This is a genomic window from Allosphingosinicella deserti, assembly GCF_003012735.1.
GTDB lineage: Bacteria > Pseudomonadota > Alphaproteobacteria > Sphingomonadales > Sphingomonadaceae > Allosphingosinicella > Allosphingosinicella deserti.
The window spans coordinates 401,482-458,323 of sequence record NZ_PXYI01000005.1 but is presented as its reverse complement, the minus strand read 5'-3'; the positions used below and the strand labels follow the sequence as shown (position 1 = coordinate 458,323).

The window sequence follows — 56,842 nt, the reverse complement described above, 5'->3', positions numbered from 1 at the left end:
GCAGGAGATGGTCGCGCCCTATCATCAGCTCGATCTGTCGGCGGCGTTCAAGGTCAACGAAAATGTCACCCTGACCGTCAACGCCCAGAATCTGCTCGACGAGACCTATCTCCAATATAGCGGCACCCGGGACCGCCCCTCGGCCTTCTACAAAAACGGCCGCACCTTCCTCGCCAGCCTCTCCTTCCGCATGTAAGCTCATGACGGGCACGCGCGGGCCAGCAAACCAGGTCCCGTGTGCCCCGTTCGGGCTGAACTTGTCCAAGCCCTCCTTTTCCTTCTCTCGTCATGACACAAATAGAGGCTTCGATTGGCTCGGCCCGAACGGTTCGGAGCGCGATTGTAATCTACGGCGCGCGGGAACCACCCACCTCCCGCCTCACTCGCCCCTCCCCGCCATCCCCCACCCCAGCGCGCGGCTCGTGCCGCCGATCCCGGGGTTGAGGCGATTGCCCGGATCGAGCGCGCGATAATGGGCGGCCAGCGCCGGCTTGGCCGGATAATGATGGCCGACATTGTGCTCGGCCGGATATTCCGCGCCGCGCGCATCGAGCAAAGCGAGCATGCGCCGCTCGAGCGCGGCCGCGTCGGCGCCGGTCTCCACGAGATAATCGAGATGGAAGACGTGGCAGAAGAAGTGCCCGTAGCGCAGGGTCCTCACAATGGGCGCCGCGACATCGGCCGGCAGCGGCGCGTGCCAATCCTCGTCGTTGCGGCGGAGCGCGACGTCGAGCGCGATCAGCGCGCCGACCTCGCGCTGGTGGATCGCACGGTAACGAATCGCGGCGCCCGCAACCGCGAAGCGGTGCAAAAAGGCGGCCGACGCTTCCTCGGCCGTGCATTCGAAAACATCGCCTGACGCACTTGGAAAGATCGCGCCGAGCAAAGTCCGCGTCTCCTCGATCCCCTCCCCGGCCACCTTGAGGATGAGGTGGTGCGCGTAGCGGTCGCGCCAGGCGGTCAGCCGCGGCGGCAGGTGCGCCGGCGCCAGCCGGCTCGCCGCCTGCGCGAGATGGTCCGACAGGTTGGCCGGCAGTATCCGCGTCCAGCGCGCGAAGCGGTCGATCCGCGCCTTCCATGCGAACAGTGTGCCGAGCCGCTGCGTGCCGAGCCGGCGCACCGCCAGGAACACGTCCTTGCCGTAGCGCGCGGCGACGTCGAACGCCTCGCGGTCGATATATTCTGCGGAGACCGGCAGCGTGCGCCCTTCCGCCAGCATGCGCCGCCGCAAGGTGGTGAGGTCGCCGGGATCGTTGCTGCCGACGTAGAATGTGGCGGTGCGCGCGTCGCGCGGGAAGGTGTCGAGCCGGACGGCGAACACGATCACCCGGCCGGCGCTGCCCGAGGCTTCGAACAGCCGACCCGGATCGGCGTTGAACCGCGCCGCGCTCGGCGCGTCGACGGCGCGCACCTGGGCTTCGTAATCGGCCGCCGAGGCGGCGCGGTCGTCGGATTCGATGTCGGCGTCGGAGACCTCGCCGCGGTCGAGCCGGCCTAGGATCGCCTCGGGCGCGGCGCCGAGGTGGAGGCCGAGCCGGTTGCACAACTGGACTTCGCCGTCGGCGTCGACCTGCGCGTAGAGCGCATATTCGGTGTAAGCCGGCCCGCGCCGGATCAGCGCGCCGCCTGAAGTGTTGCAGATCCCGCCGACCACCGACGCGCCGATGCACGACGATCCGATCACCGAATGCGGCTCGCGCTCGAGCGGCGCCAGCATGCGCTCGAGCCCATCGAGCGTCGTCCCCGCCAGCGCCACCACCTGGCGGCCGTCGCGCAGCAGCCAGGCGGCAACGATCCGCCTGGTGCTGAGGATCACCACCGGGCGGTCATAGGCGCCGTCCGGCGTCGAACCGCCGGTCAGCCCGGTATTTGCCGCCTGGGCGATGACGATGTGATCGGCAGCGACGCAGGCGCACAGAGCGCGCCACAGCTCGACGAGCGAGCGTGGGCGCACCACCGCCGCCACCGGCCCGCCGCCGACCCGGTAGCCGGTGGCGTAAGGCCGGGTGGCGCTGACGCCGGTGAGCACGTGGCGACGGCCGACGATGGCGCGGAGCCGGCTGACGAGATCCGAGGACGGGATCTCGGTGGAGGCGCTTCGTGCTGGAAGGGCGTTGTCCATGATCAGGCGCGAAGGTGCACCTTCGTCACCGTGCGGCGCAAGCCGCTAGATCCTCCCCGAGCTCGCTCGGGGAGGATTTCAGTCCCACCCCGAAAAAGCGGTTGGCGAACGCCCCGCCACGCGCCCCGGCTTTCCAGCCGGCAACGCGCGCGGCGCCCCCGCCAACCAGGCGGAGAGACCGTGATCAGAAGCGCAGACGCACACCCGCGCGATAGATGCGGCCGAGCGTGTCGTAGAGCGCCGGGTTGACGTCGAGGCCGGTATTGGTCTGCGGCGACGGCTCGGGATCCTTGTCGAACAGATTGTCGACCTTGAAGAAAGCTTCGAAATTCTCGCTGACCTTCGCCGATCCGCCGATGTCGATGTAGAGCGCGCCCTTCATCTTGTTGAAGTCGATCGTCGGATGGTTGCCGGTCGAGACCGGGCAGGCGGTGGTGCAGACGACATATTGGTTGCCGAACACGCCGTCGCTGAACCAGCGCTCCTGCAGGGTGAAGCTGAACCGGTCCGTGCTGTAGGTTTGGATGCCGAGCACTTTCCAGTCGGGCGTGTTGCCGGTGTTGGCGCCGGCCTGGTCGACCACATCGACTCCGGCGATGCCGGCATTGACCTTGAATTCGCGGATATGGGTGGCGAGCGCACGGATGGTGAAGCTGCCGGGCAGGCCGAGCGGCCGCTGCCATTGGTAGCTCGCCTCGATGTCGAACCCGCTGGTCTTCCACGAGGCGAGGTTGAACGGCTGGACATTGATGAAATTGCCGCCCTGGACCGGGCTGTCGAGCACGAAGCCGCCGCAGAAGGTATCGTTGCCCTCGAAGCAGAAGCGCACGATCTGGTCCGCGGTCAGGGTCGAGATCACGCCGTTGAGCTTGATCGTGTAGTAATCGAGCGACAGGCTGAGCCCCGGCGCCCAGCTCGGCCGCGACAACACGATGCCGACTTCGGTGTTGCGCGCGATCTCCGGGTCGAGATCGGGATTGCCGATCGTGTTCTGAAACGCCTGCACCGCGACGTTGCGGAACGGATCGTTGAAGTTCGGCAGGGTGGTCACGGTCGGCGCCGCGAACAGCTCCGACAGATTGGGCGCGCGCACGTCGCGGGAGGTCACCGCGCGCAGCCGCACGCCTTCGACCGGCGTATCCCAGGTGCCCCCGACCTTCCACGCCCACACCGTGCCCGAGGTGCTGTAATGGGTCATGCGCGCGGCGCCGTTGAGGTTCGCGCGGCCAAGCTGCTCGCTGTCGATCAGCGGCAGGTTGAGCTCCAGGAAGCCTTCCCAGACATCATATTTGCCGCTGCCGTTCTTGTAGTTGCCCGCCGCCCAATTGCTGCCGAGCGGCGCGTTGAGCAGCGGATCGGCCGGATAATCGGCATCATAGGGGCTGATGTCGCTGACTCCGGCGCCATAGGGATCGGCATTCACCCGGTAATATTCGCGGCGATATTCGCCGCCGAACGCCACCGACAGCGGCCCCGCCCACAGATTGACCGGCTCGCCCGAGAAATTGAGGCTGACCACGTCCTGGGTGAGCTTGGTGTGCTGGAACGGTCCGTTCTCTGGCGTGACATAGGCGAGCGCAGCCTCCGAAGGCGTAAAGCCGCCGAACACGTTGATCGGCTGGCAGCCCGCCGCCCGCGCCACCGGATCGGCGCAGACGATCGCGCCGTTGAGGCTGATCGCATTGGTCGCCGCGACGTAGCGATTCTGCAGCACGATGTCGTCGACGTCGATGTCCGATTTGGTGATGCCGTGCTGGTAATAGCCGTCATAGGCCCAGTTGGTGCCGGCCAGGCCGAACTCGCCTTTCACCCCGGCGACGAAGCGATATTGTCGCCGGTCGGTCGAGACCAGGGGATCGGGAAAGGCGCCGTTGCTGGTGCCGAAGTTGAACGAGGTAATGCCTGCGGTGGCGCAGCGGTCGCGGATCACCTGAGGCAGATACGGGTTCGCGCACTGGACGGTAAGGTTCGGGCGGTTGTAGCCCGGGCTCGGATTGTTGCTGGTCTTCACCTGAGCGATGTTGACGGTGACGTAGATCTCGTTGTTCTCGGCGAAATCGTAGCTCAGCCGGCCAAAGCCGACCGCGCGCTCCAGCGCCGATTTGAGCGACGCGCCGGAACCCGGTGCGCCCGAAAGATCGCCGCCGATGCAGAAGCTGTTGCCGGGATAGCAGTTCGACACCCGGCCGTTGCCGAGGGGCACGCCGTTCGATCCGTAGTTGAACGCGAACGGCGTGCCGCCGCGATCGAAGGCGATGCCCTGCAGTGGGCCGTTGTTGATCAGCCCGTATAGCGCATATTGGTACGGCTGGGCGAAGTCGCGATAATTGAACTGCGGCAGGCCGTTGTTGGTGACGCCGGTGTTGAGCAGGGTGGTCGCGCGGTACCAGTCGCGCTGGCCGGCGAGATCGAGGCCGAAATCGCCCGGGCCGACGCCGGCTTCGTGATCATATTCGCCACTGACGATGAAGTGCAGGCGATCGTCGAGGAAGGCCTTGCCGAACGCCGCCTGGATCAGGCCCTGGCCGTCGTCGCCATAATGGGTGACGCCGCCCTGGATGTTTGCCTTGAAGCCGGTGAAGCGGGTGTCGGTGATGAAGTTGACGACACCGCCGACCGCGTCCGAGCCGTAGGAGGCCGACGCGCCGCCATTGACCACGTCGACCCGCTTCACCAGCAGCTGGGGGAACATCGAGATGTCGGGAACGCCGGTGACGTTGGCGCCGACCACGCGCTGGCCATCGAGCAGGGTCAGGGTGCGGATCGTACCGAGCCCGCGCAGCGAGAAGGAGCTGAGGCCCTGCTGGCCGCTCGACGTGCTGAACGTGCCGGTCGCGGCGCCGGTCGAGCCCTGCAACGACGGCAATTGCGCGATCGTGTTGAACAGGTTTGGCTGGGCGTTGGCGGCGATCTGCTCCTCGCCGATCATCGTCGTCGGAGTCGGCGCGGTGAAGCCGCTGGTACGGATGCGGGTGCCGGTGATGATCACCTCGCGCTCACCGTCGAGATCGGTGCCGGTCCGCGTCGCCGGGGCCGCGTCGGTGGTCGGCACTTCGGGCGGGGCGGCATCGGATCCCGGGGCGGTCGGCTCGGTCGCCGGGCCGGCCTGAGGCCCGGCCGGCGCGGTCTGGGCGAAAGCGGGGGTGGCGCTCAGCGACGCCGCCAGCGCCACCGCAAGCGCCGCGAAACTGGTACCGGTTCCACGGCATTCTCGATCAAGCATTTTCGTCCGCATCATCCGCCCCCATGAAGTTGTGATCTGCGCGTGAGCTTCGGATGAGTCATCGCGCCGTCGAGAGATCGTTGTAACGGATCGCAATGCTGCGATCATATACGACCATGGTCGCAGGCGGGATCTCGAGGCGTCTCTCGGAGGCGAGCCGCGGCTCGAAAGCGGCGGCACCGGCGAGTTGCGACAAAGGTCGTAATTGTCATAAACGGCGGCGCATCCTTAGGGTGGCGGGTGGATGCGTGGCCTGACCTCACGCGAACGACGGGGGCCAATTTTGCACGCACACGGAGAGAGAAGCGGACTGCCGCCCGGCGGGCGGGGGGACAGAAGCGGGCTGCCGCGCTGCGGGATCGTCGTGATGGGCGTCAGCGGCTGCGGCAAGTCGACCCTGGTCGCGGATCTCGCCGCCTTTCTCGCCTGCCCCGCCCTCGACGGCGATTCCTTCCACGCCCCCGCCAGCATCGCCAAGATGCGCGCCGGCCAGCCCTTGAACGACGAGGATCGCTGGCCCTGGCTCGATCGGCTCGGCGGCGCGATCGGCGCCGCCGTCCGCGCCGAAGGCTTCGCCCTCGCCGCCTGCTCCGCCCTCAAGCGCGCCTACCGCGCTCGCCTCCAGGCCGCCGCCGGAATGCCGCTGCTGTTCGTGCTGCTCGACGGCGACCGCGACGAGATCGCCCTCCGCCTGGCCGAGCGCACCAGCCACTATATGCCGCCGAGCCTGCTCGACAGCCAGTTCGCCACCCTCGAACGCCCCGGCCCCGACGAACGCGCTCTTGTGCTGCATTGCTACGCCCCGCTCGAGGATCTGCGGAACCAGGTTCTGGCCTGGGCGCGCACGGCAGTGCCTGCGGTTGCGGGCTAGCCCCTTCTTAGATCCTCCCCGATGAGCAGGTGCGCCACGCGCCGCGCGGCGCAGCCATCTCCGGGGGAGATGGCGACCTGCTCATGGGAGGTGGGGGGGGGTCCGAGGCCCATACCGCGTAGGGATGTGAGTCAGCAGGGGTCTCTATACCCCTTCCACCGCGCTGCGCGCGGTCCCCTCCCCGAGCTTGCTCGGGGAGATTGCTTCAAACCACGTAGCTGAGCGCCACCACCATCGCGAGCCCTGCCACCGAGATCACCGTCTCGAGCAGCGACCATGTCCGGAACGTGTCCGCGGTGCTGGTGCCGACATAGCTTTTGACCAGCCAGAAGCCGGGATCGTTGACGTGGCTGAAGAACACCGATCCTGCGCCGATCGCCAGCACCACCAGCTCCGGCGAGGCGCCCGAGGCGGCGACCACCCCGGGCATCACGCCGACCGCGGTGATCGTCGCAACCGTCGCCGATCCGGCGGCGAGCCGGATCCCGACCGCAACCAGCCAGCCGAGCAGCAGGGGCGAGATCGCGTACATCATCACCACCCGCGCCAGCAGGTCCGACAGGCCGGCGCTGACCAGCACCTGCTTGAGCGCGCCGCCGGCGCCGATTGCCAGCAGGATCGCGCCGGCCGCTTCCATCGTCTCGTGCCAAATCGCGTCCTGGATCACCGCCTCGCGCAGCCGCCGCCCGAACAGCAGCGGCAAGGCGAGCAGATTGGTGACGAGCAGCGCCAGCACCGGGTTGCTCGCCGCAGCGAGCCAGGCGGCGTCGGCGAGCGCCGGCACCAACTTGCCGAGCTCGCCCGCCGCGATCAGTACGATCGGCAGCAGCACGATGAACAAAGCGGCGCCGCGCGACGGCGTCACCAGGTCGACCACCGGATCGCTCAGCACCGGCTCCGTAAGCTTGACCCCGGGCGTGACGAACCGCGCGAGCACCGGCCCGGCGAGGATCGCGATCGGGATCGCGATCGCGATCCCGTAGAGCATGGTGAGGCCGAGGCTGGCGTTCAGCGCCTCGACCGCGAGCAGGGGTCCGGGATGCGGCGGCACCAGCGCGTGCACCACGCCGAGCCCCGCCAGCGCCGGCATGATCATCCGCAATTTCGCCGCGTCGCGGTCACCGTCGTCGGGCAGCGCCCGCGCCGCCGCGACAACGATCGGAAGCAGCAGCACCAGACCGGTCTCGAAGAACAGGGGCAGGCCGATGACGATCGCGATGCCGAGCGTCGCCCACGGCGCCGCCCGCGGCCCGGTCACCCCCAAAGCCGCCGTCGCCAGCGCCTGTGCGCCGCCCGACAGATGCAGCATCGCCCCCAGGGACAGGCCGAGCGCGACCACCAGCCCCGTGCCGCCGACGATGTCGCCGACCCCCTTCTGCACTGCCTTGGCGGTGTCGCCGATCGGCAGCCCGGCGAGCACCCCCACCGCGAACGCGCCGCAGAGCAGCCCGATGAACGGGTGGAGCCGCCCCTTGACGATCAGCACGATCGCCAGCGCGATCCCGGCGATCGCGGCGAGGACGAGGCGGATGTCGGCCGGGTTCATTGCCGGAAGCCGTGCACGCGACCGTGCATGTGGCGTTGCGAGACTGCGGGCATGTCGGCCTCCCCAAGCTGCGGCTTTATGCCGTCAAAGGCCAAACCTGTAGGACAGCTTTTTCGCGCCCGGCAACAGAAAACGCGGCTTCTTCGACCAAAGCCGCATATCGAGCGCAAACCTGTCCGACTGATTTGGGCTCACGCCAACACGAATGCGGCCTGTTCGCCATGCTCGACCAGCCCTAACAGCCGGCTGGTCCTTTTCGCCTGGATCAGGAACTCGGCAAAGGCCTTGTGCTCATGCTCCCGCCATTCTGGATAGCCGCAATATTCGTCGAACACGATCACGGTTCCCGGCACGAGTCGGTCCGCACAGAGATCGAGGACGGTGCGCGTGGAACGGTAGAGATCGCAGTCCACGTGCAGGAACGCGATGGGGGCGCGGTGAGTATCGAGAAAGGCCGGAAGCATGTTCTCGAACAGCCCGGCGTGAATCTCCACGTTCGGCGGCATCGCCCGCGACGGCCCGCCGGCGAACGCACCCTTGGGGAAGCCTGGCCGCCAGTCCTCGGGCAGCCCTTCGAACGAGTCGAAGCCGTGCGCCGTTCCGCCGCAATGCTCCGCGATGAAGCGCAAGCTTCCTCCCTCGAACACTCCGAATTCCAGCACCAGCCCGGGCCGGAACCGCGACCGCAGCGCGAGATCGAGAAGGGCGAAGCGGTCGGCACAGGCGACGGCCCGCATGATCTGTCCGGCGTCGAAGAGCGCCTGCCGCGAAGCGCCGGAATTTGCCGTCACCGGAGCCGCCACACCGGCACCTGCAAGTACCCCTTCAATAGCCCAGATAATCGAGAACGGATCGGCGCAGCCGGAGCATTCCGCGGCGGGCCAATTCGAACAGCGCGACCCCGAGCGGTACGAAGGCGATCTTCAGCCAGCTTTTCATCGTCTCCGGATCGGAGAGGCCGATCGGGCCGAGGATCCTTCCGACCGTCCGGTGCGAATCCTCGAGCCCGCCGGCGATCAGGCCGATCGCGGAGCCGCTGACCACGGACAGGCCCGTCTTCCAATATTTGCGAACCGTATCGGTCCATGCCGCCGGCGTCGGAAGGTGGTCGACATTTCCCCGCGCGCAACGCAGCATCGCCTCGACCAGGCGATCCTGTCCGGTGTTGGCGAGCATCATCGTCGTCGCGAAGATCGCCCCCCGGCCGAGCCGCGCCGCCTCCAGGGTGGAACGCTTGCCTGCCGAGGCATCGGTCGTGACGAGCGTCGTCCACGGCAGTTGCCGCCTCCCGAACGATGTTCGGCGAAACCAGCCGCGGTAGAGCATCGACCCCCAGTCGAGATCCTGGAGTTCGGTGGTCAGCAGCTGCGTCGCGGATTCGGGAAACATCTCCGCCGGCTGGGTACCGCCGCGAGGGCGGATCTGCGCATCGACATTTTCGAAACCGTCCGAGGTGGGGAATGAAGCGGCCCTGACGCAGACGGAGCCGAGCCGCTCCCGGAATCCCAGCGGCCGCGATGGATCCGGGAGCCCCGACGTCGGCAATTCGCTGGGCCCGACCGCGGCATCATAGGCGTCCTGGCACGGTACCCCGAATGTCGCCTGGGATTCGACGATCAGCACATTGCCACGGCGCACCCATAGCAGAAGTTCCGGGCGGCGATGTCGAAGCCATGCGAGCAGTAGATGGGCACCGAATTCCGGATCGCCATTGGCCGCGTCCCAGTTGACGATCAGCACCTCCTGTCCGGATATCGCCTGAAGCCCTGCGGGATCGCAGTCGTCATGTGGCGCGACGATCAGATCCGCGATCGGGTAGTTGATTGATTCGACTGGAATTCGCCTGTTGATCTTGGCTAGCAATGCCGGCCAGGCACTGGCTCTTGTCGATCTTCTCCAATCGACAAGAATGCCGACACGCAATGCCGCAGAAGCAGGTGGAGAATGCTGCGACATGGTATCGCGTCCATTTCCGTTGGGCGTAATGCCGATTGTACAGGATCGATCCGGAACGTCCAGAGCAGCAAAGTTCTCGCGCCGAGTGCTTCGCGACTTGCACAGCGAACCGCGCGCGAGACGGCGCTCGAAGGTGACGAGATCGCGGACGGCCGGTTCCACGCGGCTCGAGAGCTCCCAGGCCGCGCTGTGGCCGAGCCTGCCCGCATCGTGCATCCTGACTGCAACGCTCTGAGATCGCGCGATCCCCGCCCGAGGTGGACGCGTGGAACGCTTTCCCCTCGGGCGATCACACTCTAAGCCAGCCCCCACATGTCGAAGGTTTCCCAATGCCCGATTGCCTGAAGATCCTGGTCCAGCATCTGCTGCCCAAGCAGCGTCTCACCACCTTTGCCGGCCGCGTCGCCGGCGGGCAGCATGGCGCGCTGACGACCCGGCTGATCCGCTGGTTCGTCGGCAGATACGGCGTCGACATGAGCGAGGCGGCCGATCCCGATCTCGCCGGCTACAAGAGCTTCAACGACTTCTTCACCCGCCCGCTCAAGCCCGGCCTGCGTCCGCTCGCCGACGCCGATTTCGTCTGCCCGGTCGATGGCGCGATCAGCCAGTTCGGCGCGATCGACGACCACCATATCCTTCAGGCCAAGGGCCACCGTTTCACCACCACCGAGCTGGTCGGCGGCGACGCGAGCCTCGCCGCCAACTTCCGCCACGGCAGCTTTGCCAATCTCTATCTCTCGCCCAAGGATTACCACCGCCTCCACATGCCCTGCGACGGCCGGCTCACCCGGATGATCTACGTGCCCGGCACCCTGTTCTCGGTGAACCCGGTCACCGCCCGCGGGGTCCCGAATCTGTTCGCCCGCAACGAGCGTGTCGTCTGCGTGTTCGACTCGCCGGAGCACGGCCCGTTCGTCATGGTGCTGGTCGGCGCCACCATCGTCGGCAGCATGGCGACGGTGTGGCACGGCGTGGTTAATCCCACCCGTACCGGCCGGGTGTCCGAATGGACCTATGACGACCAGCCCATCCAGCTCAAGAAGGGCGAGGAGATGGGCCGCTTCCTGCTCGGCTCGACGATCGTCATGCTGTTCCGGCCGAACTCCATCGTCTTCAACACGGACTGGGCGCCGGAACGGCCGGTACGGCTTGGGGAGATGATGGGCAATCGCCCGGGCGGAAGCGCCGCTCGATCCAGCTGATCCGACGGCCTCGTCGAACGCCCCCGATCGTCGCGGAGCCGCGACCTAGGCGCGCGGCGCCAGCACGCCGCTTTGAAAGGTGGTGGCGAGATGGTCGATGAACGCGCGCACCGCCGGCGGCAGGCCGCGGCGGGTGGTGAAGACCAGGTGGACGATCCCCTCCTGCGCGTGCCACTCCGGGAATAGCCGCACCAGCCTGCCGGCGTCGAGGTCGGGCCAGCAGACATGGTCCGGCAGCAAAGCGACGCCCAGATCGGCCGCGGCGGCGGCGCGAAGCGCGCCGAAATCCTCGCAGCGGAAGCGCGGCTCGTGCTGCAGGTCGAACACCGCGCCGTCCTCCGCGACGAGATTCCAGGTCACCGGCCCGCTGAGCTCGGTCGAGCTCAAGGTCGGAACGCTGGTGAGCGCCTCGATCCGATCACCGATGCCGCGGGCAAGCTTCGGGCCGGCGACCAGAATCCGGCGCGATCGGGTCAGCGTCCGCATCGTCAGCGAGGCGTCGCTCTCGATCCGGGTTCGCACCCGCAAGGCGACATCGATGCGCTCGCGGATCAGGTCGACGCCGCGATCGGTCGCGACGATCTGCAGAGCGACCTTGGGGTAGCGGGTGAGGAAGGCGGGCAGGCTCGCCGCCAGCGGCGCGACCAGACCATTGGGACAGCTGAAGCGCACCTGCCCCTGCGGCTCGGCAAGCGCCTCCGCTGTCACCGCGCGGGCGCGATCGAGTTCCAGCACGATCGTGCGGCAATGCTCGTAAAGGGCCTGTCCGATCTCGGTGACCCGGAAGCGGCGGGTGGAACGCTCGATCAGCCGTACGCCGAGCCGCGCCTCGAGCCCGGCGATGCGGCGGCTGAGCTTCGATTTCGGCACCCCCATCGCCCGTCCGGCCGGCGCAAAGCCGCAATGCTCCACGACGCCTGCGAACAGCACATAATCATCGAGTTCGGCCATCATGCATCGTCCTGAATATGGAACGCAGAGTCGCGATTTGGCCGTCTACCGCGATCATCGTCCCGGCAATAGATCCGCTGAGCAACGGGCACGAGCCCAGGCAGGAGACAGACAATGACGAAACGGCTCATCGACAAGGTTGCGGTCATCACCGGCGGCACCACCGGCATCGGCCTCGCCGTCGCGCAACGCTTCGCGGCCGAGGGCGCCTCGGTGTTCATCACCGGCCGCCGCCAGGCCGAGCTCGACACGGCGGTCGCCTCCATCGGCCATGGCGCCGTCGGCGTGCGTGCCGACATGTCTCTGCTCGCCGACATCGACCGCCTGTTCGATGCGGTTCAGCAGAAGCACGCGCAGATCGACGTGCTGATGGCGAATGCCGGCGGCGGCACCTTCGCGCCGCTCGGGGCGATCACCGAAGAGGATTATGAGAGGACCTTCGGCACCAACGTCAAGGGCACCATCTTCACGGTGCAGAAGGCCTTGCCGCTGCTGAAGGACGGCGCGTCCATTATCCTCACCGGCTCCTCGACCACGATCAAGGGCACGGCCGCCTTCAGCATCTACAGCGCGACCAAGGCGGCGGTGCGCAATCTGGCGCGCAGCTGGATGCTCGATCTCAAGGACCGCGGCATCCGCGTGAACGTGATCAGTCCCGGCCCGATCGAGACACCCGGCCTTCTCGGGCTCGCCGCCGACGCCGAGCAGGAGAGGGAACTCCGCGCCGGCCTCTCCGCTGCAGTGCCGCTCGGCCGTCTCGGCCGCCCCGAGGAGGTCGCCAACATGGCGTTGTTCCTCGCCTCGGACGAGTCCAGCTTCGTCAACGGCGCCGAGCTGTTCGTCGACGGCGGCGAGGTTCAGTTCTGATCCGTTCGTGGACGGGGAAACCCGTCCACGATCCTCGCTGCCGAGCTTCGGGCTCCCGCGATGCGAGGCAAGGTAGGTGCAGACCGCTTCCGAATTCGGAATGGCGGCTGACCAAGGCCATCGGATTGCCCGGCGATGCCGTACGCGCTCGGGCGCCGGCTCGGTCTCGGCGAACAGGGAGCTGGATTGCGGCGGCAGCGCGCCCGTTGCCCGCAGGTCAGTCGCGCAGGGACGTGCGCTCTGCGGCAAGCTCCTGGTCGATGTCGTCGGCGATCGCAGCCGCATCCGCATCGTCGCGTCGAGCCCGCAGGGCATCGCGTCTCGCGATCAGCGCGGCCCTTCGCTCCTCCTTGGGCAGGGCGGCGACCGCCGCGTAGATCCGCACCGCTTTCACCCAGCGCGACTCGTCCGAAACCACGTCCTCGGATACGCGTGCGAAGGGATAACCGGCGAAAACCAGCTTCCCGTCCTTGCGTTCGAAGAACAGCAGCAGCTTCATGTCCCGCGCGAACACGTAGCGCGTGCAGCCGCCGCGCAGCGCATCGGGGTTCGGTCGCCTCAGCTCATCGGGATCGCTGCGCGTCACCAACTCGCCGGATTTCGCCAGCCAGCCCCAAAGCTCCACCTGGCGCGGCAATTCGCGCCCCTTCAGCAACAGGGTCGGGCGGACGAGCACCATTCCGCCTTGCCCGCCTCCCTTGCGCTCGCCCGTCACGGTGCCGACCAGGATGGTATCGGCGCGTTCGGCAAGCTCGAGGCTGGTCGGCACATGATAATCTTGCACGACCGAGCAGGCGAATGCCGGTGCCGCCGTCGAGCTAAGGATTGCAAGAGCGAGGCAGAGCGTGCGCATCGCCACTTTGTGACCGATCCGCAGACGCGGTTCAACAGGCCTTCACGTCTCGAAAGAGCGGACGATCGCGATTCCGTCTGGCGATCGATCACCTGGGGTCTCGGCCCAGGTGCAGTCGACGTCTTCTATGGCGCCGATCGAGCCGGGTCGACCAATCGAGATGTCATTCCACGCCACATCGCTCGGCCGGTTGACGGCCGCCGCTGCGGATGTGCGCAATCCCGCGTTCCAGCCCGCGCAACTCCGCGAGGCCGCGCATCCGCCCGAGCAGCGAATAGCCGGGCAGGGTCTGCTTCGCCAGATCATCGAGCATCTGGTGGCCGTGGTCGGGGCGCATCGGGATCGAGCGGCCCTCTCGCTGCTGCAGGCCGTGGATCGCGGCGACGAGCGAGGCCATGCCCGCGTCGCCTTCGAGATGCGCGGCCTCGTGGAAGGCCTCTCCGGGCTCGCGCTGCACCGAGCGAAGATGGAAGAACCCGATCCGATCGCCCAGCCGATCGATCATGCCCGGCAAGTCATTGTCGGCACGGACACCGAACGAACCCGCACAAAAGCACAGGCCGTTCGATCGGTTGGGAACGCGGCGGAACAAGGTCGCGACATCCGCCTCGGTGCTGACCACGCGCGGCAGGCCGAAGAGAGGGAATGGCGGATCATCCGGGTGCACCACCAGGCGGATGCCGTGCTCGTCCGCCACCGGGCACACCGCCTCGAGAAAGGCGACATGGTTGGCTCGCAGCGTGTCGGCGTCGATACCGTCATATTGGGCAAGCGCCTGCCGGAAGCGCTCCGCAGTAAAGGTCTCCTCGCTGCCGGGCAGGCCGGCGATGATCGTACGCTCCAGCCGGTGACGATCGTCGTCCGTCATCGCGCGGAAGCGCTGCGCGGCACGATCGAGCAGCGCCGGCGCGTAATCGCGCTCGGCGCCGGGGCGGCGAAGCATGTACAGATCGTAGGCCGCCACCGCCTCCAGTTCGAAGCGCAACGCCAGGGCACCGTCGGGCATCGCCCAGGCCAGATCGGTCCGGGTCCAGTCGAGCACGGGCATGAAATTGTACGTCACGACCTCGATCCCGCACGCGGCCAGGTTGACGAGGCTCTCGCGATAACGCTCGATCAGCCTCTGCCAGTCTGGGCCGCGAGTCTTGATCCCCTCGTGCACGGGCAGGCTTTCGACGACTGACCAGGCAAGCCCCGTGTCCTCGATCTCCCGTTTGCGCGCTGCGATCGCGTCTTGCGGCCAGACTTCGCCGTTCGCGATCTCGTGGAGCGCCGTCACCACCTCGCTCGCGCCGGCCTGCCGGATGTCGCGCAGCGTCACCGGATCCGACGGCCCGAACCACCGCATCGTCTGGGTCATCATCAACATGCGTTCATCCGCCCCTCATCGGCTCCTCTCGATCGACGATCGTCTAGCAGGTCAAAAGTTGAAGGCCAGCCGTGGCGTGACCGACCTGGGTCATCGGCCCGATTGCGTCGCGCAAGGCGATCGCGCCTAGAACTGGAAGTTCACCGCCAGGGCGAAGGTGCGGCCGAACGACGCGGTATACAGCGGGTCCTGGCGCACCGTGTCCGTGTAGAGCTTGTTCTTCTCGTTGGTGATGTTCGACATCTCGGCGATCAGCTTGATATTGTCGCTGATGTTGTACGAGGCCGATGCATCGACGAAGATCGAGCTCGCCGCACCGTTGGCGTCGCTGTCCGCCGGTCCGGGAATGCCGGTGAGATAGCCGGCGCGATAGTTGATGGTCGTTCGGATGCTGAAACGCGAATCCTCGTAATAGAGCGTGCCGCTCGCCGTTTCCGGCGACAGGCCGACCAGCGGCGCGGTCCGCGCCAGGGTCGGCGCGCCGGTCACGGGGTTGGTCTGCAGGATGTAGTTGATGTTGGAGCGGACCCGGGTGAAATTGGCGAGCACGCCGAGGTTGCTGAGGAAGCCGGGCAGGAAGCGCAACGGCAGCTGCACGTTCGCCTCGAACCCGCGCAGCGGTCCGCCCGGGGTGTTGTTGCTGCGCGAGAAATTGAACAATTCGGCCGGGCTCGCCGTGCTTCCGGAAAGCAGCGACAGGGGCAGATTGAGCTCGCTGAACGGGACCAGCTGGTTCGTGTTCTGGATGTAGGTTTCGATGTTCTTGTAGAAATAGGCGACCGACAGCAGCGAGCCGGGTGCGAAATACCATTCGAGCGCGGCGTCGAAGGTATTGGCCCGGATCGGATCGAGCAGCGGATTGCTGGCCGATCCGGTCCGGATGGCGGCGTTGACGCTCGCGCTCGGGATCAACTGGCCGTAGGCTGGACGCGACATCACCCGCGCGACGGAGAGTCGGCCGATCAGGTTGGACGTGAGGTCGAAGGCCAGATTGGCCGAGGGCAGCCAGTCTTCGTAGGACCGCTCGACGGTGGTGATGACTCCCAGCGTCGGATAGAGCGATCCGGCCGGCGCGTTGATCGGGATCGTACCTTCGGTGTGGAGATCGGTGCGGACGTAGCGCACCCCCGCGTCGCCCCGGACCGGGATCGGCAGCATGTCCGCGGTGTCGAACTTCACCATCAGATAGCCGGAGGTATATTTCTCCTTCACCTTGCCCAAGGCGCTGCCGCACTCGATCCCGCAATATTGGTAGACATTGTCGAAATCGACCGCCTCGCGGAACTTGTCGGGATCGATCGCGGCGAAATCCTGCATGTTTCCGCCGAGATTCTTGGCGACGCCCGTGGTGACGAAGGTCAGGCTGCTCAGCGAGACGCCGGCAGGCAAGGTCAGCGGCAGGCGCTGGGCGGGGATGAGGTCGCGCTGGCGCTGCTTGTAGTCGCCCGTGCGGTACTGGCCGCCGGCCTGCACCACGAAGCCCGGTGCGGCTTCCCATTCCGTGTTGAGTTCGAAGGTCTTGCTGATGATCGAGTTGCGGCGATCGAAGCTCGAGATCTGGCCGCGCTGGGTGCCGTCTGGCAGCGGCGGCCCGTAAGAAAAGATCGAGGCATCGCTCGGATCGACGCCGTAACCCAGTGTCGGAAGATCGGGATCGTCGCGGAAGTCGATCGAGAAATTGTCGGTGTCGTTCGAGTCCATCGCCACCTGGAGGCGATCGACCTGCAATATTGAATCCGAAATGCCGGCGAGCCCGTAGATTCGAAACGTATCGCTGAAGCGGTGATCGACGTTGAGATTGACCTGCCGGAAGGTCGACGTGAACTTCTCGTCCTGCATCTCCGATCGCAGATCGACTCCGTCCCACAGGCCGTGGATCAGCGAACCCTCGTCGTCGACCTCGATGTCCCTGATCGACATCATCGGCTGACCGCCGTTCGACAAGGTGCGGCCCATCGAGCGTGCGTCCAGATAGGTGTCGAGGCGGTCGACCTTGAACCGGGCGTACAGTCCGTCGAGCGAGATGTCGGTGCGGTCGCTCGGCTTCCACTGCAAGGTCAAAGATCCGGCGAGACGCTCCTGCTCCTGGCGCGATTTGACCGGTCGCGGCAGGCGCGGAAGGAAGACGCCGCCGCCGGGCCGTCCGGACACGCCGGTGCGGCTCATGATATAATCGTACGCTTCCTTGGTGCTGGTGCGCGGATTGCCGGTGCTGCAATTGTTCGCGTCGGCCCCCACCGGGACGGGCGGCGATCCGACCGTATTGCCGGGGCCGGGGCTGGTGACGGCGACTCCCTGATAGGTGTAACCGATCGGGGTGCAGAAGGGGAAGATGATCGAGGTCGGCGTGGTCTGCCCCGGCAGCAGGACCGATTGCGACTGGCCGGCAACGTAGGTCGGCAGGATATCGACCGCGGAATAGGCGAATTCCTCGATATTCCGCCGCGAATAAGCGACGCTGCCGAGCACGCCGAACGTGTCGCCGAACTTCTTCGACACCAGCGCGGACAGGCGCGGGTCGATCTTCTTGGCGATGTCGTTGTAGATCCCGCGGGCGGTGCCCGAAAAGGTGAAATCCCCCTTCTGGTCGAACGGCTTGGGCGCGCGCAGGTCGACGGTCGCGCCGAGCGACCCCTCTTCCACGTCGGCCGACGTCGTCTTGCGCACCGACAATGCCGAGAAGATCTCGGTCGGGAAGGTGACGAAATCGAACGAGCGGCCGGAGCTGACGCCGCCGCGTATGTCGGTGCCGCTGACCTGGGACACCCCTTCCATCCCGTTGATCCGCACGCGCGTGAATTGTGCGCCCAGACCGCGGACCGAGATGTTGCGGCCTTCGCCGCCGTCGCCGCGCGACAGCGCGACGCCGGGGATTCGCTGCATCGATTCGGCAAGGTTGGAATCGGGGAATTTGCCGATGTCCTCGGCGACGATGCTGTCGACCGCCGCGGTTTCCTGGCGCTTCAGGTTCAGGGCGTTGTTCAGCGAGGCACGGAAGCCGGTGACCACGATACCGGCTTCCTCCGCCGATGCGTCGCCCGCCGGCAGAGCCGATGGGGACGGCTCGGCTGCCTGTCCGGCGTCGGGAGGAGCGTCCTGGCCGGACACCTGGGCTGCGGCGGGCGACGCCATCAGGATGCCGAGGAAACTCGTCGAGACAAGCAGGCGGCGCTTGCCGCTGGCGTTGCAGCCCATTTCACCTCTCCCTTTGGCCCGGATGGCGGATTGTCCGCCGCAGCGATGCTGAACCGCTTTTCTTGTGAAGGCCGCACGTCGGGTAACATTGTCAGCTGCGATCCACAATAGCGTCTTACATCTTCGCCATTTGTGGCCTGACCAATCTCGGGGGTGCTTCGTCGAATCCGGCCCCGCCGAACCTCAGACCGTGCGCCGCGCCAGCGCGCGCCGCCTTTGGTCCGTTTCCGCGCGCGCCCGTTCCACGGCTTCGGTCTCGGTGACGTCGAGAAGATGGTCGATGACGCGGGTGAGGTGATCCCGCATCGCGTTGCGGGCGTCGACCGGGGATCGGGCCTCGAGCGCCCGCAGGATTCGCCCATGTTCGGCCATCCGGTTCTCCGTCCCCAGGCTGCCCGCCTTGAGGAGAACTTCGCGGGCGAGCGGCGAGCGGAAGCGCATGTCCCAGAAGTCCGTCACGGCGGCGATGATCACCGCATTGCCGGTCGCCTCGGCGATGGCGATGTGGAAGCGGCGGTCGGCCTTCTCCGCCGCAGCAGTGTCTTCCACTGCCATCTGCGCCAGCAGCGATCGCAACTCGGCCAGTTGCGCCTCGTCAATCTCGGTCGCGGCGACCGCCGCGACTTCACCTTCGAGCAGCCGCCTGGCCTCGGTAATCTCGAACGCGCCGATGTCGAGCGCTTCATCCACCTCGACGGTGGACGAGGCGAGCACGAACACGCCGGATCCCTTGCGCGCCTCGACCAGGCCCTGCATTTCGAGCGCGATCATCGCCTCTCTTATGGTCGGCCGGCTGACCTTGAACCGTTCGGTCAGGTCACGCTCCGGCGGAAGGCGCGAGCCGACCGGGTACAGGCCGTTCGAGATGTCGGTCAGGATCGCCTGCACGATCCTGCGATACAATTTTCCGCCGCGTTCAGCCGCTTGCATTCCGTTCCCCGTTCGTCCGCGAGCGCAACCCACGCCCGCGCCAATGCCGTCGATCATCCTACTTCGCGCACGCCCATCTGTCATCCTGGCGTGGAAATGTCTGACAGCCTATTGCACGTTGCCGGACCACAACTTACGACATTGCCAAAGGAGAGTCGCCTTGCGGGGCAGCGTCATCGGATCTGAAGCGCCGCTCAGGATGGCGGTCGGGTAAAACTTCCCTGCCAATCGAGAACAGAAAAGAGGAGAGGAAGCATCATGCACGCAAGGATCGCAAGGATCGCGTTTCTGGCCGTTGCCGCAGCGCCGCTGATCGCGCTGGCGCCGGCACCGTCTGCGGCTCAGACCCAGGCGCCGTGGCGGGACGTCACGCCTCGCGGCGGGCTGACCGGGTGGCACAAGGCTGGCGGGAACGCCGTGTTCGACGTCACCGGCGGCGAGCTCGTCGGCCGTGCGGCGCTGGGATCGGCCAACAGCTGGCTGGTGTCCGACGACCAATATGGCGATTTCATCCTCGAGTTCGAGGCGAAGACCGACACGATCCTGAATTCGGGCGTGATGATCCGCGGCCAGAGCAAGCCCGATTACCGCGGCGGCGTGGTCCACGGCTATCAGGCGGAAATCGATCCCTCCGCCCGCGCCTGGAGCGGGGGGATCTATGACGAGCAGCGTCGGCAATGGCTGTACACGCTCGGGCGCAACGACGCCGCGCGGCGCGCCTTCCGCTCCGGCGACTGGAACCACTACCGGGTAGAAGCGATCGGCAACCGCCTGCGCACCTTCGTCAACGGAGTCCCTGCCGCCGACGTCGCCGACGATGTCGATGCGCGCGGCTTCATCGCGTTCCAGGTCCACGCCCTGCCGGATGCGCAAGCCCAGCGGCAGCCGGAAGTGCGATTCCGCAAGGTGCGGATCATCACCGATTCGCCGGCCCGCTTCGCCTCCCCGGCGACCAGGCTGGAGCAGCAGGGATGGCTGGCCAATCGGCTCACCGACGTGGAGCGGGGCGCCGGCTGGAAACTGCTTTGGGACGGCAGGACGACCGATGGCTGGCGCAGCGCCAAGGCGCCCGGCTTCCCGGCCAAGGGCTGGTCGATACGGGACGGCATCCTGTCGGTGGACGGCGCCGACGGTGCGGAGTCGACGAATGGCGGCGATATCATCACCACCCGGGACTATCGGGATTTCGAGCTGTCGGTGGATTTCCGGCTGACGCCCGGCGCCAACAGCGGGATCAAATATTTCGTCGATCCGGATCTTCTGAAGGGCGACGGGTCGGCGATCGGGCTGGAGTTCCAGCTGCTCGACGACGCCCGCCATCCCGACGCCAAGATGGGCCGCGACGGCAATCGTACGCTCGGCTCCCTCTACGACCTCATCACCGCACGAAACCTGTCCGACCCTGCCAACCCGAACAAGCGGTTCAACCCGCCCGGCGAGTGGAACCGCGCCGTCGTCGTGGTTCGCGGCCGGCATGTCGAGCATTGGCTGAACGGCTACAAGGTGGTCGAATACGAACGCGGGTCGCCCGCTTTCCGGGCGCTCGTCGCCGAAAGCAAATATGCCAAATGGCCGAAGTTCGGCGAATGGGACGCCGGGCCGATCCTGCTCCAGGATCACGGCGATCGGGTCGATTTCCGTTCTCTCAAGCTGCGCGAATTGTGAGGAGAGCGGGACCGATGTTCGACCGGCGGACGATGATCAAGGGCGCCGGCGCGGCGCTGGGCATGGCGATGAGCGCGCGCAGCTATGCACAGATCAAGGGCGCGAACGATCGCCTCCGGGTTGCGGTCGTCGGCGTGAACGGTCGCGGACAGGCGCATATGAGCGCCTTCACCAAGCTTCCCAACGTCGCCGTCACCCATCTCGTCGACGTCGATTCGCGTGTTCTGGCCAAGCGCGCGGGCGAGTTCGCCGCCAGGGGACATGCCGCGCCCCAGACCGAGAGCGACTATCGCCGCTTGCTCGATCGCAAGTCGGTCGACATCGTCACCGTCGCGACGCCCGACCATTGGCATGCCAAGCTTGCAATCGACGCGATGGATGCCGGCCGGGACGTCTATCTCGAAAAGCCGATCGGCATGGCGCCGGCCGAAGGCGAAGCGCTGATCGCGGTGCAGCAGCGCACCCGGCGCCTCCTGCAGGTCGGCAATCAGCAGCGATCGAGCAAGGAAACGCGCGCGCTCGCCGAGCTCGTCCGTGCCGGGCTGCTCGGCGACGTCTACGAGGCGCAGACCTGGTACGCGAACAACCGTATCTCGATCGGCCGCGGCCAGGAGGTTCCGCCGCCGGCGCATCTCGACTGGAACATGTGGCAGGGTCCGCGCCCGCGGGGTCCCTATCGCTCGAACCTGGTGCCCTATAATTGGCACTGGTTCTGGAAGTACGGAACCGGCGAGACCTGCAACAACGCCATGCACGAGCTGGATGTGGCGCGCTGGCTGATGGGCCTGGCCTATCCAAAGACGGTGTCCGCCCGCGGATCGCGGCGATTCTATCGCGGCGACGACTGGGAAATGTACGACACGCTCGCGCTCGATCTCGTCTATGCCGATGGCCGCACGATCCGGTGGGACGGCAACAGCTGCAATGCGATGCCGCGCTACGGCCGCGGCCGCGGCGTGCTGTTCCTGGGCACCAGGGGATCGGCGATCGTCGACCGCAACGGCTTCGAGCTGTTCGATCTTGCCGGCAAGCAGATCCGGCAGGTCGCCGCGCCCGCCAGCTCCGAGACAACCGGGACGGTCGGCGAGGGCGCGCTCGACGTCTATCATGCCGGCAACTTCGTCGACGTGATCCGCGGCCGGGCAAGCGCGCTGGCGTCGCCGATCCGCGAAGGCCATATCAGCACGACGCTCTGTCACCTCGGCAACATCGCCTATCGAACCGGCACGACCTTGACCCTGGACGAGGCGACCGGGCGGCCGTCGAGCCCCGAGGCGATGAAATTGTGGTCGGTCGACTATGAACCCGGCTGGGAGGTGAAGGCCTGACCTCCGCTCCACCCACGCCGCATGTCGAACGGTTCCTCGCCATGGGCACCCGCATCGAGCTGCATCTGTTCGGAACGGCCGAGGACGGTTCGATGATCGAAGCCCGGCGCGCGATCGAGGCCGTCGATGATGCGCTGACCATCCATCGCCCGTCCCCGACGACCGCGCTCAACGATAGCCTGGCCGCCGGCAGCCCCGCCGCCATCGACGACCCGTTGCTGTTCGATGCGCTGGTCGAGATCGACCACGCCTACCAGGCGATGGAGGGCCTGTTCGATCCCGCAGCGGATGTCTCCACCGGCGGGGCGGGATGGAACATGGTCCTGTTCGATCGCGAGGATGCCCGCATCCGTGCGCTGCGCCCGCTCGCGCTCGACTTCGGCGGTTTCGGCAAGGGCTTCGCGCTCGATCGGGCCTGCGACGTCCTGCGGCGGGCGGACCGAGTCTCGGCGCTGCTGTCGGCCGGAGAGAGCTCGATCGCGGTGGTCGGCGAGCATCCGCTTGGCGGGCGATGGCCGTTCGCCATTCCGCATCCGCTGCAGCCGGACCGCATCCTGCTGGAGCTCGAACTGGAGGATTCGGCGCTGTCGATCTCGTCCACCGTCGGCGAGGGAACCTATGCGCCCGATCGTGCGCCGATGATCCGCCCTGGCGATGGAACGATCGTCACCGGCCGGCGCACGGCGGTCGCCTGCGCGCGCAGCGGCGCCCGCGCGGAGATGATGAGCACGGCCTTGCTCGTCGCCGATGGCGATCAGGCGAAGCGCTTCCTTGACGGGGAGCCCGCGCGCCGCTTTCTGTTTGATTTTACCGGTGAAACGGGGATCTCCGTTCCGCCAGCGGAGACCGTGATACGATGATCGACAAGGATTTTGATCTGACCCGCCGGTCGTTCATCGATCATGTGCTGAAGGCGTCGGCCGGCGCGGGAATGGCGGCCGCCGCGCCCTGGGCTGCCTTTGCCGCGAGCGCCGCGCCTGGGCAGAAGGATCGCGTCCGCCTGGGCGTGATCGGCACCGGGGATCGCGGGCGCACGCTGATCCGCAACATCGCCAAGACTCGCAATTGCGCGGTGGCGGCGATCTGCGACGATTACGAGCCGAATTTGGTCAAGGGCCGCGCGCTCGTTCCCGGGGGGACGCCCGCCTTCGCCGATCATCGCGCGATGCTGGACGCGGGCGGGATCGACGCCGTGGTCATCGCGACGCCCCTCCATGTCCACGCGGCGCAGACCCTCGACTCGTTCGATGCCGGGGTGCACGTCTGGTGCGAAAAGGCGATGGCGCGAACGATCGCCGATTGCAGCGCGATGGTGAAGCGCGCGCAGGATCGCCGCAAGGTGCTGCAGATCGGCCATCAGCGGATGTTCAACCCGACCTATCTCAACGCGCTGAAGCGGGTGAAGGCCGGCGAGATCGGGCCCGTCACCCAGATCCGCGCGAGCTGGCACCGCAACACCAGCTGGCGCCGCGCGGTGCCCGCCGGCAGCGATCTGGAGCGGAAGATCAACTGGCGCCTGTATCGCGACAGCTCGGCCGGGCTGATGACCGAGCTCGCGACCCACCAGCTTCAGGTCGGCAATTGGTTCCTCGAGGCGCCGCCCACCCGCGTGATCGGGTCGGGAAGCATCTGCTTCTGGAAGGATGGGCGCGAGGTCTACGATCAGGTTGCTTTGGTCTTCGACTATGCCGGCGGCCGCAAGCTCGTCTACACGTCGCTGCTCAACAATGCGCGCTACGGCTGCGAGGAGCAGATCCAGGGCAGCAAGGGCACGATCGAGCCCGAACTCGGCCGGATCTATCAGGAAAAGCCGCCCGGCGTCCCCGCCTTGCGAAAGATGGGGGAGGACGTCCAGGCGGGCCGCAAGCGCCCGGTGCCGATCGGCGGCGCGACCTGGTTCCCGGAGCTGCCGGTGACGACGCCGGGCGAGTCGCTGGGCTGGGGCGAATATGACGAGACGATGCTGCAGTTCGAGGTCTTCGGCGAAGCGGTGCGCAGCGGCGTTCCCGCACCGGGACTGCTGCGCCAGGCCTATCATGCCAGCGTTACGTCGCTGATGGGAGAGGATGCGATGGACAGCGGCCGGCCGGTCGACTGGCCGTCGTCGCTCGTCGATATTTGAGCCGGTCGGAAGGTGCGACGACCTTCATGGTCGCCCCTCGCCTCAAAGGGTGATTTCGCGTCCCTCCAGCGCGCTGCGCATCCCGGCATCGAGCACCTCCATGACGGCGACGGCGGCGGAGGCCGGAACCGGGTTGGCGCCGTCGCCGCGCAATGCGGCGGCCAGCGCCTGCCAGAACAAGCGATAGTCGCCCGGCTCGTTCGCCACCGGCACCGGTGTCGACGGATCGTCCCCACGCGTGAGCAGGCCGGGAACCGGATCCAAGCCCCAATCGGCGCCCTCGGGCAGCCGGCCTGCGACGGTCGCCGCTTCCTGGGCATCAAGACCGTGCTTGATCCAGCTTCCCTGCGTGCCGTGTACCGCGAAGCGCAGGCCATGCTGCGCGGCCAGCTTGCTCGAATGCAGGATGGCGCGATGCTGCTCGTAGCGCAGCAATGCGTGGAAATAATCGGGCGCGGGCGCCCCGGCGCGCAAGGTCGTAATGTCGGCGGTGATCGCCAGCGGCCGGCCGAACAGGGCCAGCGCCTGGTCGACCAGATGCGGGCCGAGATCCAGCCAGGATCCGCCTTGCCGCGCCTCTTTCCACAGCGGGGCGGGGATCGGCCGCCAGCGATCGAAATGGCTTTCGAACTGAACGATGGTGCCCAGCGTTCCGGCATCGATCATCCGGCGAAGCGTCCGGAAATCGGCGTCCCACCGGCGGTTGTGGAAGGCGGTCACCATGCGGCCCTTGGCCTCGGCCGCCTCCGCAATCCGCCGTGCGTCGGCGAGGGTGGTCGCGAATGGCTTGTCGATCAGCACATGCTTGCCGGCGCCGAGCGCCGCCAGCGCGTGTTCGGCATGCAGGTCGTCCGGACTGCTGACGATCACCAGGTCGATGCCGGATTCGGCGAGCAGCGCATCGACGCTCGGGACCACGCGCATGCCCGGCAGATCGACCCGGACCTTGGCGGGATCGCGTGACACCACGGCGCGCAAGGTCATGCCGGGCGTGACTCGGACGTAGGGCGCGTGGAAGGCGCGACCGCCGAGCCCGTAGCCGATGAGGCCCACTCCGATATCGTGCGTCATTTCCTCTCCCGGGCGATCGCTGACAGGCGCCTGTCCTCCTGTGACGATGTTCGCGCCGGGAGCAAAGCCCCGGCGCAAATGCACGGTGCGCCACGCACACGCCGACGAAGAGCGCCACGACCGCTCCTGACGACAACCGCCGTTCGCCGCATTCCGCTCGAACGGCGGCAGGGCCCCCGTCCTTCGTGCGCGCGAGGTCCGGATCCCGGGCGCCCACGCCGCCGCCTTGCTCTCCCGGAGGGCGCCGGTGGCGGCCCTGGTCTGTCGCCAGCGTTCAGGGTTCTCGCAGGATGTCCGACAGGGCGGCGAGGCGGTGCTCCCAGGTCGATCGGCGCGCCCGGATCCAGGCGTCGAGCACGTCGAGCCCCTCGGGCCGAAGCCGGCAGGCGCGCACCCGCCCGATCTTCTCGGTCGCGACCAGCCCGCAGTCCTCCAGCACCCGGAGGTGCTGCATGACGGCGGTCACCGTCACGTCGAGCGGCCCGGCAAGCTCGGACACCGAGCGCGGTCCGCTGCCGAGCAGGTCGATCAGCCGCCGCCGGGTCGCGTCCCCCAGCGCCTGGAAGATCCGATCCGCGTGGGTGCTGTCCGGTCGGTTCATCCTACGCCTTTAGCACGCCCTCGAGCCGGCCGAGCAACACCTGCCAGCCCATCTCGCGGATCTCGGGCCCGTCCGCCCCTTCGAAGAAGGCGCCCTGGAAGGTCAGCACCAGCTCCGTTCCATCAGCGTGCGGCATCAGCTCGGCGGTGACCAGAGCGGCCGAGATCATCGCCTCCCCAAACGCCATCTTCGACGCCCAGACGATCCGCTGCTCCGGCACCAGGTTCAGCACCATGTCGGCATTGCTGATCGCCTGTCCCGCGAACGGCGTGCCGTCGCGGAACCGGTAGCGCAGCCGCTCGGTCGCACCCTCCCTCAGATCGGCGGCGAACTCCTCGACGTCGTGCTGGTCCCCTTCGGCGAACCAGCGCCGCTTGATGTCCGGATCGGCAAAGGCCGCGAACACCCGCGCTGGCGGCGCTGGCAGCACCCGGGAGAGCGAGAAACTCGAATGGATCACGTTGGCAGACACGGCGATTCTCCTTGCTGAAGTTTTGACTTCAGTATCAACGGTGAGAAGATAGTCAAGCCATGACTTCAGTTTTGAGTTGCCGCTTCGATAAGCCGGGCTTATCAGCAACGACGCTAATTCAGTTACCCTGGCCGGAATGCGGCCCGTAGAAGCCCGGCATGCCGTGCCCCCATCCCTGCCGCGTTCTTCAAACCGCGGCACCGGGCCAAGCCCCGCTTCGGCCGACAGCCGGATCCTGATTCAGCGATGGCGTCCCGCGAGATCCTGCTCTTCCTGCTGCTCTGCGCCATCTGGGGCACGACCTGGATCGCCATGAAATTCGGGATCGAGACGGTCCCGCCCCTTCTCTTCGCCGGGACTCGCTTCCTGGCCGCAGGCCTGGTGCTCGCCGCCTTGCTGGCGCTCCGGCGGTCGCTGGTGGTTCCGGCGATCGCCGACATCCCGCGTCTGCTCGCCGTGTCCCTCCTGGTGATGACGACCTGCTACGGCCTGCTCTTCTGGGGCGTCCAATATGTCTCCTCTGGCCTGGCCGCGGTGCTCGAGATGTCGTTGACTCCGGTTGCGCTCCTCGCCTTCGCGCTGATGCTCGGCGACGAGCGCTTCAGCCGGCGGCGCGCCGCCGCGATCGTCCTCGGCGTCGCCGGAATCGTCATCCTGTTCGCGCCCGCGGCGACCACCGAAGGGTCCAGTCTCGCGGGGCTGGCAGCGGTGTCCGGCGCGGCATTGGTCTACGGCTGGGGCGCCGTGCTCTCGCGCCCGCTCATGGCCCGCTACAGCTCCCTCTGGCTCGCCTGCGTCACCATGGTGACCGGCGGTGCCCTGCTCCTCGGCATCTCCCTCCTCGTCGAGCCGCGCGCACCGGCGATGCTCCAAACCGCCTGGCCCGCGCCGGCGATCGGCGGCTGGCTGTTCCTCGTCCTGTTCGGCTCGCTGCTCGGCTACACCATCTACCTGCACCTGCTGCGGGTCTGGGGCTCGTCTCGCTCCGGTTCTTATGCCTTCGTCTCGTCGGTCGTCGCGGTCGCGGCCGGGCATCTGGTGTTTGGAGAGGACGTGTCGCGCACGCAGGTGGCGGGCATGGCCGTGCTCCTTGCGGCGGCTTGGTTCGCGATCCGGCCGGACCGGGAGCGGGCGGGGTGCGAAGTCGGCGGGACGGCGAGCGGCGTCGAAGCTTGCTTGTCAGGGCAAACATCCCGATGACCCCTGCGTCGGATCTCGCCCGTCGCAAAGCGGCGGACCTCGAGCGGTGTGGGTCGCGCCGCCGCAGGTCGCAGTCCAGCCCAAGAGCGGCTCCGAAGGTCTAGGAGGTTTGCCTTGCAACGCCCAGGGCGTGTCAACGGCGATCGGCAACCAGGCGCGCAAGACCGAAGTCCCGATGGTCAACAGGAACCGACTTTTCGCTCCAGTGACAGAAAGGTAGGACGGCGGTCCCGGCGCTCGGACAGCGACCAGAATTCAACCGCCCCAGTGGACACGGCGGTTTTGGCCGCCAAGCTCGATCGACCCGGGTCTGAGGTGGCGTTCGAACTATGTCGAGGTTGCAGGTTGATGAAAGGCAAGGGAACGTAGCCGTATAGAAAGAGAAGCTTGAAAAGCTCAGCGGCGTTGGTTTACTCGACGAGAAGAACAAAGAGCCGCTTACCAGCCCGAGGGCTCAGCCTCTACACCAGCTTATCTAAGGCTCCATGGATGGCGATGACGGATGCCGAGGCAGCGCGCCTCGTCACACATCTTGAGGCAGCGGTGCGCCAGTTCGCATCTGAACCGACCGCGAATGGGATCCTTGATGTCTTAAACCAGTGGCGTTCAGACGTGGAGGCTGGCAGACAGGTAGAGCGGAAACTCAAGGTTCGGCAAAGCCCAGGCATAGACGAACTAGCCGGCGTCCCCCGGGGAGGGGCAACAACGACTGGGGACTTCGTCGGAAAGGAAGAATACAGCAATTTTGAGCAGCTGGACATGCTCGTGGCCGCTCTCGGTGTGGCTTTTCTCGCACCCAAGATGATGGCCTCCCGAGTCATAGGAATGGTCAAGAGGAGTATACCTCCAGCCACGGCAGCGCAGGGGGTTGTGGTCCATCGAGTTGGCGTTGGCGATGATGACGCAACCGAAGTAGTGCAGCCGATCTCGTCGGTCACGATTGCGCAATCAGACTTGGCCACGCTTAAGCTTGGGCGCCTGCTGGACGAGATCTCGAGAGAGGCGGGCCTCCCCTCTCGACAGTTCACGAGCCAGTTAGGGACTGACGAATGACGCTGCGATCCGACATGTGGAGTGACATAAGCGCCACGATCGCCACGGCAACGAGCGCCAACCTGTCCGCGATTTCGGCAGGAAACGACCTCTATGAGTGCTACATCTGGGCGCTAGTGCTGGAGGCCGCGCGTCGAGAGGGAGCATCGATCAGTCTGGTAACGCGCTCTGGAATGCCTGCGACAGCATTCTACTTCCGCACGGCGCCCACCTCAATCTTCTCCACCCTCCATGATTATTGCCACGCTGAGATACGCTTCCCTCGAGGGGCGCCGGTGCTTGAGGCGCATGTCGGCATCTATGTATCTGGTAAGTCGCGAGTAAATCATGAGTGCGACGTCGCGGTGGTCTACCAGGACGAAGCCAACACCTGCCGTTTCAACAGCGTTCACCCTCGATCAAGCAAGGTCATTTTGTCGGTCGAATGTAAGTATTACCTCAGCAGCACACTTGGTGTCGATCTCGGTCGATCCTACCTCGGATTGATTGACGACATCTATGCAGATGGCCGCTTTTTCGTGTCAACGCAGAACGCCGGGTCAGTGGACAAGCTATTTTCCCGACACAAGAAAGAATTCGAGATCGGACTTTCCCCGTTGACTCCCGATCGGGAAATGCGGCTTCGCGGCTCCTTCGAAAAGGTATTTCGAAACTTCCAAGCGCGTTGAGGTGGCGAGCGGTAGGGCCATGATCACCGTAGCTCTGCTCGAGCAACTCGCGGGCAATGAGTTCGAGATCCTCCTGTGGCAACACGCTGAAGGGGATCGGCAGGTCGCACGTAATCGTCCAACTCTCAGGCTTCTTGCCGCCCGTTTTGGGAAAGAAGATCCTCCGACGCCCGAGGATCTGCTCGCCGAAATCGAGGTGAGCTCGCTCCGCTCAGCCTCCGAAAGCTCCACCACTGCAAGTCGTCCCATCGCCCGCCTCCCTGATGCGGACGAGTCTGAGTCAAATCACACCGCCAAACCAGCGAACTTCAGACTCAGGACACTAGCAGCTTTCAGGTGATCAAGCGCGAGAAGCGGACGCTCCTTCATGCACGTGGGCAAGCCGAGACAACCAAGAATTGGTGTTCGGCCACGCGTGGAGACTTCGAGGAGCGCACGTTCGTTCATCCAGCGCATATCAGGCTGCCACCAACACCGGGGCCGCCTCGCCCAAGAATCTAAGTACGGGCCCTGCGAATTCATCTGGGTTCAGCCGACCAAGAGCGTACGCTCCGCGTGCGTCGACTTCCGACCGATCACGTATTCGGCGTTGTCCAGCTCCGGGCTGATCATCGCCGTAGCGAAGATGATCTGGTGCCGCGCCGTCAGCGAGGCCGACCGTTCGGCAATCAGCCGCTGGAAGTTCCGGCTACGCTCCGGCTCCATGCCCTTGTCCTCGATCGTGTCCAGAATGAGCAGACGGAAGTGCCGGAAGCCGGGGTCCTCGGCCGCCGCGGCAAGAAAAGAGGAGAGCAGAGCGTTCTTGAGGTAGATTGTCGAGGATGCCGACGAGTAGGTATGCCCGTCCACGGAAATGGCGTCGCGCTTAAAGTCGAAGGAAACGCTCTTGGCCTTCTCGAACGAATCCTGGCGAGGTAGGTCGTGATGCAGCAAGGCGAGCGTCTCGCGCTCGACGCGCTGGTACGCATTCGACAGCCTCTCCTGCTGGGTCGCGGCCAGACGCTCGTTCATGTCCCTCAGCCGCGTCAACTCGGCGGTGAGGTCCGCCTTTTTGGTCGATAGCGCGTCCAGTCTCGCTATCAGGCGCTCCTGCCTCGCGATCTCCTCCAGTTCCCGCCGCAGATAGCCCATCTGCTCGTTGAGCGTCGCGAGTCTCTGCCTAGTCTCGTTCTGCGGAGTGCGCTTGGCCGTGCGCAGCCGCGCCGCGGCGTCCTTCCACCGAGCGAACACCGCGGCCCGCTTATCGTCCAGCTCCGCCAGCTCGCGGTCCCGGTCCGCCTGCACGCTGGTCGATTGCTTCTGCTGGACGAGCAGCTCGTTGAGCTGTCCAACGACCCTGCGGCGCATCCGCTCCTCGTCCATGGGCGCCTTGCACAGGCGGCAGGTATGGGGGTTGTCGTGCGACGGCAGCGTCGCGAAGCATGCGGGACACCAACTGTACTCGACCTCGCTGATCGCCTCGGCAACGGTCGCGGAATCCCGCAGGGCATCGATCTTGCGCGTCAGCGTGGCGAGGAAGATCTCCGAATCGGCTCGTTCGAGCCGCAGCCCCTCAATCTGCTGGTCGACGGAGGCGAGCTCGTTCTGAGCCGTGCGCACGGCGTCCAGGGCGCGACGCTGCGGCTCTAGTGAGACGACGTCCTCGCCGTCCTCTTCGTAGAGCGCCGCCTCCGCCTGAGACGCCTCCTCTCCAAGCCGGATCAGCTGCTCCTCGACATTCCGGCGCTCCGCCGCCGCCCACTCCAGGGTTAGGCTGTGGTTGACGTCAGCGAGCAGCGCATAGATCCCCCGCAAGGTCGCGTCGGCCGCTGCGAACTCCTTTTCGAGCTCGCGGATGCGTAGCTGGTTCGCATAGATGTCGGTATCGTAGGCACCCATCAGGAATCGTCCGATCGCCTCGCGCAGCTGCGGCGAGTCGAAGTTTTCGTCGCGGAAAATGTGGTCCACCGCGCTTAGTTGATCCGAGTACATCAAACGCAGCAGCTGATGCATGGTAAGCTTGCCCGACGTGTCGGTCTGCAGTTCCGGCAGGGCGAGAAGATTGAATACCGCCTGGGAAAAGCTCTCCCGCTCGCCGGACGTGCGGTAGGGGAACCGCATCCATTCGGAAACCGATGCCTTCTCCGCCTGCCCGATCGACCCGGCAAAAATCTCCATCGGCTGACCGGACTTCGCCGATATCAAGCGCGAGAAGGTGGCCACGTTCCCGTTGCACTCCACCTCCAGCGAGACCCGGTCGCAGAGCTGAGCCTGCTCGCTCCAGTTGGAGATGTCCGCTCCCAATCCGTACACGATCAGGCTGAGGATCGTGCTCTTACCGGAGCTGTTCTCGCCGGCGATGATGTTCACGCCGTCGTGGAGGCTCGCGCGATACGCGTACGACGAGCCCCGGTAGACCGCCACCTCGCGGATTACCAGGGTCGGCCTAAACAGCGTCATACAGGAATTCATCGAGATGGGAGCGGTCCTTCAACCCACCCGGGCCGTACGCCGAATACTCGCCGCCGAGCTGCTGCAGCACCGACATTAGGTCGGCCTCCTCCTCGTTCCGCAGCTTGGTGAGCGACATGAGCGAGGCCGGCACCACGCCTTCGTTCAGCCGCATGACCCCCGTCTTCTCGTCAACGTCCACCAGCCCGCGCGAGACTAGGGTCTGCACGGCAGCCTCGTAAGGCGCCGCCATCCTCCTGAACAACGCCCGGGGCGTCGGCAGGCGATCATAGGGGAATCGCGGTTGCGCCTTCAGCCGGCGCACGGCCCCCTTGAGCGCCGGCGATAGGCGCACGGCAGCCAGATGCTCAGGGAAGAGGAGCAGGAAGTCGAGCACGCGTAAAGCGGTGACGTCGATACCGTCCGCCATCTCGTCCAGCAGACGGCATGTGCGGAGCAGCGCGTTGTACGGGTCGAATGCCGGGTGGTAGACGAGCTGCGTCACGCCGCGTGCCAGCGTACGTAACAGCGGTCGGCCAACCAGTAGGTCATGCCCAGCACCAATCCATGATTAAGGGCGAAGGTCCCCAGCCCATACTCAGTAACGACCGCCTGCACGACTTTCTCCGACACAATCCGGTCGATCTCGGCGCCATCGCTGCTGCCGCACGCGGGATGGACGTGGGTCTCGAATTCCGCGTGGATGCGATGCAGGCAGAGAGCGAGCAGCTCCTGCGCGGCCCCGTAGAGGGAGTAGCGGTTGAGAAACTTGACGAAGAGCTCCTTGTGCCGGAGCGCCAGCCTCACCTTGTCGGGCCGTCCGCACCTGGCGAGCTTGGCCTCAAGTCCCCTGATCCCGTCCGGGACGAACTGCTCCTCGAAGAACTGCAGGCTGTCGATCCATTGCTCGCGGATCTCGTCGGCGTGGATCTCGCGATCGAGCTGCTTGACGAGCACGCTCACCTGACTGTCGCCAGGCAACCAGACGTTGACCGAGTTGTCGTCACGCCCAACAAGATTGCGGCCCGCGCTCGCACCCTGCTGATTGACGTCGTTCGAGTCCGCCAAAGGTGCTCAGCCCCGCCGGTTGCGGTTGTTGTCTCGCCCGACGATGTCGCCTCTGGATCTCGCACCTCGCTGATCGACCCTGTTCGAAGAACTGGACACGCGAATAGAGATCAACTTGATGACCACGCCGCCCGCCACGAGCGCAGCGACGACCGCCAAGATCTCTTTCCAGTGCTGAACCAAGAAATCAGGCATCTAAGTGTTCCCCCCGTCCGGGCAATTGATGCCAGCACCGGCGCCGCCTTACAAGACTTGTCGCACTCCGGGCGTGTATTGAGGCGGAACGGTCTGGGTTGACGAAGCGCAGCACTCCCCACGCGACATCGGGTGGAAGAAGCAGTCGGGCATCAGCGCGGAACTAACGTAGAGGACCGGCCGATCCCTACCGGGGGAGACCGTTCTTTCTGCATGAACGAACTGCGGCTTTCGGGGTCAAGCGCGGGGCCGGTGAATGTCCGAGATTGCCGCTTAGCGGACCTCGGAACGTAGGGCAGCCTGGAGGGACAATACCGGAACAGCGATCCGACCGCTCGCCTGCGCCTTTGATTGTTCCGCGACCGTCACTGCTTGAAGCAGTGCTCCCGATGCCAGGTGACGAAATGCGGATGCGGTCGGTCCGCGACCCGGGGCGGCAGGATCAGCCGCTCACTCGGATTGATCACGCCCCGGATGCTCGCCGGATCATTCGCCTGACGTGAGACAATGATCCGCATATCGTCATCGATCCCGATCAGGCCGCGATCAAACATCCAGTGTGCCGTGCCTGAGAGCGCCAGGCCGTTGCTGACGATGTCGGGGCCGTTCGCCTCGACCGGGCGGATGTGCGCGGCCTCGACCTCGGCGCGGCCGCCGCCGTTGATCAGCTTGAGGCCGGTGACCGCGCAGCGCTCATCATAGGCGCGCAGGACGATGCGGCGGAACACGCGGTCGCGCACCACGCGCGAGACGAGCATGGCGACACGCTCCCGCGCTTCGTCGAACGCAAAGGGCGCGTGATCCTCGCGGACGGCCTGGTCCGACTCCGTCTCTGCGCTGCCGAGGCGCGGCAGCAAGGGGCTCGGCTCGGCAAGGCCGGCTTCGATGATCCGGGTGAAGTCGCTGGCCGAGAGGCCACGCACCGCCGCCTGCGCCCGGCCGGAAATGGCGCCGGCTTCGTTGAGCAGGCCTCCTCCACAAGCGCACCGCTCCCGTCCGTGAACGGCACCGGGGTTGCGAAATCGAGATAAGTTCCCGGCTCGATCAGCGCGAGGTACATGCCCGGCGCGGAAGGGTCAGGGATGATCCGCTCGACGTTGGCGACAGCGAAATAGCCGCGCGTACCCGCCACCTTGCGTGGCTCGTAATAGACGATCCAGTCGCCCTCGCTCGCCTGCACCCGGCTGAGATACTGGCGGGGGAATTGGTAACGCTCGGCGGGCGTGTCGTCGTAGATCGAGTCCGATCGGTGGATGAAAACGCCGAACGCCACGATGGATGCTCCTCCATTCTTATCGCCACGGCACGTCACTTCGCTGGGCTTCTGGAACCGAGCCTAACACCGTTTGCAAAGTTCGCGAGCTTCATCCGGTGGTCCGGGCCGCAGATGCTGACTTCCCTCGCGGCACAATCGTGCTCTAGGTTCAACCCGATGATTAACGTCAACCGGTATCCTCGCTGAGCGAGATCTGCCCATTCTGCTTGCCCGCCGAGGAGCGGATCGCCTTTCTCGAGCCCTTGGCGAAGGGGTTGTGGGACGGCTTTCCTGTTGCTCCAGGCCACCTGCTCATCGTGCCGCACAGGCACGTCGCCACCTGGTCGGAACTCCACGCCACAGAGCAGCAGGCGGTCGTCGGCGCCATCGTGAAAGCGCAGGAGATCATTCGCGGCAAGCACAGTTGCGACGGCTTCAACGTCGGCTTCAACGAGGGCTTAGCCGGTGGCCAGACGGTGCCGCATTTCCACCTCCATGTCATTCCGCGCGTCCATGGCGACATGGAGGATCCCCGTGGCGGAGTCCGTCACGTCATTCCGGAGAAGGGCAACTATCTTCGCGCCCAGGTCACTCCGACGCCTGAGCTAGAAGCGGTTGATGCTGCCCCAAGGTCTGCGGCCGCACCGATTTTTGATACTCCCCATGCGAGAGCTCTGATCACCGGCGCTGACGATGCGCTCATCCGCCATTTGCTACCGCACATCGACAACGCGCAAGCGGTCGACGTTGCCGTCGCCTTTGTCCTCGAAAGTGGCGTGCGTCTACTGAGGCCTCATCTGCAGGAATTGCTCGATCGAAGCGGGCGCCTGCGCCTCGTCACCGGCGACTATCTTGACGCAACCGACCCCGACGCCCTGCGGCGGCTGATGGATTTGGAGGGGGACGTTCACCTCTCCGTGTTCGAGACGAAGGCGACAGGGTTTCATCCGAAGTCCTGGATCTTCCACATGCAAGATCAATCCGGCGTTGCATTGGTCGGGAGTTCGAACCTCTCCGAAACCGCGCTCAGAACGGGAGTGGAGTGGAACTTGCGAACCCACGCTCCGGATCAGGGCGGGGATTGGGAGACGATCCTCACTGGATTCGAGATGCTGCTGGCGAAGCCGGAAGTGCGACCTCTCACCCACGATTGGATCGACCGCTACGAGGCGCGACGCCAGCCTGCCTTGCCGTCAAATATGGGTGTTGCCGAGATCGCCGAGCCGTATCTCGTAGCGCCGCAGCCTCACCCAATCCAGCAGCGAGCATTGGCGGCGTTGGAGGAGACGCGTCGCGCTGGCTATTCGGCCGGCATGGTCGTGCTGGCCACCGGGCTGGGGAAGACGTGGCTTAGCGCCTTTGACTCGAATAGGCCTGAGTTCCGGCGGATCTTGTTCGTCGCTCACCGCGAGGAGATCCTCAATCAGGCGATGGAAACCTTCCGGAGATGTCGCCCGAAAGCACGACTGGGCCGCTACAACGGTGACCAGAAGGACACCAACGCCGATGTGCTGTTTGCGTCCATCCAGACGCTCGGCCGCGTCACGCATCTGAGGAATTTCCGGCCCGAGCATTTCGACTATGTCGTTGTCGACGAGTTCCATCACGCGGCCGCGGCTACCTATCGAAAGTTGATCGACCACTTCTCACCGAAATTTCTTCTTGGTCTCACCGCGACCCCGGACCGGATGGACGGCGCAGATCTCCTCGGCCTGTGCCAGGAAAATCTGGTATTCCAATGCGATGCGTTCGAAGGCATTGAAGCAGAGCTGCTCTCGCCCTTCAGCTACTTTGGCGTGCCAGACGACATAGATTATGCGCAGATCCCCTGGCGCGGAACGCGGTTCGACGAAGAGGCGCTCACCCAAGCCGCCGCTACTCAGGCACGGGCCCAGAATGCGCTGGAACAATACCGCAAGCTCGGAGGTAGCCGCACGATCGCATTCTGCGTGTCGCAGCGTCATGCAGACTTCATGGCATCTTTCTTCGTGGAGCAGGGGCTGCGTGCGGTAGCCGTTCACTCCGGCGCGCGTTCGGCGCCGCGAGCCAGCTCGCTCGAGGCTTTGGAGGCCGGCGAACTCGACGTCGTCTGCGCCGTTGACATGTTCAACGAAGGGGTCGACGTCCCCAACGTCGACACGATCATGATGCTGCGCCCGACGGAATCCTCGGTGATCTGGATGCAGCAATTCGGGCGTGGGTTGCGCCGATCGGAAGGCAAAGACCGGCTCCGCGTGATCGACTACATCGGCAATCACCGGATCTTTCTCACCAAGGCACGTACGCTCCTACAGTGCAGTCCCGGCGACCGCGCGCTTGCGCTCCAATTGGAGGCGATCACGCGTGGCAAAATCAGCTTACCGCCAGGCTGTGAGGTAACATACGATCTGGAAGCGCTCGACATCTTGCGCAACTTGCTCCGCCCCACCAGCAGAGGGGATGCGATTGAGAGCTTCTACCAAGACTTCGAGCTACGCTTCGAGGCGAGACCCACCGCGATCGATGTCCTGCATGCCGGCTTCAATCCGCGATCGACCGGCCACGGCAGCTGGTTTCGATTCGTCAGGGACCAGGGCGGTCTGAAGCCCGAAGAGGATCAAGCTCTCACCATCTATGGCGACTTGCTCGATCTGATCGCTACCACACCCATGACGCGAAGCTACAAAATGCTTGTGCTTCAAGCGCTGCGGCAAGAGGGAAAGCTACCTGGGCTACTGTCGATCGACCGACTTCAACAGCGCTTTACCGAGCTCGCCCAGCACCATCCTGCGTTTCGCGCAGACGTGAGCGCGCGGTTGAGTGACGACCGCGCGGTCCGCCGCCTGCTTGAACAGCACCCCGTAAAAGCCTGGGTGAAAAGCCGCTCGGCGGCGGGCAAATCTTATTTCAGCTACGATGGAGGCACCTTCCGCACCAGCGCGCCCGAGGCGCCGGCGCTCCAGGTCGCGCTTGGCGCCATGATCGACGAGGTAATTGACTGGCGCCTTGCAGAATATCTTGCTCGAGGAGCAGCCACGAACGAGGGCGAGCAAGAGGCGCTTGTTGCCTCTTCCAAGACGGCTCCGAACCGGCCTGCCGCGAACGCCGCGGTGCTCTGGCGCGAGTATATGCGCGAGGAGATCCCGCCTTTGTTCGGGCTCCCGTTCAATACCGGCTCGTGGAACCAAGGCTTCGTCTTGCAGGGTACGAACGCATTCCTCCTCGTCACGCTCGACAAATCGGGTCTACAGGACGATCACCAATATGACGACGGGTTCATAAGCGCCGATCGGTTCCGATGGCAAAGCCAGAATCGAACCGAGCAGCAATCGAAGCACGGCCAGATCATTCGCCAAGCGGTCCTAGGTTACGCAATCCACCTGTTCGTCCGCCCTGCGAAGAAACGCGGCACGAAGGCGACCCCGTTCGTTTACTGCGGCGAGGTCGATTTTGAACGGTGGGAAGGTGAAGCACCGATCACGGTAGATTGGGCTTTGAGGAATGCCGTACCCGGCCACCTAAGGCGCACCTTGCGGGTGCCATAGATCACGGTGCGGCGGGCTTCGCCCAGCCGCCCGTCGGACTTCGCGAGACTCATCGCGCCGCACACGCCCCCGTTGCAAGATCCGCAACACCAAGGTTCCGTCTCCGCCGCTTCCCGCACCGCTCCGCCGGCCCTAGATCCCGCCGCAAAGCAACAACGCCGCGCAGCCACGCGGCACCCACAAAGGAACGCCCATGCGCCGCACCAGTCTCGCCCTCGTCCTCGCCTCGTCCGTGCTCGGCATCACCGCCGCCGGCCAGGCGGTCAACGCCAGCGCCGCTCAGCCGGCGGTGGCCCAGGCCGCGGCCGCGCCGGCCGTTGCCTCGGGCGACTACAAGCTCGACAAGAGCCACGCCAAGATCGTCTGGGGGATCTCGCATTTCGGCTTCTCGACCTACTATGGCGAATTCACCCGCTTCGATGCGCAGCTGAAGCTCGACGTCGCCAATCCGGCCAACAGCAAGCTCGAGGCGACGATCGACGCGACCTCGCTCAGCACCAACGATGCCAAGCTCGACGCGCATCTGAACAGCGCCGACTTCTTCGAGACCGCCAAATTCCCGCAGGCCCGCTTCGTCTCGACCGCGGTCCACCGCACCGGCGCGAAGAGCGCCCATGTCATCGGCAACCTCACCCTGCACGGCGTCACCAGGCCGGTCGAACTCGCCGTCACCTTCAACGGCGCCGGCCGGAATGTCGCCAAGGTGCCGGTCGCCGGCTTCTCCGCCGAAGGCACGATCAAGCGCAGCGACTTCGGCATCAACGCCTATCTGCCCGCCCTCGGCGACGAGGTCGCGCTCAAGATCAGCGGCGAGTTCAACCCGGCAACTTAAATCCCATCAAAGTGGTACTTTGATGGGGGCCCAAGACGAACCCATTGAAGTGGTACTTTGACCAACCCATCGAAGTGGTACTTCGATGGGAGCCCACATGACGCCAAAGAGAGATACCCAAAACGGGTGGGCTGGATTAGCCTTGGCGGATGATCCGTACCCGTCTCGCGCTCGCCCTGCTCGCGCTCGCCGCGCCTGCTGCGGCCGAGCTTCCGCCTCAGGTCTACGAGCGCGCCCGCGACGCGGCGGCATCGGTGGTCGTCGTCGATGTCGCCGCTGTCGATCGTCCCCGCGGCGCCTTCGCTACCGCATCCTGCACCCTGCGCGGCCGGATCAGCGCGGTCGAACGCGGCAGCCGCTATCGGCCGGGACAACAGATCGCGATTCCCCTGCCCTGCATCGGTACGGACTACCAGGCGATGCCAGGACCCTTCCCCGGCTATCCGGCCGACGCGCTCGGCAACGCGCGCCGCGGCCGCGTCTTCCTCGATGCCGACGGCGCGCTCGTCCTCCGCGGCTTCGATCCGCTTACCCCGGCCTGAGCCTCTTCGCGTTCTTGACCTGCAACCGTGTTCCTGCTATGTTCCCTGCTCGCGGAGCTCGGGTGCCGCGCCTGTGCGTCACGCTCTTTGATCTCGTGAACCAGCAACGGCTGAGCAGGCGGTCGCGCCGGCACTCTCGCCGCGCGGCCGCCGGTGCCGGTCAAGTCCACACTGTGGTGGGTGCGGGCGACCTTCGGGCGCGCGCCTGTAAACAGCCTGTAAATTTCCTGCAAAACAGGTGCGCACACCGCGACCCCGCCGGGCGCGAGATCACGTTCGCCGAGACGGAGACGACCGTGTCGGATCACGGTCGAACACACCCGGTGCCTGTAAACAGCCTGTAAATCGCAGGCGGGCGCAGCCCCGATCCGGCTGCCTCTGTCCCGGCGCCGCAAGCAAAGGGTTTGGCACGCGAAGCCGCAAAGCCGCGAAGGGGCACAGGTCTCCGCGAAAGCCGGCGCATCCCGAAGGTGCGGCGGCTTCGGACCGGCCCCGCATCCAATCGCCTCCACAAACTCTTAGCGTCTTCGCGTCTTTGCGGCTTCGCGTGATCAAGCCTTCCTTCTTTACTGAGACCGCCCGTGGCGGCTCGCATGAGATCCCGGTTTGCACCGGGCCGACGGAAGGGAGATCGCCGTCAAACACCCTCCGCCGCCTGTAAACAGCCTGTAAATCGCAGGCGAACCGACCCGATCGCTGTTTCTTCCCCTTAGTGGCTTTGCGGCCCGTCGTGCCCCTTCGGCGAAGCTCAGGACAGGCTTCCTGTGGAAATGCTGCCTAGGTGAAGAGCATGGCGCTGACGGAGCTGAGTGGCCTCCGAGGCGCGGCGGAGCTGATCCGATCCCCCGAAGACCTCGCTCGCCCCTCTCTCCAACGATGAGGCGCCGGGATCAGCCCCGGCTGATTCTTAGGTGGCGCCCATCCACGGAGAGCAGAGAGGCCAAGGGCGCCGGCGCGTCTCACCGCACCAAGCGCCTGCGACATGACACAAGCGTCCCACAGCCGCGCAAGGAAGATCGCCGGGACGGCCCCCTCGGCCGCTCGCGCCGCAGCCTGTTGAAACAGAGGGGGATCCAGGCCGCGCACCGTCCCGCGTTTCACCAAACAACCGATTGTGCGCGGCCGCCGGGGTCGGCTACGCCTTGTCGGCGCATCCATGTCCGGCTCTCCGATCCCCTCCACCCTCCTCCTTGCCTTCGCCGCGGCCTCGACGGGGGCGTGGCTGGCGCTCGACATGCTGGACGAAGTCCGCGCCTATGTCGGCCGCGCGCGGACGATCCTGCTGCTGGCCGCGGCCGCCGCCTTCTCCGCCGCCGTCATCGTCGCCCACCGCCTCGTCGCGCTGGGCTTCGCTGGCCCGACGGCCGTCGCCGACGCGCCGCTGTGGAGCAGCGTGCTGCCGGCGCTGCTGGCGCTGACCGGCACCGCCGCCGCGATGCTGCTGGCGCGGCGGCAGCCGCTCGACGGTGCGCGCGCGACGCTCGCCGCCGCGGCGATGACGGCCGGCCTCTGGGCGATCAACCTTCCGGCCCTCGCAACCGTAACGACGGGCACAGCAAGCGGCGGCGAGGCCTGGCTCGGCCTCCTTCTCTCCCTGGCGATCGCGGCGGCGGCGGCGTGGACGTGCTTGTGGTTCGTCGGCGCCCGGCGCGCGCTGCCGGCGCGGGCCGGCGGTGCGCTGTTCGTGGGTGCCGCCCTGTGCGCCGCGTGTGTGGCCGCGCTCGGGGCCGCGCGCGGGGCATCTCCGCCCCCCTCTGCTCCGGCCTATTTTGCCTTGGAGGGCGCGCACCGCTCCGGGCCCGGCGCGATCGACGCCGCGGCCACCGTCGCCGCCGGCGCCCTGCTGCTGCTGCTCCTCGCGCTCGTCGCCGCGCGGGCGGTGCGCAGCGAGGAGGACAAGAGGATCACCAGCCTGCGCGGCAATCTCGATCGCGCCGGCCGGCTGGCGGGGATGAACGCGGTCGCCGCGACCCTCGCCCACGAGCTCAACCAGCCGCTCACCGCCGCGCGCAATTATGCGTTCGTGCTGAAGAGGACCCTGTCCGAGGACGAAGCCAATCGCGAATTCGTCGAGCGGATCGAGGAGCAGCTCGGCCGATCCGGCGAGATCATCCGCAAGGCGCGGCTGCTCGCCAGCGCCGGCGCGGTCGAGCGCGAGGCGATCGACGTCCGCGCCAGCGTCGACCGCTGCCTCGCTTTGCTGCGCATGGACGGCGCGCTGCGCGAGCCCGAGATGCGGATCGGCTTCGCCGCCGGCGAGCGCACCATTCTCGCCGATCCCGTCCAGTTCGAGCAGGTGCTGGTCAACATCCTGCGCAACGGCTGGCAGGCGCTCGCCACCACCCAGCAGGCGCGGATGACGATCAAGTCGCCGGCACCGCAGAACGGAACGATCACCCTGATCATCTCCGACAACGGCCCCGGCTTTCCCGGCAAGACCTGGGACGATCCCCTCGCCGGCCTGTCCTCCGGCACCAAGGGCCTCGGCCTCGGCCTCGGCATCGCCCGCACCATCGTCGAAGGCCATGGCGGCAAGCTCTGGGCCGAAAGCAACCTCCTCCGAGGCGCAACCTTCTATGTCCGGCTGCCGGGAGGGCCGTAGCCGGGGCGCTGAGAGGCATCGGGCAAGGCACGGCTCGACACCGCACGCGATCGCCTCAGCTGGAGGCGCTCCTGCGCTTCTGCCGATTGCGAGAAATCATCTTGATCAGATGGTCGCCCGCGAAGAGTAACGCTTCAGGCGGGTCCCGCCCCCGACGATCTTCCCCTAGGGAACCGGCTCACAGGCGATGCCATCACCGTCACCGTCCATGCCCTCGCGATAGCCGGGCTCGCCCGCATAGATCGGCGCGGTACCGGCGGCGCGGGCATGGTTGCAGCCCTGCCAGTGATCGCCGGTCTGCGGTGCTCTTGCGCGTGCAAGGCCGAGCGCCGCAGGCACCTTGCCGACCTGCGCCCGCACCGTCGGCACGGACATCGCACCGATCAGCAAGCCCGCCACTGCGGCCGCGCCGAGCACCTTGGCCGCGAACAGCTGCGTACCCCTGCGCCGTTGGGCACAAAGGTGCGGGCCGAGCCGTACAGGCTGGGCGCGGAATGGCTTTCTGAAGCTCATCAGGCCACGGTACGAGCCGCGGGTAAATTTCGCGTTGCCGAGAGGCACGACACCGCTCAGCCCCGACGGCTGCTCCCGCCGGTCATCCGCCCCCCACGCTCAGCGGCAGGGATCGTCGTCCGGCCCGGCACCTTCATAGGGGCAGGGGTAGAAGCCGGTATTGCCGATCTCGGCGACGTTCGCCTGATCGATCCCGCCGGGCACCTCCAGACGGCCGTCTTTCTCGATCACGCCGAGCTCGGCCCGCTGCTCGCGATCGAGCAGGCGCGCGACGAACGGATAGGCGGCGCGGATGTCGGGGCGGCGGGTCCAGTCGGGCGCCTCGACGATCCGGTAGCGGTAGCGCACCGGCCCGTCGCCGTTGCGCTCGATCGCGGTGACCTGCTTCTTGCCGAGGCAGAGCTGGGGCGCCGGCGGGCTGTCGGCGCTGAGCCGGAACAGACGCAGATCCCGCTCGCCGAGCGGAGTCACCGCTATCCGGGCCTGCGGCGTCACGTTGGCGCGGTCGTTCACCGGGTCGCGCCGGACCAGCCCGGCCGCGACCAGCGCGTCGACGCCGGGCTGGGCGAGCATCGCGGCGCTCCCCTCAATCGGCCATTGCGGCCCGATCAGCAGCGCGCACACCCGGCTTCCGTCGATCTGGGCGCGCAGATCGGCAAGGCCCGACGTCTGCGCCCGGCTGCCGTCGCACGCCGCCAGCATCGCCAGCAGCCCGGCGCCGGCCAGCGCGGCACCCGAGAGCTTTGCCCCCGAGCGCCCGCCGCCCCGCGAGCGCCCTGCCCCCGACAGCCCGCCCCTCGACAGCCTGGCCCCGCGCGGCCGCGCCGCACGTGCGGGCTCGGCGCCCATGCTCAACTCTTGAGGCCCAGCGGGCTGAGCGGCCGGGTCGAATCGGCCAGCTTGCGCAGCGTGCGCTCGGCCTCGTGCAGCTCCTCCATCTTGCGCGTGTCCGGCTTCCCGAACCAGCCGGACGGCCCGTAGAAGGGCTTCTTGAACACCAGGGTGCTGCACTCGTCGATGCGCTTCTCGACATCGGCGCCGGGGCGCGAGATTCCGACCCAGCTCGACGTGCCGCCGACCGCGGTCGAGATCTTGGCGCGCGGATAATTGGGCGAACTCGGCATCTCGTCGATCGGCTTGCTCGTCGTCCGCCCGCCGCCATAGGGGCTGCCGCCGCCGGTCTGGGTGACGAGCTCGTCCGAGTCGAGCAAAGCCATCATGTAGAAGCCGAGCTCGATCTTCGGCGACAGCGTCTTGGGCACGATCGATCCGTGCGGCCGCTGCGCGATCGGCGCCGCCTTCAGCGCGGCGAACGCCTGCTGCTTCTCGCGCTCGCCGAGCCGGCGGTCGTTCTCGATCGCCTCGGCCGCGTCGGTCGCGCACAGGCGGTGGGTGATCAGCCAGCTTTCCAGCTGCTTGTCGCGGCTCAGCGGATCGCTCGCCAGCGTGTCGTGGCTGTTCTGCATCGCCTTGGTGACGAGATCCTTGATCGCGTTGCCGGCCTCGCCCTTGACGATGTCCAGCACCTTGCCGACCGCGAACGCGGCGGTCGGGCTGGCGCCGATCGCCTGATAGGCGCCGAGCGCCAGCTTGAGGTTGGCGCGCGCGAGGCCCTGCAGCGCGACCTTGTTGGCGAGCACCCGCAGCGATGAATTGGCGGCGGTCGCCATCAGCACCGATCCGGGCAGCAGCGAGGCGATCGAGACGAACATCTCGGCCCGCTTCTTGTCGGTCTCCTTCTGCCGGTTGAAGGCATCGGTGTAGTTCTTGTAGGCCTCGTTATAGGCGACGATGTAGGGATTGCAGACATAGCCCTGCCACGCATCGACCGCGTCGATCACCTGCCGACGATATTGCTCCAGACGATCAACCAAAGCTTGTTCCCCTTTTTTGCATAGGCCGCTCTGCATGGGCCGCGACGGCGCGCGCCGGTGGAGGTCGGCGCGATCCCATGCGGCCACCGCTAAGCACAGCTCTGTTGCAGGATGCGCGCGACCCGGGCGGCCATTCCGGTGAATCGTGGCGCAGGAGAGACGAACCGCAGGGGCACCGTCGACGGGTCGCGGCACTGCTGCGGCCGGATGACGGGCGCGCGCGCGCCAGGCCCGTGCTCCGCGACGCCGAAGGCGATCCTGAGCAAGAACCGACTAGCCCGCCCGCCGCGCACGGGGCATGACAGGATCATGGCTTCCGAACCCCGCGCCCCCCGCCTCGCCGTCCTGATCGACGCCGACAATGCCTCGCCCCGCATCGCCCGCGGGCTGTTCGAGGAGATCGCCAAGATCGGTGAGGCGAGCGTCCGGCGCATCTACGGCGATTTCACCGGCACCCGGCTCAAATCCTGGGTCGAGATCCTCGCCGCCCACGCCATCCAGCCGCAACTGAGCCCGGCCAACACGACGGGGAAGAATTCGTCCGACATCGCGCTCGTCATCGATGCGATGGACCTGCTCCACTCCGGCCGCTTCGACGGCTTCTGCCTGGTCTCGTCGGACAGCGATTTCACCCGCCTGGCCTCGCGCATCCGCGAGCAGGGCGTCGACGTCTACGGCTTCGGCGAGCAGAAGACTCCGGAAAGCTTCCGCCAGGCGTGCAAGCGCTTCATCTACACCGAGAATCTCCTGCCCGAAGCGCCCAAGCCAGACGAGCCCGCCGACGCCCGCGCCGACGCGGTTACCCGCCGCCCGGCGCTGGCGCTGCCGCTGATCAAGCGCGCGGTCGCCCAGCTGGAAGGCGAGGACGGCTGGGTGACCCTCGGCGCCGTCGGCCAGCGAATCGCGGCGCTCGCCTCCGATTTCGATCCGCGCACCTTCGGCCACGCCAAGCTCGGCGACCTCGTTGAGAAAACCGGCGCGTTCGAAGTCCGCCGCGACGCCGGCCGCAGCGTCTACATCCGGGTCAAACGCTGAGTGACGCATCGACCCCGATTGACTGAAGACGATGTTCCCTCTATGTTCTGGGGCGTGAGTCGAGGCGTCGCGGTGGGAGGCGCGGCGGGATCGGGAGGCAGGCATGCGCGGGTTGATCGCCATCGGATTTTTCGGCCTGTGCGCCTTGGGCAGCGCCGCCGGGGCGATGCCCTCGGATGCGGAATCGCACAGGCAGATGATTGCCGCATGCGGCGCGGTGGTGGATTCGCAGACGGCGCTGCGGCGCTTGCCGAAGCCCGCCCTTCGCAAGGCCCTTTCCTGCGTCATGAGCGAACTGGCGCGGCAGATGAACCAGGATCTCCCGCAGCAACACGACACCATTACAATGGACACGGTCCAGCCCGAAGGTGCCCGCCTTACGTATCGCTACACCTTCGTCGAAGACGCGCCGGTTACAACCGCCGGATGGCTGTCCACACTGAATAGCAACACCGAAACGACACTTCGACGGCAGGCGTGCGACCCGCCCTTTTTCAGACTGCTCATCTCGCTGGGTGCCTCCCTCGCGGTCACGTTCCGCGACCGCAATGGGCAGATCCTGACTCATCATGTGGTCACGCGATGCTGATCGGGGCAGGCCCCCGCCCCCCTCTCGCGCCTCGCCCGTCGAGGCGCCGCCGGAACGGCTGATACAAATCGCCACAATTTCGCGCACGCACCGGCACATCCACGCGACACACCGGGTCCATTTGATGTCTCACGCCACCGAGCGTCGGACACAAGGAGCAACATCATGCGCACGTTCATCATCCCCCTCTTCGTCGCCGCCGTCGCCGTCGCCGGCGCCGCAGCTCCCGCAGCGGCCGCGCCGGCCTGGCGGGCCCAGCCGGGTGCCCAGCGGCAGATCCAGAACGACATCAACCAGCTCGACCGCCAGATCGCGCGCGCCGTGCAGAAGCGGACGGTGTCGCAGCGTGAAGCCACGGGCCTGCGCCGGCAGGCGATCAGCCTTCAGCGGACCTACAACCAGTTCAGCCGCAACGGCCTCGACCGGCGCGAGGTCGCCCAGCTCGAAAGCCGGGTGAACAGCCTGCACGAGCGCCTTAAGCTGGAGCGGCGCGATTGGGACGGACGCCGCGGCTAAGCCGCGACAGACGGATCGGACCTTTTGGGGAGCGTCGCCTGGGCGGCGCTCCCTTTCTCCTGCGCGGGCGAAGCGACGGAGTAGCGGAGGAAGCCAGATGTCCCTCCCCTGGGCGAGGCCCGATCCCGTTGCTCCCTCGCCGCCGCAGGGACTCGCCGGCAGACTAGATCATGTCCGCAACCGCACCGGGACCGCCTCCTTGCGTCGTTCCGCGCAGGCCGGACTCTGGGGAAGAGGCGCGGCGTGATCTTACGACCGCGGTCCATTCGTAGGAGATGCTGATCCGTCGCCGATCCGTGGACTGGGCGAACCGGCGTAGTACGGCTGCGGCCTCGTTGGAGGTCGAACGCTCGCGCCCGCGGCTCCGTTCAGGAGCCGAAGTCTCCAGGCGCCCCCGGCCCGCGTTCGTCGCGCGCGACGAAGCTCAATTGGGCCAGGCGCCACGCACGCTCCGGCGGGCCCGGCCACAAGGCCTTCAGATCCACCACCCGGTCCGGCCTCTCCGCCCCCGCCACTTCGGCATGGATGAAGCGGCCGGTCTCGCGCAGCCGCACCTCCGCGCCCGGATAGCGCGCTTCGAGCTCGTGGCGCAGCGAAGCGGCATCCTCGGCTTCCGCGTCCTTGTCGAGCGCGCGCGGGGCGCCGTCGACCAACTCGGCGGTGGCGCTGCGCAGCGCCTTGATGCCGTCGTTGAGGATCGAGAGCGAGATGATCGCGGCAGCGGCGGCGTCCGCCCACCAGAAACCGAGGCCGAGGCCGATCACTCCGGCGATTCCGGCGAGCCCGGTCATCCAGTCGGCCTTCTGCATCATCGCGTCGGTGTGCAGCACCTTGTCCTGCAGCCGCGTGGCCACGGGCAGCTTCAGCCGGCCGAGGATCACCGGCGGCACGATCGAATAGACGAGGGCGGCGACCATCATCCAGCCCGCCCAGATGTCGTGGCCGAACAGGGTCATCGGACCGACCGTCGCATGCTCCTGCTTGATCAGGGTCATCACACTTTCGATCAGCAGGCTGGCCCCGACCGCCCCGAGCGCGACCGCGGCGATCAGGAAGGACAGGCTGTTGGCGCGGTGATAGCCGAACGGGAACAGCCGGGTCGGCGCCTTCGGCTCGAAATGGGCGGCGACGAGGAACACGATGGCGGGGATGAGGCTCAGCAGATCCTCGATCCAGGCGGTGCGCATCGCCTGGCTCGATCCCGCGGCGAAGCCCATGACGACGATCACCGTCGTCATCAGGCCGATCGTCCACCAGGCGAGCCGGCGCCCGCGGGCCATGTCGCTGCGTATCTCCGGCGGCAGCGGCTTGATGCCCCCTTCTTCGACCTCGCCGTCGCGGCTCATTCGGGCACTCCCGCGACCTTGGCCTGGCCATGGAGCAGGGTGATCCAGTCATTCTCGCCATTGCGGGCGATCGGCAGCAGCCGGATCTTGCCGTGCGGCGTGGTCTCCTCGGCGAGCGGCGGCAGCAGACTGACCATCGTCGCCCACGGGCTCTTCTCGTGCATCGCCCCGATGACGAGATCGAGCTCGCCTTCCTCCAGCCGCTTGAGCAATGGCTCGGCCGCCCCGGTTTCGATCCGCGGCTGCGCCGCGGCCGCCGCCGACACGCGAGCGAGAAAGGCGCGGCTGGCGGCTGCATGCGCGCCCGCATGCGGCGCGATCACCCCGACCCGGAACACCCGCTCGGCGCGGACTCGGTCGAGCGTGCCGTCCGGATCCTTGGGGATGGAGTCGCAGCCTGCAGCCGACAAGGCAGCCGCGGCAGCGAGAGCTAGGGCCCTTCTCATTACGGGTTCAGAACGCTTGCCCTTGCCGGGCGTTCCTTCCGGGCTCCACGACAGGGCGGCGAGACCTTGCCCAAGTCTGCGCAGGCGCGAATCCCGGACGCGGGCGCACCTCAGAGGCTCGCCTCCGTGCGGGAGAAAGGTTGGAGAGGGGCGAGACCGGTTTTCGCGCGTTGCCGGGAGATTGTCAGCGTCAGGGACACGCAGCGGACGGGCAGGCCCGCCAGGCGCATCACAGCCCGGTCGGGCCGGCCTCCATCTCCACGGCGATCGGAACTTCCGGCTCCAGCGCGTCGACGGTGCGCTCCAGCGCATCGAGGCGGCTGGCCTTCGGCGTGCGGCGGGACGCGCGATCCTCCTGTGCGAGGCGGACGGCGCGCTCCGCTTTGGCGGGTTCGGCGGCGACCTTCGGCGCGGTGTCGGCGGGGGCGCTCGCAAGCGCCAGTGCAAGGAGGATCATCATGTCTTCTCAAGCCATTAGCAGGTTGCAGCGGTAACGGACGCACGCGGTGGCCGTTCCCGTTCTGCGACCGGCCGAGGCTTCACCGGGACGTGGCGACGCAGTCCGTGCGCTGCCTCAGGTCAGCTTACCGGCCGGCTCCGCCCGCGGTGCCTCAGGGTGCTACATCGTCGCCCACTCCCCCTCCCGCCGCGCATCGCACCCGCGTGCGCAGCTCCCCGGCCTGCACGATGAACGCCTCGCCGGTGCTCCGCGTCGCTCTGCCGCTTGCCGCCCTGCTAAGTCTCTGGCATCGCGGGGGTTCCGCGGGGCCGGCGGGTGTTCAGGGAGTCGCGTCGATGCAGCAGGGGGGAGCAAAAGACGTCTCGGCTGCGCGCGCGGAGGACCGCACCTGGTCGGCGACCCCGCTTGGCCCGCGCGACGCCTGGCCGTCGACGTTGCGCAACGCCGTCGACCTGATCTCCGCGTCGCGCTTCCCGATGTTCATATTGTGGGGGCCGGAGCGGCGGCTGATCTACAATGGCGGCTATGTGCCGATCCTCGGCGCACACCATCCCGCGGCGATGGGCGCCGACTTCCTCGATGTCTGGCCGGAGGTGCGGGAGACGATCGCACCGATCATCGCCGATGCCTATGCGGGGCGATCGAGCCTGTTCGCCGACCTGCCGGTCGCGCTCCACCGCGCGGGCGGGCTCGAGCAGACCTGGTTCACCTTCTCCTACAGCCCGATCCGCGACGAGGCCGGAGCGATCGGCGGCGTGCTGTGCGTCTGCGTCGAGACCACCGAGACGATGCGGGCGCGCGAACGCCAGAGCTTCCTGATCGAGCTCGAGGCGCGGCTGCGTGCCCTCGCCGATCCGATTGCGATCATAGCGGCCGCCCAGGAGGCGCTCGGCACCCATTTCCGCGTCAGCCGGGTCGGCTACGGCACCGTCGACGACAGCGAGCGATACTTCACCACCGCGCACAATTGGACCGACGGATCGGTGCCGCACCACAATGGCACCCACGATCTCGCCGCCTTCGGCGAGGCGGTGTTCGGCGCGATCCGCCGGGGCGACTCGCTGCGGGTCGACGATGCCGAGAGCGATGCCCGCGCCGACGATCCGGTCGCGGCCGCCGCCTTTGCCGCGCTCGAGATCCGCGCCGCTTTGACCGTGTCGCTGATCAAGCAGGAGCGCCTGGTCGCGGTGCTCTACCTTCACGATCGCCGCCCGAGGCGGTGGAGCGACGACGATCTCCGGCTGTGCGAGGAGGTCGCCGAGCGCACCTGGTCGGCGGTCGAGCGCGCCCAGGCCGAAGCCGAAGTGCGCGCCCATGCCGAACGCCAGTCCTTCCTGCTCGCGCTCGGCGACCGGCTGCGCGGGCTCGCCGGCGCCGACGCGATCAAGGCCGCCGCCGCCGAGGCGCTGGGCCGCGCGCTCGGTGTGCCGCGGGTCGGCTATGGCGAGATCGATGCGGCGGGACAGCGGGTTGTGGTCGAGCGCGACTGGACCGACGGCACGATGGCGAGCCTCGCCGGGGAAAGCCGCGACCTCGACGTGTTCGGCCCCGCCATCATCGCCCGCCTCCGCGCCGGCCAGACCCTGCGCCTCGACGACATCGCCGGCGATCCGCTGTCCGCCCCCTATGCCGACGGCTATGCCTCGATCGGGACTCGCGCATTGCTCGTCGTGCCGCTGATCAAGGCCGGCCGCTTCACTGCCATCCTCTACCTCCACGCCGCCGAGCCGCGGCGCTGGCGGGACGAGGAGGCGCTGCTCGCCGGGTCGGTCGCCGAGCGGACCTGGGCGAGTGTCGAGAAGGCCCGCGCCGAAGCCGCCCTGCACCGCCTCAACGCTACCCTCGAGGCGGAGGTCGCCGCGCGGACGATGGAGCGCGATCGGATGTGGCGGCTGAGCCGCGACATCTTCCTGGTGATCGGCGCCGACGCGCGGATCGAGGCGGTCAATCCCGCGGTGCGGCGGCTCGGCTACCGTGCCGAGGACCTGCTCGGCCAGGATTTCGCCGCCTTCCTCCACCCCGACGACGTCGCGCCGGCGCGCACCGCCGCCGCCGCCGCTCTGTCCGGCACCGTCGCCGACGTCGAGACCCGGCTGCGCGGCGCTGGCGGCGGCTGGCATTGGATCGCCTGGACCGGCGCCATCGACGGCGGCAAGATCCACTGCGTCGGCCGCGACGTCACTGCCGAGAAAGCGCGGCAAGCCGAGCTCGCCCAGGTCCACGAAGCCCTCCGCCAGTCGCAGAAGCTGGAGGCGATGGGCCAGCTCACCGGCGGCGTCGCCCATGATTTCAACAATCTGCTGACCCCGATCATCGGCAGCCTCGACCTGCTCCAGCGCCGCGGCATCGGCACCGACCGCGAGGCACGGCTGATCGGCGGTGCGCTGCAATCGGCGGATCGCGCCAAGACCCTGGTCCAGCGCCTGCTCGCCTTCGCCCGCCGGCAGCCGCTGCAGCCGCGCTCGATCGACGTCGGCGCCCTGATCGACGGGATGCGCGATCTGATCGCGAGCACGATTGGCCCGCGCATCCGGCTCGACATCGGTTTCGCCGACGATCTGCCGCCGGCGCTGGCCGATCCGAACCAGCTCGAAATGGCCTTGCTCAATCTCAGCGTCAACGCGCGCGACGCAATGCCCGACGGCGGCACGCTCAGCCTGTTCGTGGAGGCGGAGCCGGTCGGCGCCGGCCATCGCAGCGCGCTTGCGCCTGGCACCTATCTCCACCTCTGCGTCGCCGACACCGGCACCGGCATGGACGCGGAGACCGCACGGCGGGCGATCGAGCCCTTTTTCTCCACCAAGGGCGTCGGCCAGGGTACCGGCCTCGGCCTGTCGATGGTCCACGGCCTCGCCTCCCAGCTCGGCGGCGCGCTCACCATCGACAGCGCGCCCGGCGAGGGCACCCGGATCGGCATCTGGCTGCCGGCAAGCGCGGCCGAGGCCGAGGCGCCCCTCGGCGAGGCGACGCCGGCCGCCATGCCGAGTGCCTCCGGAACCGTCCTGCTCGTCGACGACGAGGAGGCCGTGCGGGCGACCACCGCCGACATGCTCGCCGATCTCGGCTTCGCGGTGATCGAGGCCGGCTCGGCCGAAGCGGCGCTGGCACGGCTTCGCGCCGGCGCGGACGTCGACCTGCTGGTCAGCGACCATCTGATGCCGGGGATGACCGGCACCGTCCTCGTTCGCGAAGCCCGGGCGCTGCGCCCCGACCTGCCGGTGCTGATCATCTCCGGCTATGCCGAGGCGGAGGGTATCGCCCCGGATGTGCCGCGGTTGACCAAGCCGTTCCGCCAGGCCGATCTCGCCGCCGCGATCGCGGAGAGCCGCGCCAAGGCGTGACCGGTCCGGGATTCGCATCATGACCGAAGGTGCGGACGAACCGGCCGCTCGTCTCCACGCGCACTGGCTTCGGCGCTCGCAATGCGCGCGTCAGCTCTTCTTGTTGGCCTTCCACCAGGCGTAGCCGGCGCCGGCGGCGGCGCCGATCACCGGACCGACGAAGGGCACGGGAAGGGCGATCACGGCGCCGATCGCGGCGGCTTTGGCCATCTTGCGGCCGAGGGGTTTGTCGGTGGTCATTCGAGGCTCCTGACGGGTTCGGAACGGGAACGAGCAGCCGGTGTGGAAGGTCCGGCGCGCCAGCCGTGGCGCCCGCGCCGGTCCTTTTCTTCATTGGGCCTCTTGACCCTGACATTGTGTCAGACCCCATCTCCCCCGACATGAGCAGAATCGAAGCGAAGGACGGGGCGGTGAACCAGCGCCCGCGGCAGAATCACGAGCATGTGCCGAACGATGCGCACCAGCATGCGGTGCCGGGTGGCCATTGCTGCGGCGGCGGATCACAGACGAAGGGCGGCGCTCCTGGCGCCGGTCTGGTCATCGACCCGGTCTGCGGGATGTCGGTTGATCCCGCGACAAGCCCGCATGCGCACGTCCATTCCGGCACCACCTACCATTTCTGCAGCGCCGGCTGCCGCGGCAAGTTCGCGGCGGATCCCGACCTTTACCTCGCCTCCACCCCCGAGCAGCGCACCGCGGCCAAGGCGGTGGCAGCGCCGGCGGGGAGCATCTGGACCTGTCCGATGCATCCGGAAATCCGCCAGGAAGGCCCCGGCACCTGCCCGCTCTGCGGCATGGCGCTCGAGCCGCTGGAGCCGAGCCTGGAGGACGGCCCGAACCCGGAGCTCGTCGACTTCACCCGGCGGCTGTGGGTCAGCGCCGCGCTGTCGATCCCGCTGCTAATCCTGTCGATGGGCGCCGACATGCTCGGCTGGCACCTGCTGCCGATGCGCGCCCTGCCCTGGGTGCAGCTGGCGCTCGCCGCGCCGGTGGTGCTGTGGGCCGGCGCGCCCTTCTTCGAACGAGGCTGGGCGTCGCTCCGCAGCCGTCACCTCAACATGTTCACCCTGATCGCGCTCGGGGTCGGCGTCGCCTTTGCCTACAGCCTGGTCGCGACCCTCGCGCCCGGCCTGTTCCCGCCGTCCTTTCGGACGATGGGAGGCCACGACGGCACCGTCCCTGTCTATTTCGAGGCGGCGGCGGTGATCGTCACCCTGGTGCTGCTCGGCCAGGTGCTGGAGCTGCGCGCGCGCGCGGCGACGGGGCGTGCGATCCGCGCTTTGCTCGGTCTCGCGCCCAAGACGGCGCGGCGGGTCGGCGGCGACGGACTTGAGCAAGACGTGCCGCTCCACGACGTCCATCCCGGCGACGTGCTGCGGGTGCGGCCCGGCGAGAAGGTGCCGGTCGACGGCGTCGTGCTCGACGGCCGCTCGGCGGTCGACGAGGCGATGATCAGTGGCGAGCCGGTGCCCGTCGAGAAGCAGCCCGGCGCGCGGGTGACCGGCGCCACCGTCAACGGCACCGGCGCGCTGCTGATCCGTGCCGAGCGGGTCGGCGGCGACACGATGCTGGCGCAGATCGTCCGCATGGTCGCCGAGGCCCAGCGCTCGCGCGCGCCGATCCAGGGATTGGCCGACAAAGTCGCCGGCTGGTTCGTGCCGGCGGTGATGCTGGCGGCTGTCCTCGCCTTCGCCGCCTGGGCGCTGTTCGGACCGGCCCCGGCGATGAGCCACGCCCTGATCAATGCGGTCGCGGTGCTGATCATCGCCTGTCCGTGTGCGCTCGGCCTCGCCACGCCGATGTCGATCATGGTCGGCACCGGCCGCGGTGCCGGCGCCGGCGTGCTGGTCCGCAACGCCGAGGCGCTCGAGCGGATGGAAAGGATCGACACGCTCGTCCTAGACAAGACCGGCACCCTGACCCTCGGCAAGCCGAAGCTGGTCGACATCGTGCCGGCCGACGGGTTCGAGGAGTCCGAAATGCTGGCGTTGGCCGCTGCGCTCGAACGCGGCAGCGAACATCCGCTGGCGACGGCGATCGTCTCCGGCGCGGAGGAACGCGGCCTGACCCTTGCCGCCGTCACCGGCTTCCAGTCGCACACCGGCAAGGGCGTGTCCGGCACCGTCGACGGCCGCAATGTTGCGCTCGGCAATGCCGCCTTGCTCGCCGATCTCGACATCGATCCGGTACCGCTCGCCGCCGCGGCCGACAGGCTGCGCGGCGACGGCGATGGCGTGATGTTCGTCGCCGTCGACGGACGGCTCGCCGGGCTGGTCGCTGTCGCCGATCCGATCAAGGACAATGCCGCCGCGGCGATCGCGGCGCTGCGCAGTGACGGCATCCGGATCATCATGCTGACCGGCGACAATCGCCGCACCGCCGACGCGGTGGCGGCGCGGATCGGCGGCATCGACGCGGTGCATGCCGATGTGCTGCCGGCCGACAAGCAGAAGGTCGTCGCGCAGCTGCGGGCCGAGGGCCGGCGCGTCGCCATGGCCGGTGACGGCATCAACGACGCGCCGGCGCTCGCCTCCGCAGACGTCGGGATCGCGATGGGCACGGGCACCGACGTCGCAATGGAGAGCGCGAGCATCACCCTGGTCAACGGCGATCTCGGCGGCATCGTCCGCGCCCGCCGCCTGAGCCGGGCGACGATGCGCAACATCCGCCAGAATCTGTTCTTCTCGTTCGTGTTCAACGCCGCCGGCGTGCCGATCGCGGCGGGGGTGCTCTACCCTGCGTTTGGTCTGCAACTGAGCCCGATGCTCGCCGGCGCAGCGATGGCGCTGAGCTCGGTGACGGTGATCGGCAATGCGCTGCGGCTCCGCGCCGTGAAGCTGTAAGGAAGACGCGATGAAGATCGGTGAAGCCTCGGCCGCGAGCGGCGTCAGCCAGCGGATGATCCGCCATTATGAGAAGATCGGGCTGGTGCCGCCGGCGGCACGGCGGGATTCGGGCTATCGCGACTATGACGCGCGCGACGTCAACACGCTCCGCTTCATCCGCAACGCCCGCGATCTCGGCTTCCCGATCGAGGAGATCGGCAAGCTGATCGCTTTGTGGCACGATCGCGGCCGCGCCAGCGCCGAAGTCAAGGCGCTGGCGCTCGGCCGCGCCGCCGAGCTCAAGCGCAAGGCGGAGGCGCTGGAGGCGATGCGCCGCTCGCTCGAGCATCTCGCCGCCACCTGCCACGGCGACGACCGGCCGGATTGCCCGATCCTCGGCGGCCTCGCCGGAGAGACGCCATGATGCGAACTTTGCGCGGGATGATTGTTCGCCGCCCCCTGCGCGCCTATGTGCCGGTGATGCCGCGCATCCTGCGCCTTCTTGCCCTGCTTGCGGTGCTGTTGTCGCCGCTGTCGATGATCGTCCACGCCCCGGCGATGGCCGCGATGACCGAGGCGTCGGCGGCGACCGCCGCCAACGGCCATCATCAGGCCGCGGCGACGCACCCATCCGCCATGGCCAATCACTGCGCGCCGCAAGAGCAGGACGAGAAATCGCCGGCCCGCTCCCCCGATTGCGCGCTCGCCTGCGCTGCCCTGCCGTCCGGCAGCGCGCTGCTGACGATGCGGGCGCCGCTGCCGGCACCGCACGATCCGCTGCCGCTGCTTTCCGAGCCGCACGGCCTCGATCCCGAAGCGGCGACGCCCCCGCCCCGAGCCTCCTGACGATCCTTTTTCAAGATCCAATCAGGAGTGACATCATGAAGACGTTGTTTGCCGCGGTCGCGCTTGCGATCGCAATCCCTGCCGCTGCGCATGCGCAGGCCGCCCCCGTCGACTCGCACGCACACCATGCCCAGCACGGCGGCGACCACGCCTCCCACAAGGCGGGCGCAGGCGCGGATCACAAGGCCCATTACGACGCCTGCACGAAGGCGGGCAAGACCAAGGCCGAGTGCGAGAAGATGTGCGCCGAGCACGGCATGAAGCACGGCGCCGCCCCGGCAGCCGCCACGGGTGCCAACCCGCATGCGGGCCACGACATGGGCCAGCATCACGCCCAGCCCCAAGCTCAGCCCAACGGCTGACCGCTGGCGGAGGCGGCCGCCAAGGCGCGCCGCCTCCGCCTTCTTGCGCTTGTGCGGACGCAATCGAGAGTGACGATGAACGACCTCAATCTATCGCGGCGCGGCCTGCTGCGGGGCGCCGCGCTCGGCGGCCTCGGGATGAGCCCGCTCTTTCCCGCCTGGGCGAAGACGGTGAGCCATGGCCTCGTTGCCAAGGGCAGCGGCACGCTCTCCGGCACCGACATCCGCCTGACCGTCGCCGAGCGGGAATTCGCCGTGGACGGCAGGATCGGCCATGCGGTGGCGTTGAACGGCACCATCCCGGCGCCGCTCGTCCGCCTCCGCGAAGGCGAGACGGTGCGGATCGCGGTCGACAACCGGCTCGATGAAGACACGTCGATCCACTGGCACGGCCTGATCGTGCCGTTCCAGATGGACGGCGTGCCGGGGGTGAGTTTCCCCGGCATCAAGGCCCGATCGACCTTCACCTACGAATTCCCGCTGCGTCAGGCCGGTACCTATTGGTATCACAGCCATTCGGGCCTGCAGGAGCAGATCGGCCATTACGGGCCGCTGATCATCGATCCGGCCGGTCCCGATCCGATCGCGTCCGACCGCGAGCATGTCATCGTGCTCAGCGACTGGACCTTCCTCCACCCGCACCGGGTGTTCGAGCGGATGAAGCAGGAAGGCGGCTTCTTCAACCGCCAGAAGCGCACGCTCGCCGATCGGCTGCGCGGCAAGCCCGATCCGATGACCGCGGAAGAACGCGACATGTTCGCGCGGATGCGGATGGACCCGACCGACATCTCCGACGTCACCGAAGCGGCCTATCGATTCCTGGTCAACGGCCACAGCCCGGCCGAGAACTGGACCGGTCTCTTCCGGGTCGGCGAGCGGGTGCGGCTGCGGATCATCAACGCCGCGACCCAGACGATCTTCAACCTGCGCATCCCCGGCCTTCGCATGACGGTGGTCGCGACCGACGGAATTCCGG

Annotated in this window: 50 protein-coding genes (2 of these 50 running past the window's edge); 25 read left to right on the top strand and 25 right to left on the bottom strand. The window is 67.2% G+C overall.

Features of this window, described 5'->3' with window-relative positions:
- Positions 1 to 196, top strand: the final stretch of a protein-coding gene (locus C7I55_RS17365; protein WP_106514260.1) for a TonB-dependent receptor. It extends 2,582 nt beyond the left edge of the window; the window shows 196 of its 2,778 coding nt (coding positions 2,583–2,778); the start codon falls outside the window, past its left edge; the stop codon is at positions 194 to 196.
- 183 nt (positions 197 to 379) lie between these two features.
- On the opposite strand, the gene dld is transcribed toward C7I55_RS17365, so the two are convergent.
- Both dld and C7I55_RS17355 read right to left on the bottom strand, forming a co-directional pair.
- Complete coding sequence (gene dld / locus C7I55_RS17360) at positions 380 to 2,122, bottom strand: D-lactate dehydrogenase (RefSeq protein ID WP_106514259.1); 1,743 nt, start codon at positions 2,120 to 2,122, stop codon at positions 380 to 382.
- A gap of 184 nt (positions 2,123 to 2,306) precedes the next feature.
- A complete protein-coding gene (locus C7I55_RS17355) occupies positions 2,307 to 5,345 on the bottom strand; it encodes a TonB-dependent receptor plug domain-containing protein (RefSeq protein WP_106514258.1) in 3,039 nt (1,012 codons plus the stop codon).
- A 367-nt stretch (positions 5,346 to 5,712) separates the two neighbouring features.
- Here C7I55_RS17355 and C7I55_RS17350 point away from each other — a divergent pair, with 367 nt between their 5' ends.
- The gene (locus tag C7I55_RS17350; RefSeq protein WP_106514257.1) at positions 5,713 to 6,216 is read left to right on the top strand and encodes a gluconokinase; all 504 of its coding nucleotides are present in this window, start codon (positions 5,713 to 5,715) and stop codon (positions 6,214 to 6,216) included.
- A 205-nt stretch (positions 6,217 to 6,421) separates the two neighbouring features.
- Here the strand turns inward: C7I55_RS17350 and C7I55_RS17345 are convergent, their stop codons facing one another.
- From C7I55_RS17345 to C7I55_RS17335, 3 genes are all read right to left on the bottom strand, one after another.
- Complete coding sequence (locus tag C7I55_RS17345; RefSeq protein ID WP_106514256.1) at positions 6,422 to 7,762, bottom strand: GntP family permease; 1,341 nt, start codon at positions 7,760 to 7,762, stop codon at positions 6,422 to 6,424.
- 191 nt (positions 7,763 to 7,953) lie between these two features.
- Positions 7,954 to 8,553 carry a class I SAM-dependent methyltransferase gene (locus C7I55_RS17340; RefSeq protein WP_146151057.1) on the bottom strand — a complete coding sequence of 200 codons (600 nt, stop codon included), beginning with the start codon at positions 8,551 to 8,553 and terminating at the stop codon, positions 7,954 to 7,956.
- Positions 8,554 to 8,587: 34 nt separating this feature from the next.
- A complete protein-coding gene (locus tag C7I55_RS17335; RefSeq protein ID WP_158266468.1) occupies positions 8,588 to 9,502 on the bottom strand; it encodes a hypothetical protein in 915 nt (304 codons plus the stop codon).
- Between the two features lie 545 nt (positions 9,503 to 10,047).
- Here C7I55_RS17335 and asd point away from each other — a divergent pair.
- Positions 10,048 to 10,920: an archaetidylserine decarboxylase gene (gene asd / locus C7I55_RS17330; RefSeq protein ID WP_106514253.1), complete on the top strand. Its 873-nt coding sequence runs from the start codon at positions 10,048 to 10,050 to the stop codon at positions 10,918 to 10,920.
- A gap of 45 nt (positions 10,921 to 10,965) precedes the next feature.
- Here the strand turns inward: asd and C7I55_RS17325 are convergent, their stop codons facing one another.
- Complete coding sequence (locus C7I55_RS17325) at positions 10,966 to 11,871, bottom strand: LysR substrate-binding domain-containing protein (RefSeq protein ID WP_199192864.1); 906 nt, start codon at positions 11,869 to 11,871, stop codon at positions 10,966 to 10,968.
- Between the two features lie 114 nt (positions 11,872 to 11,985).
- Here C7I55_RS17325 and C7I55_RS17320 point away from each other — a divergent pair, with 114 nt between their 5' ends.
- Complete coding sequence (locus tag C7I55_RS17320) at positions 11,986 to 12,738, top strand: SDR family NAD(P)-dependent oxidoreductase (RefSeq protein ID WP_106514251.1); 753 nt, start codon at positions 11,986 to 11,988, stop codon at positions 12,736 to 12,738.
- A 217-nt stretch (positions 12,739 to 12,955) separates the two neighbouring features.
- Here C7I55_RS17320 and C7I55_RS17315 read toward each other — a convergent pair whose 3' ends face one another.
- The 4 genes from C7I55_RS17315 to C7I55_RS17300 form a co-directional block, all read right to left on the bottom strand.
- Positions 12,956 to 13,591, bottom strand: a complete 636-nt coding sequence (locus C7I55_RS17315; RefSeq protein WP_106514250.1) for a hypothetical protein — start codon at positions 13,589 to 13,591, stop codon at positions 12,956 to 12,958.
- Positions 13,592 to 13,754: 163 nt separating this feature from the next.
- On the bottom strand, positions 13,755 to 14,960 hold the full coding sequence (gene uxuA, locus C7I55_RS17310; RefSeq protein ID WP_106514249.1) for a mannonate dehydratase: 1,206 nt from the start codon (positions 14,958 to 14,960) through the stop codon (positions 13,755 to 13,757).
- 126 nt (positions 14,961 to 15,086) lie between these two features.
- A complete protein-coding gene (locus C7I55_RS17305; protein ID WP_199192863.1) occupies positions 15,087 to 18,155 on the bottom strand; it encodes a TonB-dependent receptor in 3,069 nt (1,022 codons plus the stop codon).
- Between the two features lie 183 nt (positions 18,156 to 18,338).
- Positions 18,339 to 19,085, bottom strand: a complete 747-nt coding sequence (locus C7I55_RS17300) for a FadR/GntR family transcriptional regulator (RefSeq protein ID WP_106514248.1) — start codon at positions 19,083 to 19,085, stop codon at positions 18,339 to 18,341.
- Positions 19,086 to 19,343: 258 nt separating this feature from the next.
- Here C7I55_RS17300 and C7I55_RS17295 point away from each other — a divergent pair, with 258 nt between their 5' ends.
- Genes C7I55_RS17295 through C7I55_RS17280 form a run of 4 tightly spaced genes read left to right on the top strand, consistent with a single transcriptional unit; the run spans position 19,344 to position 24,200 of the window.
- Positions 19,344 to 20,750 carry a 3-keto-disaccharide hydrolase gene (locus C7I55_RS17295; RefSeq protein WP_106514247.1) on the top strand — a complete coding sequence of 469 codons (1,407 nt, stop codon included), beginning with the start codon at positions 19,344 to 19,346 and terminating at the stop codon, positions 20,748 to 20,750.
- A gap of 14 nt (positions 20,751 to 20,764) precedes the next feature.
- On the top strand, positions 20,765 to 22,078 hold the full coding sequence (locus C7I55_RS17290) for a Gfo/Idh/MocA family protein (RefSeq protein WP_106514246.1): 1,314 nt from the start codon (positions 20,765 to 20,767) through the stop codon (positions 22,076 to 22,078).
- A 41-nt stretch (positions 22,079 to 22,119) separates the two neighbouring features.
- Positions 22,120 to 22,938 carry an FAD:protein FMN transferase gene (locus C7I55_RS17285; RefSeq protein ID WP_106514245.1) on the top strand — a complete coding sequence of 273 codons (819 nt, stop codon included), beginning with the start codon at positions 22,120 to 22,122 and terminating at the stop codon, positions 22,936 to 22,938.
- Complete coding sequence (locus tag C7I55_RS17280) at positions 22,935 to 24,200, top strand: Gfo/Idh/MocA family protein (protein WP_106514244.1); 1,266 nt, start codon at positions 22,935 to 22,937, stop codon at positions 24,198 to 24,200. Before C7I55_RS17285 ends, C7I55_RS17280 begins: the two co-directional genes overlap by 4 nt.
- Before the next feature lie 42 nt (positions 24,201 to 24,242).
- Here C7I55_RS17280 and C7I55_RS17275 read toward each other — a convergent pair whose 3' ends face one another.
- The 3 genes from C7I55_RS17275 to C7I55_RS17265 form a co-directional block, all read right to left on the bottom strand.
- On the bottom strand, positions 24,243 to 25,271 hold the full coding sequence (locus tag C7I55_RS17275) for an oxidoreductase (protein ID WP_106514243.1): 1,029 nt from the start codon (positions 25,269 to 25,271) through the stop codon (positions 24,243 to 24,245).
- Positions 25,272 to 25,545: 274 nt separating this feature from the next.
- Positions 25,546 to 25,872, bottom strand: coding sequence for an ArsR/SmtB family transcription factor (locus C7I55_RS17270; RefSeq protein ID WP_106514242.1), 327 nt, complete (start codon positions 25,870 to 25,872; stop codon positions 25,546 to 25,548).
- 1 nt (position 25,873) lies between these two features.
- Positions 25,874 to 26,344: an SRPBCC domain-containing protein gene (locus tag C7I55_RS17265; RefSeq protein WP_106514241.1), complete on the bottom strand. Its 471-nt coding sequence runs from the start codon at positions 26,342 to 26,344 to the stop codon at positions 25,874 to 25,876.
- A 246-nt stretch (positions 26,345 to 26,590) separates the two neighbouring features.
- On the opposite strand from C7I55_RS17265, the gene C7I55_RS17260 reads away from it, so the two are divergent.
- The 4 genes from C7I55_RS17260 (at position 26,591) to C7I55_RS27785 (ending at position 29,605) form a co-directional block, all read left to right on the top strand.
- Positions 26,591 to 27,544: a DMT family transporter gene (locus C7I55_RS17260; RefSeq protein WP_106514240.1), complete on the top strand. Its 954-nt coding sequence runs from the start codon at positions 26,591 to 26,593 to the stop codon at positions 27,542 to 27,544.
- Positions 27,545 to 28,033: 489 nt separating this feature from the next.
- The gene (locus tag C7I55_RS17255) at positions 28,034 to 28,597 is read left to right on the top strand and encodes a hypothetical protein (RefSeq protein ID WP_106514239.1); all 564 of its coding nucleotides are present in this window, start codon (positions 28,034 to 28,036) and stop codon (positions 28,595 to 28,597) included.
- A complete protein-coding gene (locus C7I55_RS17250; RefSeq protein ID WP_106514238.1) occupies positions 28,594 to 29,265 on the top strand; it encodes a hypothetical protein in 672 nt (223 codons plus the stop codon). Before C7I55_RS17255 ends, C7I55_RS17250 begins: the two co-directional genes overlap by 4 nt.
- 19 nt (positions 29,266 to 29,284) lie before the next feature.
- Positions 29,285 to 29,605: a hypothetical protein gene (locus tag C7I55_RS27785; protein WP_146151055.1), complete on the top strand. Its 321-nt coding sequence runs from the start codon at positions 29,285 to 29,287 to the stop codon at positions 29,603 to 29,605.
- A gap of 188 nt (positions 29,606 to 29,793) precedes the next feature.
- Here C7I55_RS27785 and C7I55_RS17245 read toward each other — a convergent pair whose 3' ends face one another.
- The 5 genes from C7I55_RS17245 to C7I55_RS28940 all read right to left on the bottom strand — a co-directional run bounded on the left by C7I55_RS17245 (position 29,794) and on the right by C7I55_RS28940 (position 33,881).
- Positions 29,794 to 31,704: an ATP-binding protein gene (locus C7I55_RS17245; RefSeq protein WP_158266467.1), complete on the bottom strand. Its 1,911-nt coding sequence runs from the start codon at positions 31,702 to 31,704 to the stop codon at positions 29,794 to 29,796.
- Positions 31,691 to 32,200, bottom strand: a complete 510-nt coding sequence (locus C7I55_RS17240; RefSeq protein ID WP_106514236.1) for an ABC-three component system middle component 5 — start codon at positions 32,198 to 32,200, stop codon at positions 31,691 to 31,693. Before C7I55_RS17240 ends, C7I55_RS17245 begins: the two co-directional genes overlap by 14 nt.
- A complete protein-coding gene (locus tag C7I55_RS17235; protein ID WP_106514235.1) occupies positions 32,197 to 32,763 on the bottom strand; it encodes an ABC-three component system protein in 567 nt (188 codons plus the stop codon). The genes C7I55_RS17240 and C7I55_RS17235 overlap by 4 nt, the downstream gene beginning before the upstream one ends.
- 6 nt (positions 32,764 to 32,769) lie before the next feature.
- Positions 32,770 to 32,958: a hypothetical protein gene (locus tag C7I55_RS17230; RefSeq protein ID WP_106514234.1), complete on the bottom strand. Its 189-nt coding sequence runs from the start codon at positions 32,956 to 32,958 to the stop codon at positions 32,770 to 32,772.
- Between the two features lie 365 nt (positions 32,959 to 33,323).
- Complete coding sequence (locus tag C7I55_RS28940; RefSeq protein WP_233222264.1) at positions 33,324 to 33,881, bottom strand: HNH endonuclease; 558 nt, start codon at positions 33,879 to 33,881, stop codon at positions 33,324 to 33,326.
- Positions 33,882 to 34,440: 559 nt separating this feature from the next.
- On the opposite strand from C7I55_RS28940, the gene C7I55_RS17220 reads away from it, so the two are divergent.
- The 4 genes from C7I55_RS17220 to C7I55_RS17205 all read left to right on the top strand — a co-directional run bounded on the left by C7I55_RS17220 (position 34,441) and on the right by C7I55_RS17205 (position 41,713).
- A complete protein-coding gene (locus tag C7I55_RS17220; RefSeq protein ID WP_106514233.1) occupies positions 34,441 to 37,737 on the top strand; it encodes a DUF3427 domain-containing protein in 3,297 nt (1,098 codons plus the stop codon).
- Between the two features lie 193 nt (positions 37,738 to 37,930).
- A complete protein-coding gene (locus tag C7I55_RS17215; RefSeq protein ID WP_106514232.1) occupies positions 37,931 to 38,569 on the top strand; it encodes a YceI family protein in 639 nt (212 codons plus the stop codon).
- Between the two features lie 149 nt (positions 38,570 to 38,718).
- Positions 38,719 to 39,111, top strand: coding sequence for a hypothetical protein (locus C7I55_RS17210; protein ID WP_106514231.1), 393 nt, complete (start codon positions 38,719 to 38,721; stop codon positions 39,109 to 39,111).
- Between the two features lie 1,156 nt (positions 39,112 to 40,267).
- Complete coding sequence (locus C7I55_RS17205) at positions 40,268 to 41,713, top strand: sensor histidine kinase (protein WP_106514230.1); 1,446 nt, start codon at positions 40,268 to 40,270, stop codon at positions 41,711 to 41,713.
- A 165-nt stretch (positions 41,714 to 41,878) separates the two neighbouring features.
- Here C7I55_RS17205 and C7I55_RS28935 read toward each other — a convergent pair whose 3' ends face one another.
- The 3 genes from C7I55_RS28935 to C7I55_RS17190 all read right to left on the bottom strand — a co-directional run bounded on the left by C7I55_RS28935 (position 41,879) and on the right by C7I55_RS17190 (position 44,100).
- Positions 41,879 to 42,226 (bottom strand): excalibur calcium-binding domain-containing protein, encoded by a 348-nt coding sequence (locus C7I55_RS28935; protein ID WP_233222263.1) that lies wholly within the window; start codon positions 42,224 to 42,226, stop codon positions 41,879 to 41,881.
- Positions 42,227 to 42,325: 99 nt separating this feature from the next.
- Entirely contained in the window at positions 42,326 to 43,075 is a 750-nt protein-coding gene (locus tag C7I55_RS17195; protein ID WP_106514229.1) for a hypothetical protein, read from the bottom strand.
- A gap of 2 nt (positions 43,076 to 43,077) precedes the next feature.
- Complete coding sequence (locus C7I55_RS17190; RefSeq protein ID WP_106514228.1) at positions 43,078 to 44,100, bottom strand: hypothetical protein; 1,023 nt, start codon at positions 44,098 to 44,100, stop codon at positions 43,078 to 43,080.
- A gap of 309 nt (positions 44,101 to 44,409) precedes the next feature.
- Here C7I55_RS17190 and C7I55_RS17180 point away from each other — a divergent pair, with 309 nt between their 5' ends.
- The 3 genes from C7I55_RS17180 (at position 44,410) to C7I55_RS17170 (ending at position 46,240) form a co-directional block, all read left to right on the top strand.
- On the top strand, positions 44,410 to 45,135 hold the full coding sequence (locus C7I55_RS17180) for an NYN domain-containing protein (protein WP_106514226.1): 726 nt from the start codon (positions 44,410 to 44,412) through the stop codon (positions 45,133 to 45,135).
- Positions 45,136 to 45,238: 103 nt separating this feature from the next.
- Entirely contained in the window at positions 45,239 to 45,724 is a 486-nt protein-coding gene (locus tag C7I55_RS17175; protein ID WP_106514225.1) for a hypothetical protein, read from the top strand.
- A 165-nt stretch (positions 45,725 to 45,889) separates the two neighbouring features.
- Positions 45,890 to 46,240 carry a hypothetical protein gene (locus C7I55_RS17170; RefSeq protein ID WP_106514224.1) on the top strand — a complete coding sequence of 117 codons (351 nt, stop codon included), beginning with the start codon at positions 45,890 to 45,892 and terminating at the stop codon, positions 46,238 to 46,240.
- 368 nt (positions 46,241 to 46,608) lie between these two features.
- Here C7I55_RS17170 and C7I55_RS17165 read toward each other — a convergent pair whose 3' ends face one another.
- From C7I55_RS17165 to C7I55_RS17155, 3 genes are all read right to left on the bottom strand, one after another.
- A complete protein-coding gene (locus tag C7I55_RS17165; RefSeq protein ID WP_106514223.1) occupies positions 46,609 to 47,586 on the bottom strand; it encodes a cation diffusion facilitator family transporter in 978 nt (325 codons plus the stop codon).
- Positions 47,583 to 48,032, bottom strand: coding sequence for a hypothetical protein (locus C7I55_RS17160; protein ID WP_146151053.1), 450 nt, complete (start codon positions 48,030 to 48,032; stop codon positions 47,583 to 47,585). The genes C7I55_RS17165 and C7I55_RS17160 overlap by 4 nt, the downstream gene beginning before the upstream one ends.
- Positions 48,033 to 48,261: 229 nt before the next feature.
- A complete protein-coding gene (locus tag C7I55_RS17155) occupies positions 48,262 to 48,492 on the bottom strand; it encodes a hypothetical protein (RefSeq protein WP_106514221.1) in 231 nt (76 codons plus the stop codon).
- A gap of 335 nt (positions 48,493 to 48,827) precedes the next feature.
- Here C7I55_RS17155 and C7I55_RS17150 point away from each other — a divergent pair, with 335 nt between their 5' ends.
- Positions 48,828 to 51,833, top strand: a complete 3,006-nt coding sequence (locus C7I55_RS17150) for a GAF domain-containing protein (protein WP_158266466.1) — start codon at positions 48,828 to 48,830, stop codon at positions 51,831 to 51,833.
- 90 nt (positions 51,834 to 51,923) lie between these two features.
- Here C7I55_RS17150 and C7I55_RS28545 read toward each other — a convergent pair whose 3' ends face one another.
- On the bottom strand, positions 51,924 to 52,073 hold the full coding sequence (locus C7I55_RS28545; protein ID WP_199192862.1) for a hypothetical protein: 150 nt from the start codon (positions 52,071 to 52,073) through the stop codon (positions 51,924 to 51,926).
- A 170-nt stretch (positions 52,074 to 52,243) separates the two neighbouring features.
- Here C7I55_RS28545 and C7I55_RS17145 point away from each other — a divergent pair, with 170 nt between their 5' ends.
- From C7I55_RS17145 to C7I55_RS17125, 5 genes are all read left to right on the top strand, one after another.
- On the top strand, positions 52,244 to 54,676 hold the full coding sequence (locus tag C7I55_RS17145) for a heavy metal translocating P-type ATPase (protein WP_408640613.1): 2,433 nt from the start codon (positions 52,244 to 52,246) through the stop codon (positions 54,674 to 54,676).
- Positions 54,677 to 54,686: 10 nt separating this feature from the next.
- A complete protein-coding gene (gene cueR / locus C7I55_RS17140) occupies positions 54,687 to 55,082 on the top strand; it encodes a Cu(I)-responsive transcriptional regulator (RefSeq protein ID WP_106514218.1) in 396 nt (131 codons plus the stop codon).
- Positions 55,079 to 55,504: a hypothetical protein gene (locus C7I55_RS17135; RefSeq protein ID WP_106514217.1), complete on the top strand. Its 426-nt coding sequence runs from the start codon at positions 55,079 to 55,081 to the stop codon at positions 55,502 to 55,504. The genes cueR and C7I55_RS17135 overlap by 4 nt, the downstream gene beginning before the upstream one ends.
- Before the next feature lie 35 nt (positions 55,505 to 55,539).
- Positions 55,540 to 55,866: a hypothetical protein gene (locus C7I55_RS17130; RefSeq protein ID WP_106514216.1), complete on the top strand. Its 327-nt coding sequence runs from the start codon at positions 55,540 to 55,542 to the stop codon at positions 55,864 to 55,866.
- 75 nt (positions 55,867 to 55,941) lie between these two features.
- On the top strand, positions 55,942 to 56,842 hold the 5' portion of the coding sequence (locus tag C7I55_RS17125; RefSeq protein ID WP_106514215.1) for a copper resistance system multicopper oxidase. Its footprint extends 872 nt past the window's final position; the window shows 901 of its 1,773 coding nt (coding positions 1–901); it begins with the start codon at positions 55,942 to 55,944; its stop codon lies off the right edge, out of view.

Excerpts from the sequence above, each read along its gene's own strand:
- C7I55_RS17210 (WP_106514231.1), top strand. The coding sequence starts at position 38,719 with ATGATCCGTACCCGTCTCGCGCTCGCCCTGCTCGCGCTCGCCGCGCCT.
- C7I55_RS17250 (WP_106514238.1), top strand. The coding sequence starts at position 28,594 with ATGACGCTGCGATCCGACATGTGGAGTGACATAAGCGCCACGATCGCC.
- C7I55_RS17290 (WP_106514246.1), top strand. The coding sequence starts at position 20,765 with ATGTTCGACCGGCGGACGATGATCAAGGGCGCCGGCGCGGCGCTGGGC.
- C7I55_RS17320 (WP_106514251.1), top strand. The coding sequence starts at position 11,986 with ATGACGAAACGGCTCATCGACAAGGTTGCGGTCATCACCGGCGGCACC.
- C7I55_RS17160 (WP_146151053.1), bottom strand. The coding sequence starts at position 48,032 with ATGAGAAGGGCCCTAGCTCTCGCTGCCGCGGCTGCCTTGTCGGCTGCA.
- C7I55_RS17285 (WP_106514245.1), top strand. The coding sequence starts at position 22,120 with ATGGGCACCCGCATCGAGCTGCATCTGTTCGGAACGGCCGAGGACGGT.
- C7I55_RS27785 (WP_146151055.1), top strand. The coding sequence starts at position 29,285 with ATGATCACCGTAGCTCTGCTCGAGCAACTCGCGGGCAATGAGTTCGAG.
- C7I55_RS17130 (WP_106514216.1), top strand. The coding sequence starts at position 55,540 with ATGAAGACGTTGTTTGCCGCGGTCGCGCTTGCGATCGCAATCCCTGCC.
- uxuA (WP_106514249.1), bottom strand. The coding sequence starts at position 14,960 with ATGTTGATGATGACCCAGACGATGCGGTGGTTCGGGCCGTCGGATCCG.
- C7I55_RS17300 (WP_106514248.1), bottom strand. The coding sequence starts at position 19,085 with ATGCAAGCGGCTGAACGCGGCGGAAAATTGTATCGCAGGATCGTGCAG.
- C7I55_RS17345 (WP_106514256.1), bottom strand. The coding sequence starts at position 7,762 with ATGAACCCGGCCGACATCCGCCTCGTCCTCGCCGCGATCGCCGGGATC.
- C7I55_RS17150 (WP_158266466.1), top strand. The coding sequence starts at position 48,828 with ATGCAGCAGGGGGGAGCAAAAGACGTCTCGGCTGCGCGCGCGGAGGAC.
- C7I55_RS17155 (WP_106514221.1), bottom strand. The coding sequence starts at position 48,492 with ATGATGATCCTCCTTGCACTGGCGCTTGCGAGCGCCCCCGCCGACACC.
- C7I55_RS17135 (WP_106514217.1), top strand. The coding sequence starts at position 55,079 with ATGATGCGAACTTTGCGCGGGATGATTGTTCGCCGCCCCCTGCGCGCC.
- C7I55_RS17275 (WP_106514243.1), bottom strand. The coding sequence starts at position 25,271 with ATGACGCACGATATCGGAGTGGGCCTCATCGGCTACGGGCTCGGCGGT.
- asd (WP_106514253.1), top strand. The coding sequence starts at position 10,048 with ATGCCCGATTGCCTGAAGATCCTGGTCCAGCATCTGCTGCCCAAGCAG.
- dld (WP_106514259.1), bottom strand. The coding sequence starts at position 2,122 with ATGGACAACGCCCTTCCAGCACGAAGCGCCTCCACCGAGATCCCGTCC.
- C7I55_RS17215 (WP_106514232.1), top strand. The coding sequence starts at position 37,931 with ATGCGCCGCACCAGTCTCGCCCTCGTCCTCGCCTCGTCCGTGCTCGGC.
- C7I55_RS17205 (WP_106514230.1), top strand. The coding sequence starts at position 40,268 with ATGTCCGGCTCTCCGATCCCCTCCACCCTCCTCCTTGCCTTCGCCGCG.
- C7I55_RS17325 (WP_199192864.1), bottom strand. The coding sequence starts at position 11,871 with ATGGCCGAACTCGATGATTATGTGCTGTTCGCAGGCGTCGTGGAGCAT.
- C7I55_RS17295 (WP_106514247.1), top strand. The coding sequence starts at position 19,344 with ATGCACGCAAGGATCGCAAGGATCGCGTTTCTGGCCGTTGCCGCAGCG.
- cueR (WP_106514218.1), top strand. The coding sequence starts at position 54,687 with ATGAAGATCGGTGAAGCCTCGGCCGCGAGCGGCGTCAGCCAGCGGATG.
- C7I55_RS17305 (WP_199192863.1), bottom strand. The coding sequence starts at position 18,155 with ATGGGCTGCAACGCCAGCGGCAAGCGCCGCCTGCTTGTCTCGACGAGT.
- C7I55_RS17315 (WP_106514250.1), bottom strand. The coding sequence starts at position 13,591 with ATGCGCACGCTCTGCCTCGCTCTTGCAATCCTTAGCTCGACGGCGGCA.
- C7I55_RS17255 (WP_106514239.1), top strand. The coding sequence starts at position 28,034 with ATGGCGATGACGGATGCCGAGGCAGCGCGCCTCGTCACACATCTTGAG.
- C7I55_RS17350 (WP_106514257.1), top strand. The coding sequence starts at position 5,713 with ATGGGCGTCAGCGGCTGCGGCAAGTCGACCCTGGTCGCGGATCTCGCC.
- C7I55_RS17165 (WP_106514223.1), bottom strand. The coding sequence starts at position 47,586 with ATGAGCCGCGACGGCGAGGTCGAAGAAGGGGGCATCAAGCCGCTGCCG.
- C7I55_RS28545 (WP_199192862.1), bottom strand. The coding sequence starts at position 52,073 with ATGACCACCGACAAACCCCTCGGCCGCAAGATGGCCAAAGCCGCCGCG.
- C7I55_RS17260 (WP_106514240.1), top strand. The coding sequence starts at position 26,591 with ATGGCGTCCCGCGAGATCCTGCTCTTCCTGCTGCTCTGCGCCATCTGG.
- C7I55_RS17195 (WP_106514229.1), bottom strand. The coding sequence starts at position 43,075 with ATGGGCGCCGAGCCCGCACGTGCGGCGCGGCCGCGCGGGGCCAGGCTG.
- C7I55_RS17170 (WP_106514224.1), top strand. The coding sequence starts at position 45,890 with ATGCGCACGTTCATCATCCCCCTCTTCGTCGCCGCCGTCGCCGTCGCC.
- C7I55_RS17280 (WP_106514244.1), top strand. The coding sequence starts at position 22,935 with ATGATCGACAAGGATTTTGATCTGACCCGCCGGTCGTTCATCGATCAT.
- C7I55_RS17270 (WP_106514242.1), bottom strand. The coding sequence starts at position 25,872 with ATGAACCGACCGGACAGCACCCACGCGGATCGGATCTTCCAGGCGCTG.
- C7I55_RS17180 (WP_106514226.1), top strand. The coding sequence starts at position 44,410 with ATGGCTTCCGAACCCCGCGCCCCCCGCCTCGCCGTCCTGATCGACGCC.
- C7I55_RS17230 (WP_106514234.1), bottom strand. The coding sequence starts at position 32,958 with ATGCCTGATTTCTTGGTTCAGCACTGGAAAGAGATCTTGGCGGTCGTC.
- C7I55_RS17245 (WP_158266467.1), bottom strand. The coding sequence starts at position 31,704 with ATGACGCTGTTTAGGCCGACCCTGGTAATCCGCGAGGTGGCGGTCTAC.
- C7I55_RS17355 (WP_106514258.1), bottom strand. The coding sequence starts at position 5,345 with ATGCTTGATCGAGAATGCCGTGGAACCGGTACCAGTTTCGCGGCGCTT.
- C7I55_RS17175 (WP_106514225.1), top strand. The coding sequence starts at position 45,239 with ATGCGCGGGTTGATCGCCATCGGATTTTTCGGCCTGTGCGCCTTGGGC.
- C7I55_RS28935 (WP_233222263.1), bottom strand. The coding sequence starts at position 42,226 with ATGAGCTTCAGAAAGCCATTCCGCGCCCAGCCTGTACGGCTCGGCCCG.